Raw genomic sequence first — 57,671 nt, 5'->3', positions numbered from 1 at the left:
CTATTTCAGAGTTAGTTACTGCCTCTTTTAAATCAGTAGTAATGGAAATTTCTTGAGGAATATCAACATCAAGATATTTTTTATTGTGACGAGTAGACACAATTTCCTCAAACTGATTTTTATCTCTCATCCACAATGTAATTTGATGCCCAAGTCGGTTTAAGTGTATCGCTATAGCTGTTCCCCAACTTCCCGCACCTAATACTGATATTTTCATGACCACTTTCCTTTCTCATTTTATTTCCGTCTTTTGTCCCAGCTTGGATTCTGTTCCCGCCAGCAAACGTTTTATATTAGAACGGTGTTGGAAAATTGCTAAAGATGCCAGAATAAGCGAAAATATGAATATTTGTGTTGAATTCCAAAAGATTGCATTTAAAAGCACAAAAGTAACCGACCCTGTTATGGACCCTAAAGATACGTATTTTGTCAAAACAATTACTGTAACCCCAATTGCTAAGGCTATGAGCCCTAAAAGAGGACTTACGGTCATTACAACTCCAACGCTTGTAGCAATTCCTTTTCCACCTCTAAATTTTAAAAACACAGGCCAGTTATGACCGCATACCACTGCTATTCCTGCAATCATAGCACCAGTATTACCCATTAAATACTTACCGATTAATACGGCTATTACTCCTTTTAACACATCCAATGCAAAAACAGGAGCCGCAGCTTTATACCCTAATACTCTTAAAACATTAGTAGCCCCCGCATTTCCACTCCCATAATTGCGAATGTCTATTTTTCGCGTATATTTTGTTAAAATATATGCATTGTTTATGCAACCAATCAAATAAGCAATGATGGCCGTCAAAACAGCGTACATATTTTCCCCCCTTTCCCTTTTAATTTTCCCCTCTTTTTCTCGTAGAAATCACAACAGGTACTCCTTCAAAGCCAAAATTTTGTCTTAATGTATTCTCAATAAATCTTAAATAGGAAAAATGCATCAGCTCAGGTTCATTGACAAATACTACAAAAGAAGGCGGCTTAATTCCTACTTGTGAAGTATAATATACTTTTAATGGTTTGCCCTTATCAGCAGGTGGCGGAAACATAAGCATAGCTTCATTTAGCACATTATTTAAAAGACCAGTAGTAATTCTTTTATTATATTCCTCCCATACTTTATCTACAGTCTCTAAAACTCTGTGTACTCTTTGCCCTGTTTTTGCTGAAATAAATAGTATAGGAGCAAAAGATATAAAAGATAGTTTTTCTCTTACCATCTTAGTATACTCATTAACAGTATTATTATCTTTTTTATTGCATCCCATTTATTAACAACTATGATGATTCCTTTTCCATTTTCAAACGCATATCCTGCTATTTTAGTGTCCTGTTCTGTTGGACCTTCTGTAGCATCTATCATCAAAAGGCATATATCAGACCTTTCAATTGCAGCTAAAGCTCTTAGTACGCTGTACCTTTCTATAGATTCGCTAATTCTACTTTTTCTACGTATCCCTGCTGTATCAATAAGAACATAGTTCTTCCCATCTTTTGAAAAAGGAGTATCTATTGCATCCCGTGTAGTGCCAGGTATGTTACTGACTATTACCCTTTCTTCCCCTAATATTTTGTTAACTAGTGAGGATTTCCCCACATTAGGTTTGCCAATAACAGCAATTTTAATTGTCTCTTCAGTGTATTCTAACTCTTCCTGTGGCAATTTTTTTACTACTTCGTCTAAAAGTTCTCCGATGCCCAACCCATTTGACGCTGAAATTGGAATGGGATTGCCTAAACCAAGGCTAAAAAAGTCATAATAAGTAGGAGGCATTTCTTTAAAACTGTCCACCTTGTTGCAAACCAAAATAACTTCTTTTTTTGCTCTTCTTAAAATGTTTGCTATTTCTTCATCTTCTGGCATTAAACCTTCTTTTGCATCAACTAAAAATAATATTACGTCGGAAGCATCAATTGCTGCTTCCACTTGTAAACGGACTTTTGAAAAGAGGATATCTTCAGCATTTGGGTCTAATCCTCCTGTGTCTACTAATATAAATTTTTTGTCCAGCCATTCTGCATTGCCGTATACTCTATCCCTTGTAACTCCTGGTTTGTCTTCCACAATAGAAATTCTTTTTCCCATAATTTTATTAAAAAGAGTAGATTTACCCACGTTTGGTCTACCTACAATACTTACCATTGCTCCTGCCATATCTATCACCTTCCACTCTGTATCCTTTGTAAAAATTTTCTCCCATCGACTTCAGAAACTATAACTTTTGTCCCCAGTTCTCTTTCTATTTCTTCAACAGTAGTATCATCAAGAAAAACATTTGAACTTTCCTTTAACATGACATCGGGAATAACTAAAACTTCCTCATTTATTTTACCTTTTAATTGGTTTATTATATCTTTCCCCACCACAAGTCCAGCTACTGTGATATTGTGACCAAAAAACTCATTGTGTATCTTCTCCACTTTTACATTAAACCCTGTTTTTCTTAATTCTTTCGCTACTTCTTCCATAAAATTATAGGCAGCTATTCCTGTAACAATAATGTAAGGGGTGGTGTTTATATTTTTCCCTTTCTTCACTTTTAATCTTTTTAGACTCCTTTGAAATTGATGTTTAAACAATGCCATAAGTCCTACGCCATTTTCTATTTGAGGAAATCCCTCGTAATGATAATAAGAAGGTATAGTAACACCTGCCATCACATAAAACTCATCTGACAAAAAAACAAAAGAAGAACCTAATTCTTTCTTTAATTTCTTTTGCCATGAAAATACTTGTTCGACCACATTTTTAGCTTCCTCTTTAGTAAAAGTTCTAAGTTTATAAAGTTTCTCTCTGTGGTCTGTAAGTCCTACTGGAACAACTGCTATTGATTTTACACCAGGATATAGACTTGACAAATCCTTGATAGTTCTGTCAAGAATTTTACCATCATTTATTTCTGGACATAATACGATTTGACCATGTACCTCAATTCCGTTCTCAACAAGTTTTTTAATTTATCCATTATACCTTTTGCATTCGGGTTATTTATCATTTTTACTCTTACATCATCATCAGTGGCATGAATTGAAACATATAAGGGAGAGAGCTTATATTTTATTACCCTGGCAATTTCCTCTTCACTCATATTAGTCATAGTAATAAAATTACCTTGTAAAAAGGAAAACCTATAATCGTCATCCTTAAATAAAAGAGATTTGCGGACTCCTTTAGGTAACTGGTCAATAAAGCAAAAAATACACTTATTTCTACAATGTTTTGGCCTGTCAATTATTTCTTCTTCAAAGACTAACCCTAAATCCTCATCATAGTCTTTTTCCACTTCAAAAATATATCTTTCTCCTGTAGCCTTTTCAATTTCTAATTGTATAAACTCATTTGACACTTCATATCGATAATCTATTATATCAATTATTTCTTTTCCGTTTAATGTAATGAGTTTGTCTCCTTTTTGTATATCTAAATCCCATGCTATACTTCCTTTTATTACATCTTTTATATTTATTTTATGCATATTTTTCCTCCTAAATTAACTCCTCTCTTTTCAATTATGAATTAATCCTATCAATACGTCAAGACCTTATTTGCAACTTTGTTTTAATATCTGTTACTAATTTTACGAAATTGTTGTATTTTTTCAATATGCCATATACCGTTATAGGCCTACCTAAAAAGATAATTCCTAAGCGCCTTGACGTAATACCTCCAATCTTTGTAGTAAGTCCTATGGTAGGAAGTGCATCTACGACTAATATATCTTTTTCAGAAATTCCATATAAAGACAAAAAACTGTAAATAGCTTTTGTCACTATTTCTCGCCCATTTCTCGCACCGACAATGTACACATAGTTTCCAAATTCATCCTTACCCATATAAAAAAGAGTGCCAATTTCATCGTTGGAAGTTTTATCATAATGAGGAAGAGAAACAATTTCTTCATAAGTAGGCACTCTGTCAATAGGTAAAAGTCCTATGTGTATAGAAGCAGCTACAACAGAAGAGTGAGCACTTCCATAACACATATATACAATAATCACAAACCTACCACCTCATAGTATTTTTTTATATCTCTCTACAAATCTTTTTATATTCTTGTGTCTCATCAAATAGTAATTATACAAAAAATTGTCTATAGTTTGTGTTAGTATTTTCTTACCTCTTAGATTCATCAGCACTTTAAAAAAAATTACATCATAGTGGGAAGTATCTATAAAAATTATATCTTCTTTTATTTTAAAAACTTCCATCAAATCACACAAAGTTTTCTTGATATTTTCACTAAAATTTTTCATTCCTATTATGAACACTTCATTTTGATTATTATCTTTCCCAATAAATCTCATTTGTCCATAATCAAATTGAAACAAAAAAGGGATTTTAAAAAATTCCTCTTTTTCAATTTTGGATTTATCATTTAAATGAAGATATGCACATATAGGAGAAGAATAGCACCCATAATAGCTATAATACACTACTTTCATAGATACCACCTAATATTGTTTAACTAAAATAAATACTCCATTTTCAAGATCGTGAACGGCTGCCTTAAAAATTCTGCTCAAATACATAGAAATCTTTTGCTGCTCTTCTTCATTTTCTACATAAATGATGGGTGCAGTACCACTTAAGACATTATCTTTTGCTTTTCTTAAAGCTACTATTGCTATTATATATCCTGTTACATGTACTTCCATTCTATCACCTCAATTAACAGCTTTTCTCGCGCCCCTTGACTTTGAAGGATACTTTCTTACAGTTTCAATTGCTGGCACATTCTTTATAATTTCCACAAATGCATCTATATCAGGCTTCATCGCTACCATAACCACAATAATATCTCCATTTTCATTGTTGTTCATAGTAAGAGGAGCTAATTCAGGAGTATCAATATTCATTTTTAATCCTAATTGATTAGCAGCTTCATGGAGAATAGCCTGTCTTATTCCTAAGTTATTTATGGAAATTAAACTATCTAACCCTTTCGGACGTATTATAACAGCCATTCCAAATTTCTCTATTATTTCTCTTCCTTCTTTTAGACCTATATCTGCTAAAACCACATCCTCAACGCACAATAAAGGTCCTTTAAAAACAATCTTTGAAGGAAGAACTTCGGCAATATCTCTAATATAAGCAATTTTCATTACATAACGAGACAAATAAATTGCTAGTCCTCCCACAATTGTCCCTATTATAACACTTTTAGAAAGATAAACTGCCAAAGAAGTAAGAGTAGCTACTGCCATAGCAATATAGTTTCTTGCTTCAAAAATTTTAGCTATATTTTCTATATAAGCTGCTCCTCTTGGAACTAATTCTGTTGCTTCCATTTTTTCTAAACTGGCTCTCTCTATTTCTCTTACTTCTTTAAATTGTTGTGCTGCCAAAGCTAAAAAGGTGACAGCAGTGTACTGTTTTTCAATTAATGCAGGCACAGAAAAAGCTCCTAAAGCAGCTGAAATTACCCCTAAGGTTAAATGAGTCATATAACCTTGAGGATAAGTAGGATACTGCCTATAGTCCACTCTTAAATATATAAAGCGGGCAAGTGTCCCCAAAGCAATTCCACAAACCACAATATTGATATACAATTCATGATTTATGCTCATGGCTCATCTCCTTTTTTTCTCCTAAACTTACCCAAATAACTTGCAAATTCTTTGCGCGTAGCTTTAGAAAACTTGTGATACATCTCTCTCCCACCAGTACTCAAAAACATGAAAGCTACTGCTGATACTACAACAACTCCAATCAAAACCCATATTCCGGTACCTGCAGCTTTATTTTGTCCTGGCAACGGCTTTTGAGTTTTTGTAACTGTACCTACTTGTTTTTGTTCATCGGAACCATATAAAGCTTTTGTCAATATGTCTGCTATTAAAGAAGCTGAAACTTCTGCTCTTTCTCTTGTGTGAGAATAAGTGCCAAATTCTAACAGCAAAGAGTTTGGAGTCAAATCTTGATTGAAATCTCCTTGTCCAAAAAATACATCCTTGATCATGTTTGGATATGTCTTATCCGCAATAGCTTTTATCCTATAGGCTAATTGCTGATTTGCTTTTAAATTAGGGTTGTTCCGTCCTAAGACAATTCTTACGCCTGTAGCATTCTTCCCTGCAATTTTTCGTATATATTCTTTGAAAGGGACTGCATCTCTATGGACATCCAAAAGTAAGTCCGGTTTAAAATCCTTTAAAAGTTTGACTGCTCCAGTTCTTGACCGGCTGTATGCCATAGCATCATGCGGTAAATACAAAGTCCTGTCCACTTTGACTGTGACTCCTTTTGCCTCTAAAGCTTTTTGTAAGGCGGCATCTACTTTATATATCCCGCCATGTCCATTGATACTTGCAGCGCCATCTGAAGGAAGATATGATTCATCACTGTGGGTAGAATATATCGCCACTCTCTTTTCACCAGTATTTTCTGCTACTGCCATTGCTTGTGAAATTTCTTCTATGTTAACATCTGGAAGTTTTTCTGTTCGCAAATACTTTGCATAAGCTATATTTTCATTTTTATCCACTTTGAACACTTCATACAATTTATTATCCCCTGATAAATATCTATCCCCTTTATAAACCTCCATTGCAGTCCTGAAAAGCACTTTATTTGTCTTTGCATCATACACTGTGTAATAATCAGGTTGTAATTCAGCCTGCTTCTCTGCATAACTGCTAAAAGCAAAAGATAAAAACACAATAATCAATAAGATTAATATTGTAACTTTATTCATCTTCTTTTTGTTCATTTTTATCACCCTCTTCTTTTTTGTTAGTATCTATCAGGCTGCTAGCCATACCCTCCCTGGGTTCAAGATGCTTTTTAGAAGTACCTCCTTGTATTTTTTCTCTTGTTTCCCCAATTATTTCAGACAAAAACACGGCAATTATCATAGATATAACTACCGAATCGAAAAATCCAGCTCCTCCTATGGGTACTGCTCCTCCTGTCCCTGTCAAGTAGTTTGAAACTGCCTGCATCACATTTGCCAGCATTATTCCCATCACTCCTGCAATAAAAGCACTTCTTCTCGAACGTGAAAAAAGATACGCGATTAAACCTCCAACAATACCATAAATATACTTAGGCTCAATAATCATGGCTTCAGGTTCTGCAGGAAGTATTCGCCCTGCAATAAAAACAGCTATTCCTGTAACAATTGATACTACAACTGCATTTACTCTTTCTCTGGTACTTTCTGCTCTCAAAAAAAGATACACACATACTGCTATAGGAATAGCAGCTCCACCTATGTTTATAGACACAGTTTTGGTTATAGGAATATTAGGTATCAAAGTCCCTATAATCATCCCAATTATCACTAAAAAAGCCCAAGTATCTGTCATTTTCATCCTATCTAATACTCTATGGGCAAATCCGAACAAAACGACCAATCCTGTAATAGAAAGCAAAATATAACTTAATGGCATCAAAATCACTCCTTAACTTTTTTCTTAAAAATATGTTTTACACAATGCAAAAAAAATATGCAAAAAGCGCTCACTTCTTCGAGTGAGCGCTTCAGACTGTAGACAAACTTTCGTAAAGGAGATATTTTGCATAAGGAGCGACTTGTTACAAAGCGGTAACAAAACTTAGCAAGACCGAGGGTGGAGGCAGGGCCGAAGCCATGGATGGCGGAGGCGGGCACCTGAGGCAAGGAGGCCGATTGTGCCCGGTACCCTGCCGGAGCCCGAAGGTCGAGCTTTAGTTTTGTCGCTTTGGAACATCGGAGCGACGATGCAAAATATCTCCTTTGAATATTTTTTAACTTTGTCAACAAACTGAGCGCTCACTTCTTCGAGTGAGCGCTTTTTGCATTTCAATTTAAATCTATATGTTCACCGGTATCTAGGTAGATTATCCATTCACATATATTAGTTGCATGGTCAGCAATTCTCTCAAGATAACGAGCAACAAACAAAAATTGAGTTGCCTGGTCAATGTTTCTAGGGTCTTCCATCATATATGTCAAAAGTTCTCTAAAAATCTGTTTGTAAAGAGCATCTACTATATCGTCTTTTTCGCCAATAGCTCTTGCCAGGTCTAAATCTTGTCGTACGTAGGAATCCAAAGACATTTTGACCATTTCTCTTACGATTTCTGCCATTCTAGGAATATCGATTAAAGGTTTTATATACTTTTGATGAGCAATCCGCAACGTAGTCTTTGCTATATCTACTGCATGATCTGCCATTCTTTCTAAATCTGTAACAATTTTAAGGCCCGTCAAAACTATTCTCAAATCCCTTGCAATCGGCTGCTGTGTGACCATGATTTTTGCACACTTATTATCAATTTCTACTTCTATTTTGTCTATCCTGTCATCGTCATCTATAACTTTCTGAGCTAATTCTGTATCATGGTTTACTAAAGAAGCAATGGCATTTGCTATGGCCTCTTCTACAAGGCTACCCATTTTCAATACGTCATAATGGAGTTCCTCTAATTCTTTTTCAAAATGGGTGCGATTCACTGTGTCACCTCCTTTAACCGAATCTACCAGTAATGTAATCTTCTGTTCTTTTATCTTTAGGATTATAAAATACTTGATCTGTTGGTCCACTTTCAATTAATTCACCATTTAGGAAAAACGCAGTATAATCAGACACTCTTCCTGCCTGTTGCATATTGTGAGTTACTATTATTATTGTATATTTATTTTTAAGTTCCTCAATTAATTCCTCTATTTTCATAGTAGAAATAGGGTCTAACGCAGATGTAGGCTCATCCATCAAAATTACTTCTGGCTCTACTGCCAATGTCCTAGCAATGCAAAGCCTTTGCTGTTGACCTCCAGATAAACTAAGAGCCGACTTATGAAGCCTATCTTTTACTTCATCCCATAAAGCTGCAGCTTTTAAACTTTTTTCAACAATTTCATTTAACTTTTTTTGTCTTTTATACCATGGATTCTAGGTCCATATGCTACATTGTCGTAAACAGTCATAGGAAAAGGATTTGGTTTTTGGAAAACCATTCCTACTTTTTTTCTAAGTTCAATAACATCTACCTCTTTGTATAAGTCTTGTCCATCTAGCAAAACTGTTCCATTTATTTTGACCCCTTCTATAAGATCGTTCATCCTGTTTAAAGTACGAATAAAGGTAGATTTCCCACAACCAGACGGACCTATAAGTGCCAAAACGCTATTTGCTTCTACATCCAAATTTATTTTTTTAAGGGCCTGGACCTCACCATAAAATAAGTCCAACTCTCTGACCTCTATTTTTTTCATTTGTCAGTCATTCCCCTTCCTATTAGCTATATTATACCATTTTATTTTTCGCCTGTCATTCTTTTATATAATGTACTTCCTAACCATCTAGCAAGGATGTTGAAAATCAATACCATTAGCAATAAAACTGCTGCTGCACCGTCTGCAATCTGTCTTGCATCAGGTGCTAACCCCTCACTATTTACCTTCCAAATATAAACAGCTAAAGTCTCTGCAGGTCTAAAGATATTTAAAGGCGAGGTAGGACTTGAAGGATTTAAGTTTGAAAAATTCAAGGCAGGGCTGCTCATACCTGCAGTATACAATAAAGCAGCAGCTTCTCCAAAAATTCTTCCAGCAGTTAAAATTATCCCGGTTATAATTCCAGGCATTGCAGCAGGCACTACAACTTTTACAATTGTTTGCCATTTTGTGGAACCTAAAGCGTAACTTGCCTCTCGCAAACTATTAGGCACACTTCTAATTGAATCTTCACTTACTCTTGTCATTACAGGAAGATTTAACACCGTAAGAGCAAGAGCTCCTGCAATGAGGGAATAACCCCATCCAGTCATAGTTACAAACACTAAAAGTCCAAAAAGACCTACTACAATAGAAGGCATTGAAGATAAAGTTTCTACTGACAATCTTATAAGTTCTGTTAATAGACCTGGCTTTGCATACTCTGCCATATAGATTCCTGCACCTAAGCCTATAGGAACAGAAATTATCAAAGTTATTATTAATAATTCTAACGAATTAAAAAGCTGTGGCCCTATGCCTCCTCCTGCTTCCATAAATTTTGGAGGGGAAGTTAAAAAATCTATATTGAGTTTAGTTCTCCCTTGATATAATATATAACTTATTAATGAAACCAAAAACAAGATTAAAAACACAGCAACAGCATAGAAATATATAGTCGCTATTTTGTCATACAGCTTGGATTTCATTTATACATTCCCCTCCTGCCAACTAATTTGATAATAATGATAAAAGTAAAAGATATTATGAGAAGCAGTAATGCTAAAGACCAAAGTGCATCATTCCATACAGAACCCATTACTGTATTTGCCATGTCCATTGTAATAATAGAGGTTATAGTGCTCATAGGCTCTAAAAAAGATTTGGGAATAACTGGACGATTACCTATAACCATTTGAACTGCCAAAGCTTCTCCAAAAGCCCTTGCCAAACCCAAAATAATTGCTGTTAAAATTCCAGATTTCGCAGCAGGAATGACAACATGTCGTATTGTCTGCCATCTTGTCGCGCCAAGAGCATAACTGGCTTCTCTTATTTCCACAGGTAATGACCTTATAGCATCAGTACTAACACTAGTAATTGTTGGAAGCGTCATAATGGTAAGGACTAATATACCTGCCAATAAACTAAAGCCCAATCCTCCAAAATGTTTACTTATAAAAGGAACTAATACAGTAAGACCAACCCATCCGTATACGACAGAGGGAATACCAACAAAAATCTCAATAGCTGGTTGCAATATTTTTTGTCCTAATTTTTTTTCAATCTCTACCATAAAAATTGCAGAGGAAACTCCCAGAGGTGCACTTATCATAATTGCAAAAGCAGAAACAAGAATAGACCCTATTATAAATTGCAAAGACCCGACAGCAGGTACCTCTCTATCCGGATTCCAAGTGGTAGAAAACAAAAACTCTTTTATCGAGATGCCATCTTTTATGAAAGTAGAAAGGCCTTTAGATGTCACAAATAAAAATAGTGAAACAGTAATAATTATTAACAATAAAGCAGAGATGAAAACGATAACTCTTCCAAATATGTCAACCACTTTTCGCTTGCTTTCATATTTTTTATCAACTGTCATACCCATCCCCCGTTTGAGAAAATCTAATGACAATAATCACACTCATTTCATGATAACAACTTAAAAAAAACATTCATTAAATCTATGTTAAATTTATGTTAAATCTATGTTAAATTTATTCGTTTTTTTACAAATTTCCATTATTTCTCGCCTTAAAAAGGAGCTGGAAAATAAACCAGCTCCCCTTTTTTACTTTATTTTGTTTTCATTTCAGTAACAGGGATAAATCCTAACTTAGTAAGAGGTCCTTTCTGCACTTCATCTGACATCATGAAATCTAAGAAAGCTTTGGCTGCTCCTGTTGGTTCTCCTTTTGTATACATATGCTCGTATGACCAAATAGGATACTTGCCATCTATTATGTTTTGGGCCGTTGGTTCTACTCCCTCGTATTTTAGAGCTTTAACAGTATCATCCACGTAGGATAAAGCAAGATAACTTATAGCTCCTTTTGTGTCAGCAACTGCTTTTTTAACTGCACCTGATGAATCCTCTGTCAAAGCAAAACCTTGAGCTTCTTCTTGTCCCTTTAATACCACTTTCTTGAATGTAGCACGAGTTCCTGAACTTGCAGGTCTATTAATAATAACTATTTTCATATCTGGTCCGCCAACGTCTTTCCAATTTGTTATTTTCCCTGTAAAAATGTCTATTAATTGTTGTTGAGTTAAATTATCAACTGTAACATCTTTATTAACAACTACAGCAAAACCTACAACCGCAACTTTATGATCTACTAAAGATTTGGCTGTGTTGGCATCTAATTTTTCTTCAGCAAAAATATCAGAATTTCCAATATCAATTGCCCCTTGAACTACTTGTGTCAATCCTGTACCACTGCCACCGCCTTGCACTGTTATCGCTACATTAGGATATTTTTCCATAAACATTCTAGCAGCTTGTTCAGCCAATGGCTGTAACGCTGTAGAACCAGCAACTGTTATATTACCTGACAGGTTACCAGAATCTGCACTTTGAGGTTGTTTTGAGCCACACGCTGCAAAAGTAAAAAAACTTGCAATTAACAGTACTGCAATAGCAACTTTCGCAAATCGACTATTTAACATTGAAGCACCTCCAAAATTCCTTAAATTTTTTGTACAACTACATTGTAACAGTCTATTGTAAAGTCAATATTAAGATATTGTTAAGTCTTTGTTAAATCAGCTTTGTTGAATTTTATAATAAATTTTGTACCTCTCCCCACTTCACTTTCTACAAAAATTTCCCCTTTCATAGATTCTACGATATGTTTAACTATAGCAAGTCCCAATCCTGTACCACCTAATTTTCTTGAGCGACTTTTGTCAACTCGATAAAATCTCTCAAAAAGCCGAGGAATATTTTCTTTTGAAATACCAATACCGTTGTCTTCTACTTCAATAATTATTCTATCTCCCTCTTCTCTGGTAGATACTTTTACAAATCCTCCCTCTGGAGTGTATTTTATACCGTTATCTATTAAATTGATCATCATCTGATGAAATCTATCTTTATTAGTATTTATCACCAAATCAGTACAATTTAAATCTTTTTTCAACGTTATATTTTTATTTCTCGCGACCTTGTCCATTATATATAATATATCCTCTATCTCATTATCTAATTCTATTTCTTCTGTCGGATAACCTTCTTTAACATTTTCTATTTCAGAAAGAGTGAGTATATCGTTTATAAGTCTTGTAAGTCTTTCAGACTCAAAATCAATTATATCTAAAAATTTATCTCTTGTCTGCGGATTGTCAATAGCACCATTTCTTAAAGTTTCAATAAAGCCTCTAATAGAAGTCAAAGGAGTTCTTAGCTCATGGGACACATTTGCAACAAATTCGCTTCTTATTTTTTCCAATCTTCTCATTTCTGTAATATCATCTATTATTAACACAAAACCCAAATTTTGATGGGAAATTGGATGAAGAATTGGACTGGTATACACTTTGAGATGCTTGTTGAAAACATTTAGTTCTAAACTTCTGGAAGAGGGATTTTTATTTTTCTTAACATCTTCAAAAAGGTCATGTAATTTACTATTTCTTACAACTTCTAAGATATGTCTTCCAATTAAATCTTTCTCTTTTATATTTAGAATTTTCCTCGCAGCATCATTTATAAGTAATATTTTCTCATTATCATCAAAAGCGATAACCCCATTTACTATACTTTTTAAAATGGCTTCTAATTTTGCATTTCTGTCATTTAATTCCTCTATCGTTTCTTTTAATTTATAAGACATAGAATTTACTGCAAGAGAAAGTTCTTTTATTTCATCAATAGAATTGCTTTCAAGTTCATGACTGTATATACCATTTGCAATATCCTTTGTAATTTCAGTTATTTCTTTTATGGGCTCTACTATATTTCGTATAAATCTATAACTTAAAAAGCCTGTTACAAAAATTCCTAATAAAATAGTAAAAATAAATTTGGCCGTTGGAACATAACCTAAAAAAATATGGCAACTATTAAAATTCCAAGTAGGTTTATAATGAACAATTTATAATAAGATTTCTTTAGCATCACACTTCACCTTTATCTTTTAGCTTATATCCAATTCCTCTTACAGTTTCAATATACACAGGAGATTTATCATCGTCTTCTATCTTTTTTCTTAAATGCCTGATATGGACATCAACAGTTCGAGTTTCTCCAGCATATTCATATCCCCATACTTTATCTAAAAGATAGTCTCTAGTTAATACTTTGCCCATATTTTGAGACAAAAGTTTTAAAAGCTCAAACTCTTTTAAAGTCAATTCTAAGACTTTCCCTTTTTTATAAACCAAATGCTTTCCAGTATCTATAACTATATCACCAAATTTTATTATTCCTTCTTTTTCTTCTTCTGGTTGTTGGGTTCGCCGAAGAACGGCTTTAATTCGAGCTAACAATTCTCTTACGCTGAAAGGCTTTGTTATATAATCATCTGCTCCCAACTCCAATCCCAATACTTTATCAAATTCTTCGCTTTTTGCTGTTAACATTATTATCGGTATATTTTTCGTTTCATCATTCTTTTTTAAAATTTTACATATTTCCAGTCCATCCACATCTGGCAACATCAAATCTAATATAACCAAATCAGGTTTTCCTTCAAGTGCTTTATCCAAGCCTTCTTTTCCATTTTCCGAAGTAATAACTTTGTATCCTGCTGCTTCCAAGTTGTATCTTAAAAGTTCCAATATATGAATTTCATCTTCTATAACCAAAACCGTATGGGCCATTTTGACACCTCCAGATAATATGGCTTGTACACATTTGAAACAAAAATAAAATTATGTCTTTTCTTTTTTTGTCTCATTCTCTTTAAGAAGTTTCTTAAGTTCATCCATAAAAGTATTTATGTCTTTAAACTGCCTATAAACAGAAGCAAATCTGACATAAGCTACTTCATCTACATTTTTAAGTTTTTCCATTACCATTTCTCCGATTTCGGTGGAGGTTATTTCCCTTTCCATTGAATTTATTATTCTTTTGTCAATTTCATCTGTAATTTCTTCTAAGATCTTTATAGGCACGGGCCTTTTTTCGCAAGCTTTTATCATGCCTTTTAATATTTTATCTCTGTCATAGACTTCTCGGCGATTGTCTTTTTTTATTACAAGTATAGGCAATTGTTCTACTTTCTCATAAGTAGTAAATCTCTTCCCACATTTTAAACATTCCCTTCTTCTCCTTATAGAAGTGTTATCATCTGTAGGTCGAGAATCAATAACTTTTGAATCTGGATACCCACAATAAGGGCATTTCATCTTATTACCTCCAACAATTCTTAATTGTTTAATAAAATTATAATAAACTTGTTTTCATTAGTCAAACTTAAGCTTCTCTATCTTTAAAATCTACTAATATTACATCCGTTCCAATCTTTTTTATAGATTCCCACGGCAAGTATATTTCTATATCTTTATTAAAAAACCTAAAAAACTTGTTTCTTTCGGTATAACAATTCCCTCTACTCTTCCTTCTTCAAGGTTTACTTCAATGTCAATTATATTCCCTAATTTTTCTCCTGTATTTATATCTATAACATCTTTATCTCTTAACTCTGAAGCTTTAATCATCCTCATTTCCCCCTTTTGTCCTTTTCATAAAATTATATGAAAAAATCTAGCTTATCATTCCTGATAAGCTAGATGTATTTCCTCATGTGATTTAAAGCCGCTTTTTCTAATCTTGAAACTTGTGCTTGAGATATTCCTATCTCTTTTGCTACCTCCATCTGGGTTTTCCCTTCAAAAAATCTCATCGTCAATATCATTTTTTCCCTTTCGCTTAGTTTTTGTATTGCTTCTTTTAATGCAATTTTCTCTAGCCACACTTCATCCATATTTTTGTCATCGCTGACTTGGTCCATCACATAAATTGCATCTCCACCATCATGATATATAGGTTCAAACAAAGAAACCGGTTCTTGAATAGCATCAAGAGCCATTACCACTTCCTCTCTTGGAAGGTCCAGCTCTTTAGCTATTTCGCCTACTGTCGGCTCTTTGGAATTTTCCGATACTAATTTGTCCCTTACCTGTAATGCTTTATAGGCTATATCTCTTAAAGATCGGCTCACCCTTATAGGAGTGTTATCTCTTAAGTATCTTCTTATTTCTCCAATTATCATTGGAACAGCATAAGTAGAAAATTTTACATTTTGATTTAAGTCAAAATTGTCAATAGCTTTTATAAGCCCTATACATCCTACTTGAAACAAATCGTCTACGTACTCTCCGCGATTATTAAACCGTTGAATAACGCTTAGTACCAATCGCAAATTCCCATTTATAAATTCTTCTCTCGCTTTTTTGTCTCCATTTTTCATCCGCTGCAGTAGCTCTTTTTGCTTGGAAGGTTTTAAAACAGGTAACTTAGAGGTATTGACACCGCAAATTTCAACTTTGTTATTCATAAATCCTGCCCCCACATGTTTAGCTTATTAACAGTATTGCCGGCAGGATAAAAAAATATACAGAAACGCTTAAACTAGTCTATTCATTTCTTTTTTTAATCTTTTTAAAATCTTTTTTTCTAAGCGAGAAATATAGGACTGTGAAATTCCCAACATATCTGCCACTTCTTTTTGAGTCTTTTCTACTCCACCCTCTAATCCAAATCTAAGTCCTATTATCTTTTTTTCTCTATCTGGTAATTTCTTTAATGCAGAAGTCAATAATTCCTTTTCTACTTCATCTTCGATATATTTATAAACTGTTTCGTTATCAGTGCCTAAAATATCTGAAAGCAAAAGTTCATTTCCATCCCAATCTACATTTAAAGGTTCATCAAAAGAAACCTCTAATTTAGTTTTGCTATTCCTTCTTAAATACATTAATATCTCATTCTCAATGCATCGAGAAGCATAAGTAGCTAATTTTATTTTTTTCTTAGGATTGAAAGTATTAATAGCTTTTATAAGTCCAATCGTGCCAATAGATATTAAATCTTCGATTCCTACTCCTGTGTTTTCAAATTTTTTTGCTATATATACTACCAACCTTAAATTTCTTTCAATAAGTACCGTTTTTGCTTCATTATCTCCTTTTTCCATTTTTGAAATTAAATATATTTCTTCTTCTACAGAAAGAGGTGGAGGTAATGCTTCACTTCCTCCAATATAAAATATGCCTTCAGATAAATCTAAAAAATCAAGGATTTTTTTCCACAACAATAGCATTTCTATTTTTACTTTTGTTTTTAGTTGCACTTCCAACACCCCCATTATACTAAAATTTCTGGTGCTAACAACGCCGCATAATTACCATATTTATCTATTTGGCTTTTGTATACTCCTACTATTACATTCCTTACCTCTTTTTCACCTACCACTAATTTATCTGGCTTAAATCCTAACATTATTCCTTTAGACTGTCCTACTGATATAAAGGGTATTAACCTTATCCTTGATAACCATCTTTCCTCTTTCAAAACTTCAAAAATTTTGTTAAAATCTATCTTCTCTTCATTTAATAAAATTTCCATATTATCAGGAAGTATATTTTTCATAGCCAAAAACTCTACTACCACAACAGGCGATTTAGTTAAAGGGTCGTATAATCTATTTCCAGTATCCAATAATCCTTTTATCTCTACTTGTTTTTGAAAAATTTCTATTTTTATGCTGTATAACATTTTTTCCTCTTTTGATTTTCTCACTATATAATCCCAATTAGTATAGAAAAGTAAAATAGCTATCAATATTCCAATCCATAAACTGTGTAAATTAAATTTTGCCGTATACAAAACTGCAAAAATTGTCCCACCTATCGCAAAAGAAATTAGATAAAAAACTGCTAAAATTCTCAAAAAATTCTTTTAATGTTTTTGGAGTAAATGCCATATATATTATTAAGAGAGATAAAATAATTTTTGCGAAAACTTCGTGAATCATCTTATAAGGTAACAAAAAAAATATTAGGACATAACACGCTCCCAATAATGCACCTAAAAAAAGCTTAATAGGTTTGCTGCCCTTTTTAGAAAATTTTCGTGTAAGGGATAAAATAAGATAGTTAATAATTAAATTTTCGAAAAAAATTACGTCTAAATACATTCATACCATCCCCGGGGACACTTTTAATCCTTATACAATGTATATTCCCATTTGCTTATTTTATTCATATTATAAAATAAAAATCTCAAATTTATTGTAATATTTTGGAATAAAAATAAGGTTGTTTTTGTAGAATTTTTGCATAAAAAAATCTGCAAAGAAACCTTTGCAGATCAGACTGTAGACAAACTTTCGTAAAGGAGATATTTTGCATAAGGAGCGACTTGTTACAAAGCGGTAACAAAACTTAGCAAGACCGAGGGTGGAGGCAGGGCCGAAGCCATGGATGGCGGAGGCGGGCACCTGAGGCAAGGAGGCCGATTGTGCCCGGTACCCTGCCGGAGCCCGAAGGTCGAGCTTTAGTTTTGTCGCTTTGGAACATCGGAGCGACGATGCAAAATATCTCCTTTGAATATTTTTTAACTTTGTCAACAAACTGATCTGCAAAGAAACCTTTGCAGATTTATCGTCTCCCTCTTCTTAAAAAAGTAGGTATATCTAAATCATCACTCTCTATAACATTTTCTAATTTTACTTCAGGCTCCCTAGTGTCATTTTTCTTTGCTGTATCCTTAGATTTTTCATTTCTTTCAAATCCTGTAGCTATAACAGTAATCCTTATTTGGTCCTCTAATGCCTCGTCTATTACTGCACCAAATATAATATTTGCATCAGGGTCTGCAGCTTCATAGATAAAATTAGCCGCTTCATTAACTTCAAATATGGTTAAATTTGGACCTCCTGCAATATTAAGTAATATTCCTCTTGAGCCTTCAATTGAAGTCTCTAATAATGGACTATGGATTGCTTGTTTTGCTGCCTCAGTCGCTTTATTCTCCCCAGAAGCTATACCTATTCCCATATGTGCAAGTCCTGTATTTGTCATAATAGTTTTAACATCAGCAAAATCCACATTTACAAGTCCAGGGACTGCGATAAGGTCGGATATACCTTGAACACCCTGTCTTAAAACATCATCTGCTAATTTAAAAGCATCAATCATTGAAGTCTTTTTTTCAACAACTTGCAATAATCTATCATTAGGAATAGTAATAAGAGCATCTACATGTTTTTTAAGTTCCTCAATGCCCATTTCTGCATGGGCCATCCTTTTTCTCCCTTCAAAGGTAAAAGGCTTGGTAACTACTCCTACAGTCAAAATTCCTAATTCTTTTGCTATTTCCGCCACAACAGGAGCAGCTCCTGTGCCTGTGCCTCCTCCCATGCCAGAAGTGATAAATATCATATCAGCACCTTTTATAACTCGTTCTATTTCTTCTCTAGATTCTTCAGCAGCTTTTTTCCCAATTTCAGGGTTTGCTCCTGCTCCTAACCCTTTTGTTAATTTTTCACCAATTTGTATTTTTATTTCAGCTTTCGATAAATAAAGAGCCTGCTTGTCTGTATTAATTGCAATAAACTCAACACCGCGAAGGCCAGCATCAATCATTCGATTTACAGCATTTCCGCCTCCACCACCAACTCCTATTACTTTAATAGCAGCAAATTGTTCCATATCAGTTTCTATACCTATCACAAAAAACCCTCCTCTTTACGCCCAAAAATCGCTAAATATTTCTTTGAGTTTATCAACTAATTTAGAACTCTTTTTCTCTTTTTTATCAGTCGGTTGGACATTATGCATAAACCTCTTATTGTTATATACATATTTTACCACTCCTACCCCTGCCGAATAAATAGGAGTTGCTACTCCGATATTTTGCGGAGAACCAATGCGAATGTTTCTATTAAAAATTTTTTGTGCCAACTCTATATTTCCTTTTAAAAAGGAAATGCCTCCACCTGTTATGACTACATTTGTAACAATGTCTTCCAGAACTTTTGCTTCTTCCAATCTCTCATACACAAGCATTAAAAGTTCAGAAACCCTCGCTTCTATTATATCAGATATTTCATTTACATCTGTAGCTGATTTGCTTTTACCTGCTAAACTAGCAATTTTAATTGGTTCCAGCTTTTCAGGGGATAATTTTTCTAAAGTTCCATATTTCTTCTTTATATTTTCGGCTTCTTCAAAAGAAATCTTTAACCCTATAGATAAATCGTTTGTGATATGCCATCCACCGACTGCTATCATAGATGAATAAATAAGGCTGCCATACTTAAAAACAGAAATATCAGTCACTCCTGCACCCACATCAATTAATGCAACCCCCAACTCTTTTTCATCTTTTAAAAGTACTGCTTCTCCTGTAGCTAAAGGGCCTACAATTATTCCCTCTACCTCTAACCCTGCTTTTTTAACGCACTTTTCCATATTTTGAATAGCGGTAACACTACCTGTTACTATAGCGGCATTTACCTCTAACCTTATACCCGCCATTCCAACAGGGTCTTTTATTTCCCCATACCCATCCACAATATATTCTAATGGTATAACATCGATAATTTCTTTATCAGAAGGAATAGCAATGATTTTAGCAGCTTGTAAAACTCTATCCACATCTTGTTTTGTTATTTCTCTATCTTCTCTCGATACTGCTACTACTCCATTGTTTTTATATATAGTCGTCAACCCTCCATATATTTTCAAATACACAGAGGATATTTTTTGGTTGGCCATTCTTTCCGCTTGCTCTACAGACTTTTTTATAGAATAGGCAGTTTCATCTATATCTACAATAACCCCTTTTTTAACCCCATAACACGGATAATAGCCAATCCCAACAATATGCAGTTCTCCATTTTTATCCCCTTCTCCAATAATTGTACATACTTTAGATGTGCCAATGTCTAAACCAACTATTAAATCACCCATTATCAAATCCTCCTTCAGGAGACTGCTATCTTTTTCGCATCTTGTCTATCAGATATCTCCTTATATATGCAAAATTGACAAATAGCCTGCTTCCAAATACAAAAATTGCCGCAAGATAAATAGGAACTCCTAACACATCTCCAATATAAGCAAGGCCTCCTGCCAATATCGCATTGCCAAAAAAGCCAGTTATAAAAATAAGATTATCAAACTTCTCTTCAAGACTAGCTCTAATACCACCAAAAACTGAATCCAACGCTGCAAGAATAGCAACAGATAAATAAGAAACATAAGTGCTGGGGATATTAATTGGCAAAATAAAACCTATCACTATTCCTATTAATAAACTAACTATTATAATATAAGCCATTACTTGTTCTCTCCTTCAACTAAAGGTTTTGCATATCTAAACTTTATCACTCCGTCATATTTTTTAATCAATATATTGTCCGATTTTTTGATATTTACCTCTATTCCCCAAGTAGCTAAAGTATCTACTACTCCACCCTTTAGCTTAAGAGCAGCCTCTAATGTATCAGGGTCTCCAATAGCCTTTATGACATACGGCGCAGAAAAACGCACAGAATTTACATTTACTGTAGGGCCAACGCACCTAATTTCTGAAGTAGCAATTAATCTTTGGTCATTTAAAGATATGGCCTCCGCTCCTGCCGCTCTTAGCTCATTTACAACTCGCAATAAATCCTCATCGTGGACCAGAAATAAATTAGGGTCTTGTCCTGGGGGAACGGCTTGTTTGCTATCATTTATAGTTACAATTACTCCTGGACCTTGGAGGTCAGTCAGTCCTGCTAATTCTTTATATTTTTCTACATCATTTTTCAAAGTTTGAGTAATTACGCTATTCTTGGACGCAGAATCTTCGTAAGCATTTATTTTTGCTTCTAAATCATTAATCTGTTTTAGAAGAGCATCTTTTTCTGACTGCAGTTCCTTTAATTGAGCTGCCAATTCTTCTGCTCTCTGCACAGTAACTACGCCGCTTTTTTTTACTATTTTAAATTGAGTAGAAAGCATTATTCCTAATACTATTGAAACTAAAGCTACGGAAATATATACACTTTTTTTCATAAGTACCCCCATCCTCTATGGCATAAATACTGGATTGCTGTCTCCAATAATTTGAATTGTACCTTTATGATACCCTTTTTCAACCAAATCTTTTAATATTAATTCGGCAAATTTGAAAGAATAATTAATATCAGAAGGATTGTCAAAAGATATATCTATGCCATTTTTTGTAACTAATATAATTTGTCTTTCATTCATATATTTTATAACAGAACAAAAATCAGTACCTTCTATGAGTTCTAAAAGCGTTCCCAAATAACTTTTTTCAAAAATATCATTCAACTTTTTGCCAATTTGATATTTCTCAACTTTTATTCCTTCTATAACAGGAAGTTCAGGGTTATAATCGTCCTTTTTTATTACCACTCCTTCTTTATCTATCATTAAATAGTCTTTTTGATATTTGACTTGTGCAACTATTTGTCTTTCTTTTATAAATATTTCTACAGTATCAGGATATTGAATTTTTACTTTGCTTTCTTTTATATAGGGGTTAGCAAGTAAATTACTTTCTATTTTTTTAGGAGTAACTTTAAAAATATTCATTCCATAATCTATCATAGCCAACTCTTTAATATCATTATAAGATAAAATTTGATTGCCTACAACTTTTATAGTTTTAATCTCAAAATAATTTGATTGAAACATAAAAAGGTAAAGCAAAACTATAAATACTAGCATCACAAACATAAATATTAAAAACCGCTTCTTAAAAGCCCTTTTAACCATTAAACCATCCCCTGCTTGTACTTTTCTTTCGCATATGTAAAACAGCATGACGCTGTTTTACATTATTCTTACAATATCCCCTCCCACACTTTTTAAAGCCTTTTCGATTGATTCATATCCTCTATCAATGTGTTCTGCTTCTTCTACTATTGTAGCACCTTCTGCTCCCAAACCTGCAATAATCAAAGCAGCTCCTCCCCTTAAATCTCTTGCTACTACTTTTGCACCCATTAGCTTCTCAACACCACGTATTACCGCTACTCTTCCATCCACTTTTATATCTGCTCCCATTCGTATAAGTTCTTCTGTGTATTTAAATCTATTATCAAATATTGTCTCCGTAACAATAGATGTCCCATCTGCTACAGATAAAACCGAAACCATCTGAGGCTGCAAATCTGTGGGAAAGCCAGGGTATGGCAATGTAACAATCATATCTACTGCTTTGGGGCGCTTATCGCCTATAATTTTTATATAATCATTTCCGGCATGTATTTCGCATCCCGTCTCTCTCAATTTTGACAGCAATGGTTCTAAATGTTCTTTTAAAGCATTTACTACTGTTAATTCTCCTCGTGTCATCGCCGCAGCACAAAGATAAGTACCTGCAACAATTCTATCTGGAATTATGGTGTATTCCGCATCATGCAATCTTTTTACTCCTTCTATGATAATCGTGTTAGTACCAGCTCCTGATATTTTCGCCCCCATAGAGTTTAAGAAATTCTGCAAGTCTTCTATTTCCGGTTCTTTTGCCGCATTTCTAATGATGGTAATACCTTCTGCTTTAACTGCAGCCAACATGATATTTTCTGTAGCTCCTACACTAGGAAGGTCTAAGTGAATTTCATTTCCTCTTATCTTCCCACCTTCACATTTAATATATCCATAAGACTCTTCAATTTTAACTCCTAATCTTCTCAAACCCTTAAGATGTAAATCTATAGGTCTGTGTCCTATATCACAACCTCCTGGAAAACTCATCAAAGCTTTTTTGTTTCTTGATATTAAAGCCCCCATCAAGAATATAGATGACCTCATGGTTCTCATTAAGCTATCAGGTATTTCACTATCTTTTACATCCCTTGCATCTACAATAATATCTCTGCCTTTAAAAGTTATCTTACACCCTAAATGTTCTAAAATTTCTATCATTGAATAAACATCTTTTAATTTTGGACAATCATGTATTACAGAAATCCCTTCATTTAAAATTGATGCTGCAAGGATGGGTAAAACAGAATTTTTAGCGCCATTTACCTTTAACTCACCATACAGCCTGTTCCCTCCATTAATTTTAAATTTCCCCATCTTATCACCCCTAAATTTAATACAGCTTACACCATATACTATGCATAAATAAGATGGGGTGTTACATAAGGTATTAAGTTATGCTTTTTATAAGCTTGTATATCTTCTCCGCAGCATCAATTTTAGAAATTTTTCGTGCATTATCTCTCATTCTAGAGAGTACTTGAGGATTATCAAGAAGATATTTGATTTTTTTGTACAATTCTTCTGCTATCAAATCCTTCTCTAAAATAACATAAGAAGCTCCGGCTTTTTCTAACACCCGGGCATTATACTCTTGGTGATTATTAGCAACATAAGGAGAAGGAATCAAGATTGAAGCAACACCTTTTGCAGTAATTTCTGCCAAAGTAATAGCACCAGCCCTACAGATTATAATGTCTGCAGCAGCATATACATCCTGCATATTGTGACAATAAGGAATTATTTTAACTGTTTCATCTATGTTTATAGTTTCAGTTTTAACTTTTTCCAACACTTTTTCATATTGATTAGCTCCTGTAATTATTAAAACTTGCAGGTTTTTATCCTTTTGCTTTAAAAATTCTACCATTGTAAAATTTATTTTTTCTGCTCCTCTACTTCCCCCTACTGATACTATTAAAGGTTTATCAGAATAAAAACCCAAATTTTTTAAACCTTCCTCTTTAGTAACTTTTAGCAATTCTCTTCTAATTGGATTACCTGTTACCACAATTTTTTCTTTATTTTTAAAATATTTAACTGATTCTTCAAAACTTACCGCTACTACCTTCACAAATCGTGATAGTACCTTATTTGTAAGGCCTGGAAAAGCATTTTGTTCATGAATCAAAGTAGGTATCCCTTTTAAAGCCGCCATCATTAAAACAGGGCCACCAACATATCCCCCTGTTCCAATTACTACATCTGGTTTAAATTCTTTTAAAATATCATTTGCTTCCTTAAGCCCCACCATTGCTTTATAAATAGTTTTCAATGTATCCAATGATAATTTCCTTTTAAATCCTTGCACAGTAATTGTCTTTAATTCAAAACCTTCTCTTGGTACCAATTCATTCTCTAAACCTTTTTTTGTACCTACAAATAAAATTTGAGCATCTTTTTCATTTTTTAATATTTCCTTAGCAATGGCTATGGCAGGATAAATATGTCCTCCAGTACCTCCACCAGCAAACAAATATTTCAATTATCATCAACTCCTATCTAAATTTGCAGATCGTGAAATATTTAATAGTATTCCTACTCCTGCCATCATAATAACAGTAGAAGTACCTCCATAACTTATAAAAGGAAGAGACACCCCTGTAGGTGGCATAGAAGAAGTTACAACCGCAACATTTATAAGTGTTTGAACTCCTATAAGACTTGTAATTCCTGTAGCTAAAAGACATCCAAACATATCTGGAGCTTTTGCTGCCACTCTCAAACCTCGCAAAATAAGGTATAAAAACATCAAAAGTATAGTGACTGTACCAACAAGTCCTAATTCTTCTCCAATTATGGAAAATATAAAATCATTGTAAGGCATAGGCAGATACATAAGTTTTTGCCTGCTTCCTCCGAGTCCAACTCCAAATAGTCCTCCCGAGCCTAATGCATAAAGGGATTGTACGATTTGATATCCAGATTTTTGAATATCCTGCCACGGATTTAAAAATGTAAATACCCTTTCCCGTATATACTTAAAAGATGAAAAAACAACGATAGCTGCCCCAATTCCTGCTCCAAATAAAGCTCCCATAAAAGATAATTTAGCACCTGCTACAAAGAGAATTATTACAGCCACAATAAATATAATACCAGCTGTACTAAAATTAGGCTGTAACATTATAAGGCCAAAAAGCAACCCTGCCAATCCTAAGACAGGCATAACTCCCTTTTTGAAACTCTTTGCATAATCGGGATGTTTGTCAAAATATTTTGCCAAGTATATAATAAGAGCATATTTTGCCAATTCAGAAGGCTGGATTGTAAAGCTTCCAATTCCTATCCATCTGGTCGCATTATACCTTTCAACTCCTATTCCAGGAATCAAGACTGCAATAAGCAATCCAATCGAAATAATAAGTAAAGGACCAGCTAACTTTTTTAAAATAGTGTAATCAAAATTCATCATAAAAACCATAGCAAAAAAGCCCAATATTACCCATAACAATTGCCTTTTTAAAAAATAATAGGCATCATTATACATATACTCAGCACTGGCAGAACTAGCACTAAAAACCATAATTACACCAATGGAGACTAGTATTAAAACTGTGAGTAAAATGCCATAATCCACAGGGTACTTTTTTTTCATTATTTTACCTCCTCAACTCTGCCACTGCCTTTTTAAAGATTCTTCCCCTCTCTTCAAAATTCCTAAACATATCCCAACTGGCACAAGCTGGTGATAAAAGTACACTATCTCCCTCTTTCGCACTTTCATAAGCTTTTTTTAACAGCTTCTTCTAAGGTACCAGCAAAAAGTATGTCATCCTCAGGATAAGAATACTTCCTTGCAGTATCTCTGATTTTTTTTGCAGTTTGCCCTATCAAAATCAATTTCTTTACTTTCCCATTAAAGGCTTTTACAAACTCATCAAATTCACTACCTTTATCATAACCACCAGCAATTAAAACTATAGGGGTTTTTAAGGCCTGTATTGCTTTAATTGAAGCGTCTGGGTTAGTCCCTTTAGAATCGTTATAAAATTTTACACCATTTATTTCATCAACAAACTCAATCCTATGTTCTACACCTTTAAAAGACTTTAAAGTACTTGCAATAACATTTGCACTAATCCCTGAAAGATATGCTACTGAAGAAGCAGCCAATGCATTCTCTAAATTGTGTTCTCCAGGAATATAAATTTCCTCTATGTCAATAATTTTTTTAGCATTTCCATTAACGCTTATATAAATACTGCCATCTTTTACATATGCCCCATTTTCTAATGAACTTTTTCTACTAAAAGGAAAAACTCTGCATTTAGCCTTATTTTTTAGACTCCACGTAACAGGGTCATCGAAATTTAGAACAGTATATTCATCGCCTCGTTGATTTTCAAAAATTCTTCCTTTTATATCTCTATAACTTTCAAAAGTCTTATGCCTGTTTAAATGATCAGGGGTAATATTTATTATACAGCTTATTTTAGGTTTAAACTCTTTTATAGTTTCTAATTGAAAGCTACTAATCTCTGCTACTATGAAATCCCCCTCTGTCGCTTCCATGACAGCATAAATAAGTGGATAACCTATATTCCCAGCAACATATACCTTTCTCCCTGCATTTTTAAACATTTCGCCTAATAAAGAAGTAGTAGTTGTTTTGCCATTTGTACCTGTAATTGCATAAATAGGAGCTTTAGAAAACCTATATGCAAACTCCACTTCTCCCAATACTTCAATTTTCTTTTCTTGTGCTGTTTTTACTATATCCGAATCAATAGGAACACCTGGACTTAAAACGACCAAATCTATGCCTTCTAAAAATTCCTTTTTGAATTTACCAAACCTAAAATCTATGGACAAACTTTTAATTTCTTCTAAATTTTCTTTTAATACATCATATTCTTTTCCATCATAAGCTATTACTTTCGCTTTCAAGCTGTCAAACACTTTACACAAAGCTATTCCGCTAACTCCTAAACCTGCTACAAAAATTTTTTTACCCTTTAGCTCCATAATTTGCACTCCTTAGCTTAAACTATAAAAAGATATAAACATAGCAATTAGAGTAACAATCCAAAAAGCGTAGACTACATTTTGTTCTTGCCAACCTGACAATTCAAAATGATGGTGTAAAGGACTCATTTTAAAAACCCTTTTACCAAACAATCTAAAAGACAATACCTGAATAATCACTGAAAGAGCTTCAGCCACATAAATAATGCCTAATAAGGGCAAAATCAAGGGCAATTTAGTCAAAACCGCGGCAGTAGCTATAGCTCCTCCAATAGCTAAGGAACCAGTATCTCCCATAAAAACCTCTGCAGGATGACGATTATACCTCAAAAATCCTAACAATCCTCCTGTCAAAGCAGCGCTAAAAGCTCCATAAGTTATATTATTTAAAAATAAAGCTGTCATAGTGAAAAAAGCCATAACAATAAAAGATACACCTGCTGCTAATCCATCAAGCCCATCTGTCAAGTTTACGCTATTTACTGTTCCAACTATTACAAAAACCATAAAAGGAATATAAAAATTGCCAAGGTCAATAGAAGTTTTTAAAAAAGGAAAAATCACTTCTGTTCCTACATATTTTTGAGCAAAATATGAAATGATTATCGCAAGTAAAAACTGTCCAAGAAGTTTTTCTCTCGCTCTCAAACCTAAAGGCCTTTTAAAATAAACCTTTAGAAAATCATCTGCAAATCCTATTAAACCATATCCCAAAAAACCTAATAACAAAATAGCTAAATATTTGTTCCAATGAGAAAAAATTAAAGTAGAAATAACTGTGGCTGTAATAAACATTATTCCCCCCATTGTAGGGGTTCCAGATTTTTTTAAATGGCTTTTAGGCCCATCTTCCCTTACTTTTTGCCCAAATTTTAATTTTCTAAGATAAGGTATAAAAAGAGGGCCAGACACCAAGCTTAGCACAAAAGCAACAACTGTAGCCAAAATTATCTTTTGTAACATTTTACTTTACCCTCTCCTGCAAAAATTGTACTATTTGTTCCATTTTCATACCTCTTGAACCTTTTACTAAAATTGAATCCCCTTCTTTGATAATATCTTTCAAAATTTCATTAACCTCTTCATTAGTGTTACAAACAAAAATATTGTTCCCTTTCATCCCACAAACCTTGGATTCTTCTGCAATATATTTCGACATATTACCAGAGGTTATCAAAATATCTATATGGCTATCTGCCACCAATTTTCCTATTTCTTTGTGGGCTTCTACTGCATACTCACCTAATTCCAGCATATCTCCTAAAACTGCTATTTTTCTCTTAGCAGGTAAATCCCTTAATACGCTTAAAGCTGCTTTCATAGAATCTGGATTAGCATTATATACATCATCAATAATTTTTATATCACCTTTTTCTATTATATTAAGTCTCATTTTGCCTGGTTGAAAATCTTTTAAAGCCTCTGCCATGTCCTCTACATTAATGCCAAACTCTAATCCAACACAAATAGCAGCAAGAGAATTGTACACATTATGAATACCAGGAATCGAAAGCTTTATTTCTTTCTCCAAATTTTTATATTTTAAAGTATATTTTATATCTTTTTCTCCTTTTTCTATATCGCAAGCTTTAATTTCTCCACTTTTTATACCATATCTGTAATACTTACTTGAATACTGCAGAGGAATTTTTGATAGCATATCATCATCTGCATTTAATACAATCACATTTTCCTCTTTAAAATTTTCAATTAACTCAAGTTTAGCTTTTAATATATTTTCTCTTGAGCCTAATTTTTCGATATGAGCAACTCCTATATTTGTAAAAACTGCTACTTGAGGCTCTGCAATATTCTTTAGCCTCCTAATTTCTCCAAAACCACTCATTCCCATTTCCACTACCGCAATCTGATGAGTATCTTCCAAATTAAAAATTGTCAATGGCAAGCCAATTTCATTATTAAAATTTCCCTCTGTTTTCAAAACTTTATACTTTTTAGACAATATTTGTGCAATCATATCTTTCGTAGTAGTTTTTCCACTGCTACCTGTCACAGCAATAAAAGGAATATTGAATTTTTTTCTATAATAAGAAGCAATTTTATGCAAAGCTTCTAAAGTCTCATTAACGTAAATGACATCAACTGAAAAATCTTTCAAACACTCTACATTTTCCAACCTCGCAGTAATAACTGCAATAGCACCTTTGTCTATTGCATCTTTTACGAAATCTTCTCCATCGTATTTTTCCCCTTTCAAAGGGATAAATAATTCATCTTTTTTGACTTTTCTCGAATCAGTTGAAATTCCTATTACTTTATCCTTTAAACTTCCTTTTATCAATTTTCCCTCAGTAGCTCTTACAATTTCATCTATTAAAAGTTCCATCATCTATTACCGCCTTCAGACAAAATTTCTTTAACTATTTCTCTCTCATCAAAGTGAATAACCTTATCTCCTATAATTTGATAAGTTTCGTGTCCTTTACCTGCAAGTATTATTACATCGTCTTTTTGAGCATTAGTCAGAGCGTAGCTTATCGCTTCTTTTCTATTTTCTATTACAACATAAGGGCAATTAGTCTTTTTTATGCCTTCCTCAATTTGTGAAATTATTTCTCTTGGGTCTTCCGAACGAGGATTATCCGAAGTCAAAATGCAAAAATCCGCATACTTCCCTGCAACTTCTCCCATCAAAGGCCTTTTAGTTTTATCTCTATCTCCTCCAGCACCGAAAAGAAGTATTTTTCTTCCAGTTTTATATTCCTTCAAGGCTTCCATTATATTCTGTATTCCGTCAGGAGTATGGGCATAATCTATAATCACATAAAAGTCTTTTCCTGTCTCCACCAGTTCAAATCGACCTTTTACTGTGACCTGACTTAAAGCCTCTCTCACACTTCGCAAAGAAATACCAAGAAAATCAGCCACTGTAATGGCAGCTAAAGCATTGTAGACGCTAAAAATTCCTGGAATTTTTAATGAAATCTCTTCTTTTTTATCTTCAATCTGAACTTTAAACTTTACACCATCTAAACTATTCCTAATATCCTTTGCCATAACATAAGCAAAATCTTTTATACCATAAGTCAAAACTTTTGCTTTAGAACTCTCAATCATCATAGAAGAGTATTTATCATCTATATTGATGACCGACGCACTCTTCGCCATCTTGAATAACTTACTCTTTGTCTTAGCATACTCTTCCATGTTCTGGTGAAAATCTAAATGGTCTTGGGATAAGTTGGTAAAAACTGCTATATCAAATTCACATTCGTCTACTCTATTTAATGCTAAAGAATGAGATGATACCTCCATAACCACATACTTAACACCTTTGTTCACCATAATACTAAAAAGTTCCTGCAAATCCAACGATTCAGGTGTGGTATGTACAGAAGGTATCACTTCATCCCCTATCATATTTTGTATAGTCCCCACTAGGCCCACTTTATTATTTTGCCTTTCTAAAATCGCTTTTAGCATATAAGTAACAGAGGTTTTACCATTTGTTCCTGTTACACCAATTAAAGTAAGTTTGCTGGTGGGGTTATTGTAAAAATTAGAAGCTATTTTTGCCATGGCAGCTCGAGCATCTTCTACTAATACTGTTGTAATTCCGGGATATTCTTTTATTTCCCTATCTGTAACAACAGCAACTGCCCCATTTTTAATAGCCTCTTCCACATAGAAAATACCATCGGTTTTAAACCCTTTTATAGCGATAAATAAATATTTATTTTTAGATTTACGGGAATCGTAACACACCCCACTGATGTCTATATTAGGATCTCCTTTTATCTCGCAGTTGACTCCTTTTAAAATATCTATAAGTTTCATGTTAGGCCTCCTCACAAAAATATCTAAAAAGCATACCACCACTAAATAGTATAGCACAATTATAGATTTTGCATAGAGGAAGTTTAATTTTCCTTAGGCCTAAACTCCACTTCTACAGTTTCACCTTTTTTCAAAATCGTGCCTTCTTTCGGACTTTGATTCACAGCAAAACCACTGCCTTTTATTTTTATTTTAAGCCCTAAAGAATTTAGAATTTCTGTGGCTTCTTTTACACTCTTACCAGTTAAATCAGGAACTACTACTTCTTGTATTTTTTCAGCATTTAAGTACAAAATAACTTGTGTGTTTTCTTCTACAATTGCTCCTGGTTTAGGCATTTGGTCAAAAACAGTATCTCCATTTCCTTCTATTATAAAATTAAGCCTATTCGACAAAATAATGTTTTCTGCTTCATAAAGTTTCATATTCCTCACATCCGGTACCACAACCGACGCAGGTTTTTCTATTCCTCTTGGCTGTACTTCCAAATATCTTAGGGTATCTTCTAAAATGCTCTTTACTACAGGTGCAGCCAATTGGCTTCCAAAATGGGTTTCCGGATTATTAGGCTCATCTATTACCACCAACACAATAACTTTTGGATCCTCCGCTGGTGCAAAACCTATAAAAGATGCCACATATTTGCCTGGCATATATTTTTCTGTAGTACCAGTCTTTCCAGCTACATCAAATCCTTCAATATATCCTGCTTTGCCTGTTCCCTCTGACACTACACTTTTTAGTATTTCTCTCATTGTAGAAGAGGTCTGTTCAGAAATGACCTGCCTCACTACTTTTGGTTTAAATTCCTTCACTACTTTTCCATTTGAATCTACAATTGATTTCACAATTAGAGGTTGCATCAATTTTCCTCCATTGGCTATTGCGGAGACAGCAGTAATCATCTGAAGAGGCGTCACAGCAATACCTTGCCCAAAAGAATTAGTGGCTAACTCAACAGGCCCAACACTACTTTCTGCCAATACAAGACCTGGAGCTTCACCAGGAAGAAGTATTCCTGTCCTTTGTCCAAATCCAAAATCATGTATGTATTTATAGAGTTTTTCTACTCCTAGCCTTTGTCCTAACGTCACAAAAACTGCGTTGCAGGAATTTTGAACACCTTGAACAAAATTTTCACTGCCATGGGTAGCCCAGCAATTTATTCTATGTCCAGAAACTATAGTATAGCCCGGACAATAAAACTGTTCATTAAGACCTACAAGTTTTTCTTCTAAAGCTGCAGAAGCAGTAATTGTCTTAAAAACAGAACCAGGTTCATAAGAATCAGAAATAGCTTTATTTCGCCAAGCTTTATACCATTCCTCCTGCAGTCCTTCAAAAGGATTATTAGGATTAAAATTTGGTCTATTAGCCAAAGCCAATATTTCCCCTGTTTTGGGGTCCATAACAATGGCTACTGCTCCTTTTGAAGGCTTAGAATGAACCATCGCTTGGTTAAGAGCCTTTTCTGCAAAATGCTGAATAGTTTCATCTATTGTAAGCACTACGTTATAACCTGGAAGAGGTTCAAAATACTCATCCTCTCCCACATCCATCTTTCTACCTATAGCATCCATTGGAGTAGAAATTCTTCCCGGAATACCTCTTAAAAAGTTGTCAAATGCTAATTCAATGCCATCTAAACCTTGGTTGTCAATTCCAGTAAAGCCCAAGACATGAGATGCAAGAGTATTATTTGGATAAAATCTTTTCATGTCCTCAGAAATTATTATTCCATCTATATTAAGCTTTCTTATCTCTGCTGCCTTTTCGTCATCAACTTGTTTAGCAATTAACACTTCTTGTAAGTTTTTATTAGAAATCTTTTGAAGAACTTTTCCTTTATCTAAATTTAATATTTGGGCTAAAGCTTCAGCTACTGCTTCTCTTTGAGAATCAGGTATTTCTTTGGGGATAACACTTATTTTATTAACACTTATATTTTCTGCTAATACTTTGCCATTTCTATCAAATATATTTCCCCTTTTGCCGCTAACAGATACGTCTAAAGTCCATTGAGGAAGTGCCATCTTTTGATAATCTTCACTTTTTACCACCTGTATCCAAAAAAGTCTGAGTATAAGTCCAAAAACAACTATAGAGGATAAAAAAGTAAAAAAAGAATTCTTCTCTTTACAGATATGGTTGGATATATCTATTATCCCCCCTATCTATTCAACACCCCCAATATCCTCATAAAAAAGTTACTTTTATCTTGTGATTTTTCTTCACTTTTTTTCTCTTCAGCTACTTTAGGTTTTTCTCCTACTTTTACGTAAACTATCTGATCTTCTTCTGGCATTTGCATTCCTAATTTTTCTTTTGCAATCTCTTCAATTCGAGCAGGATTGGTTAAAGAAGCAATTTGGGCTTTTAATTGTTGATTTAAATTTTCTGTATATTGTACTCGCTTTTCCATTTTGTCTAAAGCAATTGACCTTTGATAAATTACAGTATACCTGTAAAGTATCAAAATGCTTAGAGAACTTATAAAAACTACCAAAAGTAAATTCTTTAATTTCCTGTTTTTTTTAGTTTTTCTTACTTGCTCTTTCTTTTCTGAGGTATATGGGGGATACTCGTAATTATATTCTCTTTGTGCTACTATCAATTTATTCTACCTCCATTTCTTTTAGAACTTACAGTTTTTCTGCAACTCTAAGTTTTGCACTGCGAGACCTTGAATTTGTCTCTATTTCCTCTTTGGAAGGTAGTACCGGTTTTTTTGTGATGATTTTTATCAAAGGTTCTTTGCCACAAGTACAAGGTATATTATGTGGACAAGTGCAGGGATTTTCTAATTTTTTAAAAGTATTCTTCACAATTCTATCTTCCAAAGAGTGAAATGTGATTATCGCAATGCGCCCTTTCCCCCGTAATACCTCTACCATATCCTCAATCGCCTTATCTAAACCTTTAAGTTCTTCATTGACTTCTATTCGTATGGCTTGAAATGTTCTTTTTGCTGGATGTGGTCCTTCTCTCCTGGCAGAGGCAGGAACAGCATTTTTTATAATCTCTACTAATTGGAAAGTAGTTTTTATTTCTCCTTTTTCTCTTTCTTTTGCAATAAATTTAGCAATACGCGATGCCCATTTCTCTTCTCCATATTCTCTTATCACTCTTTCTAATTCTTGCTGTGAATACTTGTTCACCACATCATAGGCAGAAAAAGGTGAATTTTTGTCCATTCTCATATCCAGCGGAGCATCTTTCATATAAGAAAAACCGCGTTCAACTTCTTCTAATTGATAAGAAGATACCCCCAAATCCAAAAGGATGCCATCAACCTTGTCAATATCCAAACTTTTAAGTATCTCTTTTATATTTTTAAAATTATCATTTATGTACTCTACATTTTTGTAATTTTTAAGCCTTTCTTTGCTAGCTTTTATCGCATCCAAATCTCTATCTATCGCAATTAACTTTCCGGTGGTAAGCCTTTTTAATATTTCTTCAGAATGACCTCCACCACCTAAAGTACCATCTACATATATTCCCTCTGGTTTTATATTTAAATATTCAATTGTCTCCTTAAGCAAAACACTTTTATGGCTATATTCCATTCTTTATCACACCTATATATTTAAGTCGTCAAGATGCTCAGCAATCTCTTCAAAAGAAACATCTGTATTATTAGAATACTCTTCCCAAACCTCTTTACTCCAAATCTCAACCCTTGTAGAAACTCCAATAAATATAACATCTTTTTCTATTTTGGCATGCTCTCTTAAATTAGCAGGTATAAGTATTCTTCCCTGTTTATCAATTTCACATTCCACAGCTCCAGCTAAGAAAAATCTCGTAAATGCTCTTGCGTCTTTTTTGGTAAGTGGCAAAGTTTTAAGTTTGGCCTCAATATTTTTCCACTCATCCAGTGAATATACGAATAAGCAATTGTCCAATCCTTTAGTCAATACAAACCTATCCCCCAGCTCTTCTCTGAATTTAGCGGGGATTATGACTCTTCCTTTTGCATCAATTGTGTGTTCGTATTGACCCATCAACATACAAAACACCAAACTTTCCCTTCACATTCTCCCACTTACCACCACATTGCACCACTTAATATGTTATTCTATATAAATTTAAAAAATCCTGCTAAATTTTTATAAAAAATAAAAAAACAGGCTTTGCGCCTGATTTTTATTTTTTAATAGGATTCACAACGGAAAGCACACTATTCTCTTCTCTCAGATGATTTTGAAATCTTTCTCTAACATCTTCAAAGCTTATACTATAAAGCAGATCTAAATAATCCAGTAAATTTATTTCCTTCATATAAAAGTTTATAAAACTGTAAGCTATACTATCGACCGAATTAAATGTTCTTAAAAATTTTCCTATGTATTTTTTCTTTATTCTCTCAAAATCTTCTTCCTTTAAAAATTGTAGATTATTTATTGCATTTAAAATGATATCTCTCACTTTAAAAGGATCTTTAGATTGACCTCCTATTATAGAATAACCGTAATCTATCTCTCCACCGTAATCAAAGCTAAAAGTGCTGTCAATAAGCCCTTCATTGTAAAGCCTCTCATACAAGTCAGAACTTCTGCCTAATGCCATTTCCAAACCTATTTGTATCTCTAAATTTTTCTTTAATAATTTCTTTCCCCCAAAACCCACATCTGTATCTTTAAAACCTAGATTAAAAAGAGGAATGGATACTTGCATATCTTGTACAACTTCTTTTTTATAAACGCTTGAAGGCTCTTTAGGATATATCCTTTCTATTTCTCCCTGTTTTTTATCCTGTCTCACATTTTCTTTTATAACGTCAAGAGTTTTATCTATATCAATATCTCCTACAGCAAACAATACCATATTTTCAGGATGATAAAATGTGTAATAACATTTATACAAGATTTCTTTATTTATTTGCGAAATTGATTCAATCGTACCAGCTATGTCTTTTCTAACTGGATGTACATGATAAAGAGCCTCTAATGCGTTAAAATAAACTCTCCAATTGGGGTCATCTTGATACATCCTTATTTCTTGAGCTATTATTCCCTTTTCTTTTTCCACATTTTCATCTGTAAAATAAGGATTTTGTACAAACTTCACTAAAAGTTTTAGATTTTCATAGAAGTTTTCAGTACTCGCAAATAAATAAGCAGTTGTAGTAAAATTTGTATAAGCGTTAGCTGAAGCCCCTAATTTTGAAAACTGCTCAAAAATACTACCTTCTTCCTCTTCGAACATTTTGTGCTCCAAAAAATGCGCAACCCCATCAGGTACCTCCGTTACATTAGTATCCCCTGGAGCGATAAACTTACTGTCATTAGAACCAAAATGGGTAGCAAATATTGCAAACTGCTTTGTATAACCTCTTTTCGGCATTATATACACTTTCAGGCCATTATCCAATTCTTGTAAAAGTATTTTTTCGTCTATTCTCTCATTGTACAACTGCTGCATAATTATTCCTCCTTTTTGCCGGTCATAAAATACACCGTATCTAATTTAACCTTTTTAGCAACTTCCACTACGTCCTCTTTTGTCACCTTTTCTACTTTTTTAATAAATTCTTCTATATTTAAATCTGCTCCTGCAATTTTTTGTGACAAATAGTAGTCAGATTTAGAAGTAGCATTGTCTTTCATTGCATTCAAAGAGGTCTTTAAGGCTTTTATTGTGGAATCTAATTCATAATCTGAGATATTACCTTCTTCAATTTCTTTTAACTGTTTAAGTATTATATCAAGAGCTTTGTTGTAATTTTCTATCTCTATGCCGCAACTTACCACCATTAAACCTTTAAATCTCTCAAGCCTTGAATAAGCATAATAAGCAAGACTTGCCTTTTCCCTCACATTCATAAAAAGTTTAGAAAAAGGTCCTCCTCCTAATACACCACTGTATACCAAAAGAGGAAAATATTCCTTACTGTTAGCCGGCACATTAGTTCTAAAGCCAAGAGTAAGCTTCCCCTGGGTTACTTCTAAATTTTCTGTCACATATTTTACTTCCTTTACTTCTTTATATATATTTGGGGAAGGAATATTTAATATTTGTCCTCTTTGAAAAGCAAAATATTTTCTAAAAACCTCCTCTATATATTTAGGGTCCACGCTTCCGACTACATATATATCCATCGGCAAAGTATTAATACAATTTTGATAATAGTGGTAAAGATTTTTTTCATCAATAACCTCTAAGTCCTCACTCTTGCCTAATTCGAATATAGCAAAAGGCTCCCCTTTACACATCTCTTCATAACAACGGTCTACCGCATATTTGGTTTTGTCATTTATTCTTGAATCTATTAAATTTTTGTGAATCTCTTTTTCTTGAAGTACATAATCTTTATTAAAAGCATTTCCTTCTGTAAGAGGGTTGAAAACTAACTCTTTTAAAAATTTTACTCCCTCTTCTAAAATATTCTCTTTTATGTACTCCTCTTGAGGTAATTCCAATCTATATTGTTGAAGGTGCCTTTCTCCTTTTTTATACACAGAAACAGCCATAGTAGTGCCGTATAAGTTTTCTAAAAACTTCACCATTTCTTTATAGGTTTTAATACTAGAAGTACCCCTTTTTAAAACAGCAGGCAGCAAAGCATATTTTGTAGCCTCTTCTCCTAATTGATTGTGGATATAAAGATTAATTGTCACTGTTTTAAATTTGTCTGTAGTATCTATGTACAAATTTATTCCGTTGTTTAATTGTTTCTCAATTAATTCCATGGAATCAACTCCTTCTAAAATAATCCAATTATTTTTTGATTATATGATAATTGTATCACAAAGTCAATAATACATAAACCCGGGGAAAAACCCCAGGTTTTTTACATGCCAGGCGTTATGCGCTTAATAATTTCTGATATCTGTTTTGCAAATTCAGAAACTGGTCTTCCCGCAGAAATTCCTCTGGCAATGTTATCTATTCTTTTGTACAAATCTGGATCCGCAGTTACATAGACCCTTGTTATAGACTTATCAGTATTTTTTACAGTCTTCTCTATTTTCTTTTTTACATCTGTTTCATGAGTTCCCTGTACTTTTGCTTTCATATCCACACCTACAAGGGCAGTACTTCCAGATACTACTACTGTAGCCTTGTTTACTTCTGGTAGTTTAGCAACATTTGAAGCTATTTTGCTTGCTCTTGCACTTTCTGTTGTCGGTTTTCTTACAGGAGTTGGAGCTGGCATTGTTGGTGTCCTAGGTGCAGGCGTTGTATAACCTGGTGCTGTCTTAGAAGGCGCAGGAGTAGTCCTTGTAGGCGCCGGTGTATAACGAGCAGGAGCAGGCTTTCTAGTCGCAGTTTTGCATCCTGCCATTGAAACCATTATCATTATCCCAATAAGCATTATTGTAATTATACTTTTTATTTTTTTCAAAGCTATGCACCTCCTCAAAATATATTTTTGCACTTTTATTAAAAAGTATTATGCTAAATTATGGAATGTTTATGAAAAACATTTGAAAAAATTTTTTGAGTAATATATAATGCATATGTAAAACTATTGGAGGGAAGATAAAATGGAAATAGGAATTGTTGGACTACCTAACGTCGGTAAAAGCACTTTGTTTAACGCAATTACAAAAGCAGGTGCAGAATGTGCAAATTACCCCTTTTGCACTATTGAGCCAAATGTCGGAATTGTATCTGTGCCTGATGAAAGGTTAGATTTTTTGTCAAAAATTGAAAATCCCCAAAAAATCATACCTGCAACTATAAAATTTGTTGACATAGCAGGACTTGTAAAAGGGGCAAGTAAAGGAGAGGGTTTAGGAAATAAATTTCTTTCTCATATTAGGGAAGTTGATGCTATATTAAACGTGGTAAGATGCTTTGAAGATAGCAACATTGTCCATGTAGAAGGAAGTATTGATCCTATAAGAGATGTTGAAATAATAACTTTAGAGCTTATACTTGCTGACATGGAAGTTATTGAAAGGCGTCTTCAAAAAACATCAAAACTTGCGCGAAATGATAAAAAAGCAGCCTTTGAAGTGGAAGTACTTGAAAAATAAAAAAGGATTAGATGAAGGGAAACCTGTAAGGGCTCTTCAATTTACTGAAGAAGAAAAAAGTTTTGTAAGTCAACTTATGTTGCTTACCTATAAACCTGTTATGTATGTAGCAAATATATCAGAAGAAGACTTAATTTCAGGAGAAGAAAATCAATATGTAAAGCAACTAAAAGAATATGCTGAAAATGAGAATTCCCAAGTTTTAGTTATAAGTGCAAAAATTGAAGAAGAATTAGCTTCTTTAAGTGATGAAGAAAGAAATGAACTTTTGAGAGAATACGGCCTTGCCGAACCTGGCCTTAACAACATAATAAGGCATGGTTACTCTCTCCTTGGACTTATAACCTTTTTCACCGCTGGACCAAAAGAAGTCCACGCTTGGACAATAAAAAAAGGCACAAAAGCACCTCAAGCAGCAGGAAAAATTCATTCAGATTTTGAAAAAGGATTTATAAGGGCAGAAGTGATCTCGTATGAAGATTTAGTAAAAGCTGGTTCACAGGCAGCAGCAAGAGAAATGGGACTTATGAGACTGGAAGGAAAAGATTATGTGATGCAGGATGGGGATATAGTAGTCTTCAGATTTAACGTATAAAAATCGCCATAAAAGGCGATTTTTATACGTTACTCCAGACTTATTTCTACATGTTCCCCATCTTCTTCATCATATACATCTATTATTTTCCCTGTTTCTCCTTTTTCTAGCGCCTCAAGAATTTCTTCTAAATTTATACCTGCATTTGTAACTTCAGAAGGAATAAATTTTCCTCCTATTTTCATTCCCAAGTTGACAAGACTATATGGTATTGCAAGATTCACCTTTAATCTATTGTTAACTATGTCATAAACCTTTATCTTCATCCATTTGAATTTATTTTTTTGACTTGTTTTGGCACTTATTTCTTCTCCCCCATTATCATCGATAGCTTTCAATAGCTCAGCCGCTTCTTCAGCTGTTATTTTGCCCTCTTCTAACATCTTTAAAATTCTCATTTTTTCTTCTTCCATAAAAATACCCCCTCACTCTAAATGAACATTCCCATTGACAGTACGAGCTACTATATTTATTTTATTATAAGCCTTTTCATAGTCTTGAGTTTTCCCTTTAAGATGAGTAGCTCCTCTTACCTCATAAAACATACTTGGCAATTTCACTTGACACTTGCCATTTACTGTGCTCAAATCAAAAGAAACGCCAACCTTTTCATCAGCAATCTCCATTTCGATACTGCCATTAGTAGTACTTGCCTTTAGGGAAGAATTGCTTGAATTGACTTTAAAATCCTCTACAATAATTTTACCATTTATTGTGTTTAAATCTGCATCGTTGAAAGTACTGTCCTCTACTGCTATACTGCCATTAGAAGTGCGACAAACAACCCTTTCACAAGTAGCATCATCCACCTCTATCTTCGCATTTGTAGTGTGGTTCTCTATTTGATAAAACTTTATCTCTTCTAAGTAAATGCTTCCATTGGTAGTGTAAGCCTGCAGACTTTCTCCTTCAATACCTTCTATGGAAATTCTGCCATTTGTAGTAGAAAGTGTTATATTTTTATATTTAACCTTAGGAAGATACATTTTAACACTCAAAGCCTTTATCTTTGGAGTCTTCTTTACTTCTAATATTCCATTTTGGCAATTGTATATAATTTCTTCTTCTCCATTTCTGGGAACTACATATCTTGTGGTAATAGAAGCATACTCTTCTTCCCACGTTTCAATATAAATTTCTCCATTTCTCCCTTCTATTCTTATATTAGCATTTTCCGCTACACTATCGCATCGAAATTCTTTTTCAATTGTCTTTCCTAAAGATATTCCTAAAAAAGTATCCAGCAGCCGGTCAACTGTCCTCTCAAAAGTAGAAATTTCTCTTTCTTTCTCTCTTACTGTAGAGATTGCCTTATCAATTTTCTCTTCTATTTTAAAAGGAATTTCTTCTAGCTTTGAAAAACTTTCCTCTTTTTTATTTGCCTTCTCTTTCTCTTCTATCTCTTCTAATTCTTCTTCATAAAAAAATTCTTCTCCCTCTATCGCTTCAAGCAATTGAGCCGCTTCCTCTGCTGTTATCTTCCCCTCCTCTAGCATTTTTAAAATCAATTCTTTTTCTTCATTCATAGAGCTTGCCCCCTAATCCTTACTATTCTTTTAAAAGTTTCAAAGCTTCTTGAACAGTTATTTCACCACTTTCTAACTTCTTCAGGACTTCTTTTTTGTCTACTGTAGGCCTTCTTTCAACTTCATATCCCAAAGCAGCAATCAAATTGTCCAATTTGTTTCTAATTGTAGGATAAGATAAGCCTAATTCTTTTTCCATTTCCCTTATATTTCCCCTCGTCCGTATGAAAAGTTCCAAAAAATCTCTTTGCTCTTTTGACAAATAGCAAAATTTACAAAGTTCAAATTTACCTTCAATTGCTGTTCCACATTGAGGACATTCCAGCCTTGTTACCACCATTTTTTCACTGCAAACTGGACATCTACCTATTACTTCATTCATTAATATCACCTCTTAAAAGGCAAGTTTATTATAAAAAGCCTGCTCACATTCGTCATCTTGTTTTTATTATAACACTTATTTTAAAAATGTCAATAAAAATTTTAAATTATTTTAAGTTTTAGTTTAAAAAAATTAATTTTTTAAAGGATAAAAATAAACCAAGCAAAGCTGCTTGGCTTAAACTTCTATAACCTCTTCTTCAAAATCATCAATATATTTTTGATACTCCATTTTTTGTTCTGCTTCTATTACTTTGTCTAACTTAGGCTTTGTAGCAGGATGTTTCGGCACAAAAATAGTGCAGCAGTCTTCATACGGTCTTATAGAGATCTCAAAAGTACCAATCTTTTGAGCTAAATCTATAATCTCTGTCTTATCCATTCCAATGAGAGGCCTAAATATTGGCATAGACACAGAAGTATTGGTTACATATAAACTTTCAATCGTTTGACTTGCAACTTGTCCTAAACTTTCCCCAGTGATTAGAGCCATAGAACCATTCTTTTGAGCAATTTTTTCTGCTATCTTCATCATCATCCTTCTCATGATTATAGTAGTAAATCTTGGTGGACACTTTTCATAAATTTTCAATTGCAAATCAGTAAAATGCACTACATGTAATTTTATCTTTTGGCCATACTGAGAAAGGACTTCGCACAAATCTACAACCTTGTCTTTAGCTCTTTCAGAGGTATAAGGAGGACTGTGAAAATAAACCGCTTCTACTTCTACGCCTCTTTTCATCATCATCCAAGCAGCTACAGGGCTGTCAATGCCTCCTGACAAAAGTACAGTCGCTTTACCGTTTGTCCCAAGAGGAAGGCCTCCTATTCCCTCAATCACTCCCGCGTATACAAAAGCCATTTCTCTTATCTCTACATTTAAAAGCACATCAGGATTATGGACATCTACTTTTAAGTTTTTGATATTTTTCAATACTGCTGCTCCTACTCTGCGGCTGACCTCCATGCTGTTATAAGGAAAAGACTTATTTGGCCTCTTAGTCTCTACTTTAAAAGTCTTTCCTTCGTGTCCTTTCATAAGTTCTACTGCAGCTTTAAATATTTCATCCAAGTTTAAATCGGTTTTTTTAGCTTTTGTTATTCCTACAATACCAAAGACTTTTTTTAATCTTTCTATTACCTCTTCAATATCTCCATCACATTCTACATAAATTCTGCCATGAGTTTTTTCAACTTTAACTTCCTTAAAGTCAGAAAGAGCATGTTTTATATTTTTTATCAATTTATTTTCAAAAAAAGACCTATTATCTCCTTTTAAAGCTAATTCTCCATATTTAATCAATAATATGTCTTGCATATTTTACCTCCGTTTATACTTTCTTAAAAAATTCACTTTTTCTTTTAACACTGATATAGTATAGTCAATTTCTTCTTCTGTATTAAAAATTCCAATGGAAAATCTTATAGCGCTTTCAATAAGGTCCTCTTTAAGACCTATCGCTTTTAAAACATGACTTTGTCCTTTCTTTTTGGAAGAACAAGCCGATCCCGTAGAAACATATATGCCCTTTTCTTCAAGAGCGTGTAAAAGCACCTCTCCCCTCACACCGGCAAAAGAAATATTGAGTATATGTGGCGCTCCCTCTTCAACATTTGGCCCGTTTAAATGAACATCTTTTATTTCAGAAACTATGCCTTGATAAAGTTGCTTCTTTAAGGTCATTAATTTGCTTACATTACCGTGGAAATTTTCTTTGGCTAATTTGCTAGCCACACCAAATCCCACAATTCCTGGCATATTTTCTGTCCCAGACCTTAAATTTTTTTCTTGTCCTCCTCCAAAAATTATTGGCCTAATCTTTACTGATTTATCAATATATAAGGCTCCTACACCTTTAGGGCCGTGTATTTTATGACTGCTTAAAGAAATCATATCTAAATTTTGCTTTTTTACATCTATATTTATTTTTCCCACTGCCTGTATAGCATCAACATGAAAAATTATACCTCTTTCCTTTGCTATTTCACCTATTTCCTCTATTGGCTCAATCGTACCTATTTCATTGTTAACAGCCATAATTGAAATGAGAATCGTTTTGTCAGTTATAGCTCTTTTTAAGTCTTTTACATCTACTTTTCCTGTTTTATCCACAGCTAAATAGGTTACTTCAAAGCCATTTTCCTCTAAATATTTTAGCACATTAAGTACAGAGGGATGTTCAATAGCGGAAGAAATTATATGATTACCCTTTTTTCTCAAACTCTCCGCTACTCCAATTAAAGCAAGATTGTTTGATTCTGTACCACCAGAAGTAAAAACAATCCCCTCAATATCTCCGTTAATTAGTTTAGCAACATTTTCTCTTGCTTCTTTCATCAATTTTTCAGCCTGATACCCTTTCAAATGTAACGAAGAAGGATTGCCATATTCATTTTCTAAAACCTCTACCATTTTCTCTATAACTTCTTTCCTAACTCGTGTAGTAGCACTGTTGTCAAGGTATACTTCCATAGGCATCATCCCTTTTATCTATTTTGCAAACTTGATTAACAAATTAATAGTTCGCTGTACTTCTTCATAGGTAGCCTTTCCATCTTCACTTGCTAATATACACTCCTTAGCATGCTCTTGTATTATAGACATGCCCACTTTTTCTAAAGAAGCTTTTACAGCTGCTATCTGCAATAAAATTTCCTCACAACTTTTTGACTCTTCTACCATTTTTTCTATCCCTGCTATGTGCCCTTTTATCGTCTTTAATCTCATCAAAATATCATTTCTCAAATTATCGCCCATTTACAACACACCCTTTACTAATTTAATTCCTTATATATTAACTTTGCCACAAAATTTGCAAAGAGTCAATTCCTATATCGAGTAGGAGCTGAATAATTATTTTATTCAGCGTCCTCTCACACCACCGTACGTACCGTTCGGTATACGGCGGTTCATTAGGAATTGTGTACAATTAGATATCTTTGGGATAAACTCTTATAACCTATGCTTTCAAAGTATTTATTTGTAAGAGTCTTATTTAGGATTGGGCTATTGGATATTCTCCAGTAGCCTTTCCTTGTATTGGCGTATTCCCAGGCTTTTTGTTCTTCTACTCCTAGTTTTACTAAGTTATCATGCTTCGTTTTTATCTTCTTCCATTGTTTCCATATACATGCCCTTAGTCTTCGCCTTATCCATTCGTCAAGGGTTTTCATTATGCTTTTCGCGTCTGCTAATCCAAAATAGTTGACCCATCCTGTTGTTATTTGATTTAGTCTTTTTATTCTGTTTTCCATGCTTATTCCCTTGTTCCGATTGGTTATTTCTCTTACTTTTTCCTTAAACCTTTTGATGGATTTTTCATGGATTCTTATTCTTACTTCGTTTTCTTTTGTGTAGAATGAAAATCCAAGAAATTTTCTTCTCCATGGTCTATCTACAGCACTTTTTGCTTCGTTGACTTTTAGTTTTAATTTGCTTTCTATGAATTTCTTTATGCTCTTCATTACTCTGTTTCCTGCAGACCTGCTTTTTACATATATGTTGCAGTCATCTGCATATCGGCAGAATTTGTGCCCTCTCCTTTCAAGTTCTTTGTCTAGTTCGTCCAACATTATGTTTGCTAATAGGGGACTTAATGGCCCTCCTTGGGGTGTCCCTTCTTCTGTTGATATTTTGATTCCGTTTATCATTACTCCTGATTCTAGGTATCTTCGTATTAACTTTAGTACTCTTTTGTCCCCTATCCGCTTTTCTAGTTTGGACATTATTATGTCGTGGTTTACTCTGTCAAAGAACTTTTCTAAGTCCATATCTACAACCAATGTGTATCCTTCATTTATGTATGCTTCTGCGGCTTTTATTGCGTCTTTTGCACTGCGTCCTGGTCTGAATCCATAACTGCTATCTGAAAATGTATGGTTGTAGACTTTATTCAGTATTTGGGCTATTGCTTGTTGTATTAGTCTATCTAGTGCTGTAGGTATTCCTAGTAGTCTTACTCCTCCATCTGGTTTGGGAATTTCTACTCTTCGCACTGGTTGTGGTTTGTATTTCCCCTCCAGCAGTTGTTGTTTTATGGTTGGCCAGTTTTCTTTGAGATACGGTAGAAGTTCATCTACTTCCATCCCATCGACTCCATGGCTTCCTTTATTTGCAACAACGCGCTTGTATGCTGCTTCCATGTTCCCTCGTTCTACTATCATTTCAAGCATCTTGCCGGTATATCTTTGTACCTCGTTTCTTCCATCTTCCGACGCCGATGATATACTATGCACTTCCGTTGTCTTTTGAAATTCCATTTCTCTATTCAACGGATAGCCTCTTTGTTGAGTTGTCTGCAGTCTCTGCATATCTTTCGAGTCCATAAGATTTCCAAAACCTCCTAACGTTCGGTCCTTCCTTATCTATTCATGTCTAGATAAGTACTATGACCTCTGCTGACTTCTCAAGGTTCAACCATACATCACTGTATGGGTTGTCACTTCAGATTTTACTTCCATGACTTATCCTTGAGACCTCCCCGGGTAAGAACGATAACTTTCATCTCATATATCTGCCAGATTTACTGTATGGGATTCGGGTAGTGTTGGACTTCGTTTTGTTACGCAAACTCATCCATCCCAATTCAGCCTCTTATCTGGTTCTTGTTCATCAGACCGAGATTTTGCCTTAAGCTTCCTTCAGATTCCACCTCACGATGGACACCCTTGCTCTTGGCTAGTGGTTCCCACTACCAAGCCCACAGCGGACTTTCACCGCCTAGTTATCGCCCATGCCGGGCGCACATAAATAATAAAGGAGCCAAAAAGGCTCCCTTATTTGTTATATTTTGCATTTTTATATCTTTGTTGTGAATCCAAAATCTTTTTTCGTATTCTAATGCTTTGAGGAGTAACTTCCACTAATTCATCATTATCTATAAACTCTAATGCTTCTTCTAAGGACATCTTTTTTACAGGAGATAGCCTCAAAGCCTCATCCGCCGTTGCAGACCTTAAATTTGTCACATGTTTTTTCTTACATACATTGACATCAATATCTCCACTTCTTGAATTAACTCCCACAACCATCCCTTCATACACTTTTGTACCTGGCTCTATAAAAAGTGTCCCTCTCTCTTGAGCATTGTAAAGGCCATAAGTTGTCGCAACCCCCGTCTCAAAAGCTACAAGAGCGCCTCTCGTACGAGAAGGAATGTCTCCTTTGTAAGGTGCATAATCATAAAAGACAGAGGTCATTATGCCATTTCCTTTTGTATCTGTTAAAAATTCAGACCGATACCCTATTAAGCCTCGTGTAGGTATTTTAAACTTAAGCCTTATAGTTCCTGGCTTTAATGTGTGCATATCCATCAATTCAGCTTTTCTCGGTCCTAATTTTTCCATTACAACTCCCATATATTCTTCAGGAATATCTATTGTCAAAAGTTCAATAGGTTCCATTTTTACTCCATTTATTTCTTTAAAAATCACTGTAGGCTTAGAAACCTGTAATTCATACCCTTCCCGTCTCATAGTCTCAATTAAAATAGAAAGATGCAGCTCTCCTCTTCCAGACACCTTAAAAGAATCAGTAGAATCTGTTTCTTCAACTCGCAATGCGACGTTTGTCTCTAGCTCTTTAAAAAGCCTTTCTCTTAAATGTCTTGAAGTAACGTATTTACCCTCAGTTCCAGCAAAAGGACTGGTATTTACACTAAAAGTCATAGAAACTGTTGGCTCTTCTATGCGAACAAAGTCTACCGCCTCGGGGTTATCTCTATCTGCAATGGTCTCTCCAATCTCAATATCGCTTATGCCAGAAACCGCCACAATATCTCCCAAGCTTGCTTCTTCTACTTGCACTCTTTTTAGTCCTTCAAACTGATATAGATTATTTATGTGAACTTTTTGTATTGACCCATCTCTTTTACATATAGCCGCTTCTTCCCCTGAAATTATTTTTCCTCTAACTACTTTTCCAATGGCAATTCTCCCAATGTAATCATCATAATCTAAAGTAGTCACTATAAGTTGTAATGGTGCTTCAATATCTCCTATTGGTGCAGGAATATAGTCTAAAATCGTATCAAAAAGAGGTCTCAAGTCATGAGACTCTTCTTCTAAACTTAATTTTGCTATACCTTCTTTTGCAGAGGTGTAGACAACAGGGAAATCAATTTGGTCATCATTTGCTCCTAATTCAATAAATAGATCTAAGACTTCGTCAATAACCTCCTGAGGCCTTGCATCAGGCCTATCAATTTTATTTATGACAACTATAGGTTTTAGATCCAGTTCCAATGCTTTACTTAATACAAAACGGGTCTGTGGCATAGGTCCTTCAAAAGAATCTACCAACAAAAGTACCCCATCTACCATTTTTAATACTCGCTCTACTTCACCGCTAAAATCTGCATGTCCTGGGGTATCCACTATATTTATTTTCACATCTTTATATCTAACAGCAGTATTTTTAGCAAGAATTGTTATACCTCTTTCTCTTTCTAAATCGTTAAAATCCAAGATCCTTTCCTCAACTTTTTCATTTGCCCTAAAAATACCGCTTTGTTTAAGCATAGCATCAACCAAAGTAGTTTTACCATGATCAACATGGGCAATAATGGCTATATTTCTTACATCTTCTCTTACAAATTTCATAAGGTATCTCCTTCCATAAAATAGGCTATATCGCGTATACAGTATTATATAATATCTCAAGGAATAAAAATAGTCAATATAAAAAAGAGCACTCTCTAGAGCACTCTTTTTATCATAGGTCATTTTATAATTCTTCTTGCTGTAACATAATGTTCTTTATAATACCCTTCGTTTAAAGGACTTATTATGACCTTCCCTCTACCTGAAGAGCTTTGTATAAACTCACCATTACCTATATATATTCCTGAATGATTTATCACACTGCTTCCTAAAGTTTTAAAAAATACCAAATCTCCTGGTTGAAGATTGTTATAACTTACATATTCTCCTGCAGTAGCTTGCTCATTTGCCGTTCTTGGTAAATTAATACCTACATTCTTGAAAACATATTGAACAAAGCCGGAACAATCAAATCCTTTTGGAGTTGAACCTCCATAGACATAAGGAGTCCCCACAAAAGACTTGGCAAAATCTATTAACTTATCTATCAAACTCCTATCTACTTCACCCCTTGAGATACTTGAAGGGCTCCTCACTGCTAAGTATTCTCCGTAAATCCATCCTTCTCTTCCGTCCGAAAGCTTTATTTTATACCACCCATTTTGTTTACCCAACACATTCACTGTAGTATTCTTGTTAAGCTGTGCTACAACGCTGCCAGATAAACCCGCTTCACTTCTCACATTAACGTAACTACCTGTCACTATACCAACACTTGCTGCTTTTTCCGAATCTCCTCTTGAGACATTAGAAGAATTTCTTACGGATAAATATTCACCAAAAACCCATCCTTCTCTTCCATCAGAAAGCTTTATCTTGTACCACCCGTTTTCCTTATCTAACACAGTCACTGTGTCATTCCAATTTAAGCGGGCAATGACACTTCCTGATAAGCTTCCTTGAGTCCGCACATTTACATAATTGCCTGTAATCTTTCCAACTCCCAGTCCTTCCGCAAACGCTGGGTTCAAAAAAGAGCTACCAATCAGCGTCGCACCAAACACAGAAATTCCAAAAATCATCTTTCCTATTCGCTGATCCACTGCAAATCTCCTTCCTTTATTGCCTCCGGAGTTAGCTGTCGGGTGCGGGACAGAAGGTATCCCTACTGCAGCTTAAAGCTACAGATTAACCCCAAAAAGCGGTTCCTCCGTACCTTTCGGATTCGGCAAGATTGCATATTTTGTCCTTTTGTCTTATCTTATCATATCCTACAGTCAAAGTCAATGTTTACATTACATTTTCTTAAATTTTTTAATCTTTTTTTAATATATTTTATAAAAAATTAATAATTTGTGTGACAAAAAATAAAAGGCTTAACGCCTCTTTTCTCTTTTATTTATGGTGCGGGCGGTGGGACTTGAACCCACACGAGATTATCTCTCACATGCCCCTCAAACATGCCTGTCTGCCAATTCCAGCACGCCCGCCTGCGTTTTTATTATACTGCTCACTTAACTCGTTTGTCAAGGTGGCAAACCTATTAATCATTTCAATTAAAATATCCATCACTGAGTAGTCGTACACCCAAACGTACGCGTCTGCCAGTTCCGCCACCACCGCACGCTTTATTTAATTTCGTCACACTATGAATTATATAATCTTTTTAGGTCAGTGTCAATACCTATTTTTTGATATACCATTTTTCTATATTGTTAAAAACATTAAATCCAGTAGGGTCCACAACTTTTACATTGTCATATGCCATAACTGCTCCTTCAATATAGAAAAGGCCAATTATGGGTTGTTCCTCTAAAAAAACTTGTTCCAAAGCCTGATAATCTGTTTTTAAAGAATTCTCTTCTGAATCATAAAAAATTCTACTATATATTTCATCAACTTTAGAATTACTATAACCCATAAAATTGTCTTTGCCTTTTGTCATAAACATTGTAGACATATCTTGATTATAACTTAAATTCCACTCCATTAACACCAAATCAAATTTACCCGAATATACAGAACTTAGTAAATTGCTCCAATCTTTTGGTACAATGTTTATTTCAATTCCTACATCTTTTAAATTATTCTTTATAATTTTAGCAACTTTAATCAAATATGGATTATTTGCATTTACCAGCAAATCAAATTTGAGCTGATAAGTTCCATTGCTCCTTATCCCTTTAACTAAATTCCAACCACTTTCCTCTAATATTTTATTTGCCTCTTTTATATCGTAATTATGAGATACTATTTTATTGCTATAAAGCCACGAATCAGGGCGAACGGGAATACATGACTTTAACCCATGACTGAAATATACATCTCTCAAAATTTTGTCAACATCTATTCCATAACACATCGCTTTCCTGACATTTGAATCTTTCAAAGCTGGCTTTTGATAATTAGGGGCCATAAATACATAATCTTGCATAACGTATTTATAAATATTTACGTTTGAAATTTCTTTGTATTTATCCCAGTCTATGTCACTTAAAAAAGTAAAATCTGCTTCTTTGCTTTGAAAAGATGTTATCATAGCATTTTCATCAGGCACAATTTTAAACACTATACTATCTATATAAGGTTTGTCGCCTCTATAATAAGGATTTCTTTCAAAAATAATTTCTCTGCCAACGCTGTAAGAAGATATCTTATATGACCCTGTACCAATAGGTACAATATCTTTATTTAAAATATCTTCCTTACCTTTATATTGGTGCTCAGCTAGAATAGGAAAAGTAAACAAAGCTATTGGATTTGCAACAGGTTTATTTAAAACAACTTCAAATTCATAATCACCATTTGTCTTATAAGAGGAGAGATAGTTAATGAGAATATCCCTATAAGGACTTTTTACATCCTTATTTTTAAAAGAATCAAAAGTAAATTTTACATCATTAGCTGTAAAACTTACTCCATCCTGCCATTTAACATTCTTTTTTAAATAAAATTTTATATTAAGTCCATTTATCTGCCAGTTTTCTGCTAATTGAGGAATAGGTTTTAAAGTTTTATCCAAGGTAACTAATCCTTCCAATGACAAATTTAACATTTGCCTTACTCTCTCATTGTCATTCAAAAAAGGATTTAATGTATCAAAAGAAGTAATATTTACTCTTAAAGTGCCACCCTCTACTGGCTTTTCTTCTTCAATCTTAGTTTTGTCCTCAGATGCTTGAGGTAAATTTACCATATTTTGCGGAGTAGTTTTGCATCCTGTAAAAATAAACATCAAAATGAAAGATAATATAATAAATTTTCTCATTAACTATCATCTCCGAAAACTATTTTATCTTTTTCAATTTTTTATTTTCGATAATTCCAGGAATTCTCCCTCTTTTAGCAATAGGTACTCCTTCCACTTCTTTTATATCCATTGTCATATCAATAGGTTGAGCATCAGATATGTAACTTCCTACTCCAAAAGCATCTGCTCCACTTTCAGAAAGTTCTGCTACCCGTTCTGGGTTTAAACCTCCAGAAACTATAATTTTTACATTTGTAAATCCTTTTTGATTTAATCTTTGCCTTAGTTCATACACTAAACTAGGTGTAACTCCACCTCTTTCTGATGGAGTATCAAGTCTTACTCCGTATAATCTATCCCCTAAAAATTCAGCAACCCTCAAAGCCTCTTCCACTTCGTCTTTAAAAGTATCAACTAAAATGGTTATCTTTTCATCAAGGGGAGTTATATCTCTGTAAGCTTTCGCCACTTCTAATGTATCTCCTGCAAGCAAAAAAGCAGCATGAGGTACTGTCCCTTTAGGGTCTTTCCCCATTAATTTTGCACCTAAAATACAGCTGGCATCATCTGCCCCTCCTACTAAAGCCGCCCTTTCCATCACAGGTGCCACAGCTGGATGTACATGCCTTGCACCAAAACATAATATTGGTTTGTCTTTGGCAACTTCTTTAAGCTCCCTTGCTGCTGTTGCCCAACCGGAAGAACTTGCAAGAATTCCTAATATTGCCGTCTCATAAATTCCAAACTCACTATAAGGCCCTTTTATCCTCATTACTGTATCTTTAGCTTCAAAAGTGTCCCCTTCTTCCAAAGACCATACTTCCACATTTTTGTCTTTAAGTAAACTCATTACTTCTGGTAACCCTGCAAAAACTCCTTTTTTTCTTGGAAATATCTCCGCTGTGACTATTTTATCTTGTACACCAAGATATGACAAAATATCCTGGGTTCTTAAAAAATACACATCTGTAGTCCATGCATTTTTTATTTCTTCATGAGTAGCTGAGAAAAACTCCCTATCCTTTTCAATTTTTACTTCATTTAAGTCTTTTAAATGCTTTAATAGTTTCATTTGTGTCCTCCCTTTTTATTTTCTTTTTTAACGATACTATTATACCAATTTTTCAGCTTTTTTTGTATATTCATATCAACTTTTAGTTTCATATATAAATTTATATATCTGATAAACTGCTAACACCTTTTTTATATATCTATTTGTCTCAGGATAAGGAACAGCATGTAGCTGTTTCCCATCTTTGGAAAATCTCTTGTCTTTAAGCCATGCATCTACATTTCCACTACCTCCGTTATAAGCTGCTACAGCTAACTGTATATTTCCATTAAAAGTTTTAAGAAGATAAGTCAAATACCATGTCCCCATCTGAATATTGTATTTAGGCTCAAAAAGCATATCATCGCTGTAGTTTTTTATCCCTACTTTATTGGCAATCCATCTTCCAGTATCTGGTAAAATTTGCATTAATCCTATAGCATTTTTGCTAGAAATTGCATCACTTTTAAAATTACTTTCTACTTTTATTACAGCAAAAATAAGATAGGGGTCTACGCCATACTCTTTTGCGTAATAAACTACATAATTGTGGTATTTAAGAGGATAAATTTTTTTAAAAATAATGAGTATTTAACTCGTAAGTAAACAAAAGACCTACTAATATCAAAAATATTACCGCAACTTTTTTCCTCAAAGTAACTCCTCCGATATTATGATTTATGTTGCAAATCTTCCCCAAAATAGTGTAACTTGTTTTTCCATAGCTTTAAAATCTTTGCTATTGTTTATTATAAAATCTGCGTACTTCATCTTTTCATCCAAAGGCATTTGACTTTTTATTCGGTTTATTGCATCTTTATAAGAAAGTTTATCCCTTTCCATAACCCTCTTTATTTGAGTTTTTGAATCTACCACTACTAGCCAAACCTCATCTACCATTTTATAAAGTTTCATTTCAATTAAAAGAGCTGCATCTAATACAATAGCCTTTTGCTGATTTTTTTTCTTTCTTCTTCTATTTTTTCTTTTATCCGCTCTATTATTATAGGATGAGTAATTTCATTTAATTTTTTAAGCTTCCTTCTGTCAGCAAACACAATATTACCCAATTTTTTTCTGTCAATTTCTCCGTCTTCCTTTAAAATTTCTTTTCCAAAATATTCTACAATTTTATTATATGCTTCTGTTCCTTTTATCATTATTTCTCTCGATACAATATCTGCATCAATAATCACAGCACCCATCTTCTTTAAAAGCTTAGAAACAGTGCTTTTTCCTGATGCAATACCGCCAGTAAGTCCAATTACTTGCATTTTTGTACACCTCACTTGGCTAAAAACCAATTGGGCCCTATACCAATTTCAACAACAAGAGGAACTTTTAGTTTTATCACATTTTCCATATTTTCTTTCAATATTTTCTTTACAATATCTACTTCATCTTTATACGTATCTACTACAAGCTCATCGTGCACTTGCAATATAAGTTGAGACTTTAACTGCAATTTTTTAAAATCTTCATAAACTTTAACCATTGCCATTTTTATTATATCAGCCGCACTTCCCTGTATTGGAGCATTCATTGCTAACCTCTCAGCCTGCGACCTTTGAGTAAAATTTCTTGAGTTTATCTCAGGAATATATCTTCTTCTGTTCATTATTGTAGTCACATAGCCATTTTCTTTTGCAAATCGCACTATTTTTTCAATATATTCTTTTACTCCTTTGTATCTTTCAAAATAATTATTTATATACTCTTTTGCCTCTTTTCTTGATATTTTAAGGTCTCGAGAAAGCCCATAATCGCTAATGCCATATATTATACCAAAGTTTACGGCTTTTGCCGCTCTTCTCATTTCAGGTGTAACTTTTTCCATTGGGACTTTAAAAACTTCAGCAGCTGTTCTTAAATGTATATCTTCGTTATTCATAAAAGATTCTATTAGCTTCTCATCCCCCGAAACATGTGCTAAAACCCTTAGTTCAATCTGAGAATAATCAGCCGAGACAATATACCCATCTTTAGTCCGCGGAATAAAAGCTCTTCTAATTTGTCTGCCAAACTCTTCTCTTATAGGTATATTTTGTAGATTCGGCTCGGTACTGCTTATTCTGCCTGTAGCAGTGACCATTTGCTTAAAATTAGAATGTACTCTATTGTTTTCATCCATGAGAGGCAAAAATCCATCTATATAAGTAGATTTAAGTTTTGTAAGTTGCCTATACTCTATTATATCACTGACAACATCATTATAAGGAACTAATTGCTCTAAAACTTCAGAATCTGTAGAATATCCTGTTTTTGTTTTCTTTATTACTGGTAAATTTAACTTTTCAAACAAAAATTCACTTAATTGCTTAGGGGAATTTACATTAAATTGATACCCTGCCTCTTTATAAATTTTATCTAGTATTTCTGCTATTCTATCATCTATTTTTTGTGAAAGCTCTTTTAGGACTTCTTTATCTAATGTAAAACCACTTACTTCCATTAATTTTAAAACTTCTACAAGAGGCATTTCTATTTCTAATAAAAGTTTTTTCATGTCCATTTCTTCAATAAAATTCATCAACTTTTCTCTTAAATCGAATAGATGTACACATCTACTGCAAATGTAATCTGCAAGTATATCTTCTCCTATTTCTTCAAGCTTCTTTTTATCCCTACCTTTGCCAAATACCTCTTCATAAGATGGAACATCCACCTTTAAATATTTTTTCAGCACGCGGTCCAAATCATAGTTAGACTCAGAAGGATTTAAAAGATAAGCCATTATAGCAGTATCTATGTACTTGCTTTTACACTCTATTCCTTTATAAGAGAGTTTAACTAAAAAATCTTTTATTTCGTGGGTTGTAAATTCAAACTCTTCTTTTTCAAAAATCTCTTTTAAATCTTCTATTTGAAAAACATCAATATAAACAGTATCCTCTCCAAAAGAAAAAGCTATTTTCTTTATTTCCCCTTCATAAATTAGTGGATAAAAAGCAATATTTCTGCTGTCTTGCAATAAAGTTATTAATTTTCTTATATCTACTTTTGACCATTTTTGAACTTTATGATTATTTACAATCTCTACGTTATTTTTTTCTTTATGTTATCAATCAAACTAAAGAATTCTAATTTATTAAAAAGCTCCAAAAGCTTCTCCTCATTAAAGTCTTTTACTCTATATTCCTCAAAATCTATCTCAATAGGAATGTCTCTTTTTATAGTTGCAAGTCTTTTACTCATTACAGCTAATTCTTTATTATTTTCTATATTTTCCTTTATCTTACCTTTGAGTTGAGAAAGATTTTGAAGCAAATTTTCAACACTGCCAAATTCTTTTAAAAGTTTAATCGCTGTTTTTTCTCCTATATTAGGTATCCCTGGGATATTATCAGATTTATCCCCCATTAACCCTTTTAAATCAATAAATTGCTGAGGAGTTATTTCATATCTTTCTAAAACAGCCTTTTCGTCAAATTCCTCCATCTGAGTTATACCCTTTTTAGAAATCTTAACTTTCACTTTATCTGAAACTAATTGAAGCGCGTCCCTATCTCCTGTAACTACAAGCACTTCCATTCCTTTTTCCTCTGCCAACTTTGAAATAGTACCTATGATGTCATCGGCTTCGTAACCTTCTAATTCTAAAGTCTTTATATTAAAGCCATCTATAATTTCTTTTAAAAGGTCTACTTGTTCTGTGAGTTCCTCAGGCATTGCTTGTCTTGTAGCTTTGTAGTCTTGATACTCTTTGTGTCTAAAAGTAGGAGCTTTTTTGTCAAAAGCTATAGCTATATAATCAGGTTTTTCCTCTTCAATAAGTTTTATAAGCATCATAGTAAAGCCATATAAGGCATTTGTATGTAATCCTTCACTTGTAGTAAGCATTGGCAAGGCATAATAGGCTCTGTACATGAGGCTACTCCCGTCAATTACTAAAAATTTAGACATTAAATCACTCCCATTTTTATTTCTTTGTATTTTAATATACCGCAAAAAAAAGAAGATGTAAATTGTCATCTTCTTTTTTTGAAATAGATATACACTTTATACCCAATAAAAGCCAGTGCACCATAAGGTAAAACTATTACCAATATTATTATCAGCTTCTTTATAAAAAATATTAAAAAATTTACATTATTTATAAAAGCTTGTTTTATATCTCTACCGATTCCCTTAAAAGAAACTAGAGTCGTAGGTTTCTCAACCTTGGAAACCTCTCTTATTAAAAGATTTATGGTTCCTAGCCTCGTAAGATTTTCCCATACTTTTAACTGTTCTTTCATTGATTCTATATCGCTTCTTATCCTGTTTATTTCGGATTCTACTTCAAGCATTTCCTTGACTGTAGAAGCCTTATTCATAATGTCTTGAAGTTTTTGTTCCTCTATTTCTAAGTTTTTTAGTCTTGCTTTTAAATCATAATACTGCTCTGTAACGTCTTTACTATCTATTCTTAAAGCTGTTACTTTACCAAATTCTTTAATCTGAGAAATCACACTTTCAAATTTATCTTCCCGCACCTTCAAAACAAGATTTATCCTTTTGGTATTATCGGTAAATACAGTTTCATCAGAACTTTCAATAAAGCCTTCTGCTTCTTTTACCAATTTAAACACTTTATCATAACATACATTGACATCTTCTACTTCTAAGGAGATGGTTGCATTTTTTGTAATTTTCCTTGAAGTTCCTGCTGGCAATCCTCTTTGACCAGTGATTGAAAACATATTAACTTCATTATTAATTCCTTCCTTTTTAGACAAATCAGCACTTTGAGTCATTTTGATATTGTTTGAAGGAGCACTCGATTCTATTCGTGAGGATTTATCAAATTTAAAAATATTTACTACAAATACTGTCATAAGTATGAAAGAAGCTGCAATAACTGCTACTGTTAACGTCTTTTTTAGCCTTTCTTTTTTCTTCTCTAAAATATTTTTCTGGTAAACCAATTTTTCGTGTATTTTTTTATTGAAATCTTCAGGTAGTTCTAAAGGAGGCATATTTTTTAAACTTTCTATTATATTTTTCTCCAGTTGATATTCTTTTCTGCAACTTTCACAGCTTTCTATGTGCTTTTCTAATTCTTCCTTTTGTGCTACATCCAATTCACCATCTATATATCGGGGTATAAGTTGAAGTGCCTTTTTGCAATCCATCATACTTGCCTCCTTTCGTCTAATGATAAAAATTCTGGCAAAGACTTTATTCTCTCTTTAAGCAGATTCCTTGCTCGCCACAAGCGAGACTTTACAGTGCCTAAATTCAAATTCATTATCTTGGATATTTCTTCATAGTTTAAACCTTCTATATCTCTTAAAATCAAAACCACTTTATAGTCTATAGGAAGTTTGTTTATTTCTTTCATTACAATTTCTGCAGTTAATTTTTTATCTACCACCTCTTCAGGAGTTTCAAAATCTTTTACTCCATTTTCAAAT

The 57,671-nt window shown here is 33.7% G+C and carries 47 protein-coding genes, 1 tRNA gene, 11 pseudogenes and 1 riboswitch (2 of these 60 only partly in view); of the genes and pseudogenes, 1 reads left to right on the top strand and 58 read right to left on the bottom strand.

The genetic code is table 11. The features are described from left to right. The 41 genes and pseudogenes from THESIDRAFT1_RS09715 to THESIDRAFT1_RS09515 all read right to left on the bottom strand — a co-directional run. Positions 1 to 217, bottom strand: the beginning of a protein-coding gene (locus THESIDRAFT1_RS09715; protein ID WP_004401364.1) for an NAD(P)H-dependent glycerol-3-phosphate dehydrogenase. Its footprint begins 776 nt before the window's first position; only the first 217 of its 993 coding nucleotides appear in the window; it begins with the start codon at positions 215 to 217; its stop codon lies off the left edge, out of view. Between the two features lie 15 nt (positions 218 to 232). Then, a complete protein-coding gene (plsY, locus tag THESIDRAFT1_RS09710) occupies positions 233 to 829 on the bottom strand; it encodes a glycerol-3-phosphate 1-O-acyltransferase PlsY (RefSeq protein WP_003867956.1) in 597 nt (198 codons plus the stop codon). 19 nt (positions 830 to 848) lie between these two features. Further along, positions 849 to 2,167: pseudogene (gene der, locus THESIDRAFT1_RS09705) on the bottom strand (ribosome biogenesis GTPase Der). Between the two features lie 5 nt (positions 2,168 to 2,172). Next, positions 2,173 to 3,488 (bottom strand): annotated as a pseudogene (locus tag THESIDRAFT1_RS14780) (DUF512 domain-containing protein). A gap of 58 nt (positions 3,489 to 3,546) precedes the next feature. Beyond that, positions 3,547 to 4,011, bottom strand: coding sequence for a DUF3189 family protein (locus tag THESIDRAFT1_RS09695; RefSeq protein WP_003867953.1), 465 nt, complete (start codon positions 4,009 to 4,011; stop codon positions 3,547 to 3,549). Between the two features lie 12 nt (positions 4,012 to 4,023). Further along, complete coding sequence (locus tag THESIDRAFT1_RS09690; protein WP_006570264.1) at positions 4,024 to 4,455, bottom strand: DUF3189 family protein; 432 nt, start codon at positions 4,453 to 4,455, stop codon at positions 4,024 to 4,026. Between the two features lie 9 nt (positions 4,456 to 4,464). Further along, positions 4,465 to 4,668, bottom strand: a complete 204-nt coding sequence (locus THESIDRAFT1_RS09685) for a capping complex subunit for YIEGIA (RefSeq protein WP_003871110.1) — start codon at positions 4,666 to 4,668, stop codon at positions 4,465 to 4,467. Positions 4,669 to 4,677: 9 nt separating this feature from the next. Further along, positions 4,678 to 5,583 (bottom strand): YIEGIA family protein, encoded by a 906-nt coding sequence (locus tag THESIDRAFT1_RS09680; RefSeq protein ID WP_004401355.1) that lies wholly within the window; start codon positions 5,581 to 5,583, stop codon positions 4,678 to 4,680. Further along, the gene (gene spoIIP, locus THESIDRAFT1_RS09675) at positions 5,580 to 6,725 is read right to left on the bottom strand and encodes a stage II sporulation protein P (RefSeq protein WP_003871112.1); all 1,146 of its coding nucleotides are present in this window, start codon (positions 6,723 to 6,725) and stop codon (positions 5,580 to 5,582) included. Before spoIIP ends, THESIDRAFT1_RS09680 begins: the two co-directional genes overlap by 4 nt. After that, on the bottom strand, positions 6,703 to 7,407 hold the full coding sequence (locus THESIDRAFT1_RS09670) for a DUF1614 domain-containing protein (protein ID WP_006570263.1): 705 nt from the start codon (positions 7,405 to 7,407) through the stop codon (positions 6,703 to 6,705). Before THESIDRAFT1_RS09670 ends, spoIIP begins: the two co-directional genes overlap by 23 nt. Positions 7,408 to 7,799: 392 nt before the next feature. Further along, positions 7,800 to 8,453, bottom strand: a complete 654-nt coding sequence (gene phoU / locus THESIDRAFT1_RS09665; protein ID WP_006570262.1) for a phosphate signaling complex protein PhoU — start codon at positions 8,451 to 8,453, stop codon at positions 7,800 to 7,802. Between the two features lie 13 nt (positions 8,454 to 8,466). Further along, positions 8,467 to 9,215, bottom strand: a pseudogene (pstB, locus tag THESIDRAFT1_RS09660) (phosphate ABC transporter ATP-binding protein PstB). A gap of 41 nt (positions 9,216 to 9,256) precedes the next feature. Then, positions 9,257 to 10,144, bottom strand: a complete 888-nt coding sequence (gene pstA / locus THESIDRAFT1_RS09655) for a phosphate ABC transporter permease PstA (protein WP_006570260.1) — start codon at positions 10,142 to 10,144, stop codon at positions 9,257 to 9,259. Next, positions 10,141 to 11,040, bottom strand: coding sequence for a phosphate ABC transporter permease subunit PstC (gene pstC / locus THESIDRAFT1_RS09650; protein ID WP_006570259.1), 900 nt, complete (start codon positions 11,038 to 11,040; stop codon positions 10,141 to 10,143). Before pstC ends, pstA begins: the two co-directional genes overlap by 4 nt. 194 nt (positions 11,041 to 11,234) lie before the next feature. Further along, the gene (locus THESIDRAFT1_RS09645; RefSeq protein WP_006570258.1) at positions 11,235 to 12,107 is read right to left on the bottom strand and encodes a phosphate ABC transporter substrate-binding protein; all 873 of its coding nucleotides are present in this window, start codon (positions 12,105 to 12,107) and stop codon (positions 11,235 to 11,237) included. 80 nt (positions 12,108 to 12,187) lie between these two features. After that, positions 12,188 to 13,557 (bottom strand): annotated as a pseudogene (gene pnpS / locus THESIDRAFT1_RS09640) (two-component system histidine kinase PnpS). Further along, complete coding sequence (locus tag THESIDRAFT1_RS09635) at positions 13,557 to 14,261, bottom strand: winged helix-turn-helix domain-containing protein (protein ID WP_003871120.1); 705 nt, start codon at positions 14,259 to 14,261, stop codon at positions 13,557 to 13,559. Before THESIDRAFT1_RS09635 ends, pnpS begins: the two are co-directional and overlap by 1 nt. 51 nt (positions 14,262 to 14,312) lie before the next feature. Next, on the bottom strand, positions 14,313 to 14,789 hold the full coding sequence (nrdR, locus tag THESIDRAFT1_RS09630; RefSeq protein WP_006570256.1) for a transcriptional regulator NrdR: 477 nt from the start codon (positions 14,787 to 14,789) through the stop codon (positions 14,313 to 14,315). A gap of 67 nt (positions 14,790 to 14,856) precedes the next feature. Next, positions 14,857 to 15,101, bottom strand: a pseudogene (locus THESIDRAFT1_RS09625) (YlmC/YmxH family sporulation protein). 68 nt (positions 15,102 to 15,169) lie between these two features. Then, positions 15,170 to 15,940: an RNA polymerase sporulation sigma factor SigG gene (gene sigG, locus THESIDRAFT1_RS09620; RefSeq protein WP_004402381.1), complete on the bottom strand. Its 771-nt coding sequence runs from the start codon at positions 15,938 to 15,940 to the stop codon at positions 15,170 to 15,172. A gap of 69 nt (positions 15,941 to 16,009) precedes the next feature. Further along, the gene (gene sigE / locus THESIDRAFT1_RS09615; RefSeq protein WP_003871580.1) at positions 16,010 to 16,735 is read right to left on the bottom strand and encodes an RNA polymerase sporulation sigma factor SigE; all 726 of its coding nucleotides are present in this window, start codon (positions 16,733 to 16,735) and stop codon (positions 16,010 to 16,012) included. Positions 16,736 to 16,749: 14 nt separating this feature from the next. Next, a pseudogene (spoIIGA, locus tag THESIDRAFT1_RS09610) lies at positions 16,750 to 17,581 on the bottom strand (sigma-E processing peptidase SpoIIGA). A gap of 463 nt (positions 17,582 to 18,044) precedes the next feature. After that, positions 18,045 to 19,118 (bottom strand): cell division protein FtsZ, encoded by a 1,074-nt coding sequence (gene ftsZ, locus THESIDRAFT1_RS09605; protein WP_006570252.1) that lies wholly within the window; start codon positions 19,116 to 19,118, stop codon positions 18,045 to 18,047. A gap of 15 nt (positions 19,119 to 19,133) precedes the next feature. Next, positions 19,134 to 20,360, bottom strand: coding sequence for a cell division protein FtsA (gene ftsA, locus THESIDRAFT1_RS09600; RefSeq protein WP_004402384.1), 1,227 nt, complete (start codon positions 20,358 to 20,360; stop codon positions 19,134 to 19,136). A gap of 25 nt (positions 20,361 to 20,385) precedes the next feature. Then, positions 20,386 to 20,730 carry a small basic family protein gene (locus THESIDRAFT1_RS09595; RefSeq protein WP_003871210.1) on the bottom strand — a complete coding sequence of 115 codons (345 nt, stop codon included), beginning with the start codon at positions 20,728 to 20,730 and terminating at the stop codon, positions 20,386 to 20,388. After that, the gene (locus THESIDRAFT1_RS09590) at positions 20,730 to 21,452 is read right to left on the bottom strand and encodes a DUF881 domain-containing protein (RefSeq protein WP_004402385.1); all 723 of its coding nucleotides are present in this window, start codon (positions 21,450 to 21,452) and stop codon (positions 20,730 to 20,732) included. The genes THESIDRAFT1_RS09595 and THESIDRAFT1_RS09590 overlap by 1 nt, the downstream gene beginning before the upstream one ends. 15 nt (positions 21,453 to 21,467) lie before the next feature. Further along, positions 21,468 to 22,181, bottom strand: coding sequence for a cell division protein FtsQ/DivIB (locus THESIDRAFT1_RS09585; protein ID WP_004402386.1), 714 nt, complete (start codon positions 22,179 to 22,181; stop codon positions 21,468 to 21,470). A gap of 57 nt (positions 22,182 to 22,238) precedes the next feature. Then, entirely contained in the window at positions 22,239 to 23,492 is a 1,254-nt protein-coding gene (gene murA, locus THESIDRAFT1_RS09580; RefSeq protein ID WP_006570251.1) for a UDP-N-acetylglucosamine 1-carboxyvinyltransferase, read from the bottom strand. A 73-nt stretch (positions 23,493 to 23,565) separates the two neighbouring features. Next, positions 23,566 to 24,660: an undecaprenyldiphospho-muramoylpentapeptide beta-N-acetylglucosaminyltransferase gene (murG, locus tag THESIDRAFT1_RS09575; protein ID WP_006570250.1), complete on the bottom strand. Its 1,095-nt coding sequence runs from the start codon at positions 24,658 to 24,660 to the stop codon at positions 23,566 to 23,568. Between the two features lie 6 nt (positions 24,661 to 24,666). After that, a complete protein-coding gene (spoVE, locus tag THESIDRAFT1_RS09570) occupies positions 24,667 to 25,773 on the bottom strand; it encodes a stage V sporulation protein E (RefSeq protein WP_006570249.1) in 1,107 nt (368 codons plus the stop codon). A gap of 4 nt (positions 25,774 to 25,777) precedes the next feature. After that, positions 25,778 to 27,143: pseudogene (murD, locus tag THESIDRAFT1_RS09565) on the bottom strand (UDP-N-acetylmuramoyl-L-alanine--D-glutamate ligase). A 12-nt stretch (positions 27,144 to 27,155) separates the two neighbouring features. Beyond that, complete coding sequence (gene mraY / locus THESIDRAFT1_RS09560; protein WP_004402390.1) at positions 27,156 to 28,106, bottom strand: phospho-N-acetylmuramoyl-pentapeptide-transferase; 951 nt, start codon at positions 28,104 to 28,106, stop codon at positions 27,156 to 27,158. A 1-nt stretch (position 28,107) separates the two neighbouring features. Beyond that, complete coding sequence (locus THESIDRAFT1_RS09555; protein ID WP_006570247.1) at positions 28,108 to 29,493, bottom strand: UDP-N-acetylmuramoyl-tripeptide--D-alanyl-D-alanine ligase; 1,386 nt, start codon at positions 29,491 to 29,493, stop codon at positions 28,108 to 28,110. Next, entirely contained in the window at positions 29,490 to 30,941 is a 1,452-nt protein-coding gene (locus THESIDRAFT1_RS09550; RefSeq protein WP_003871201.1) for a UDP-N-acetylmuramoyl-L-alanyl-D-glutamate--2,6-diaminopimelate ligase, read from the bottom strand. The genes THESIDRAFT1_RS09555 and THESIDRAFT1_RS09550 overlap by 4 nt, the downstream gene beginning before the upstream one ends. 83 nt (positions 30,942 to 31,024) lie before the next feature. Next, on the bottom strand, positions 31,025 to 33,001 hold the full coding sequence (locus THESIDRAFT1_RS09545) for a stage V sporulation protein D (RefSeq protein ID WP_244262630.1): 1,977 nt from the start codon (positions 32,999 to 33,001) through the stop codon (positions 31,025 to 31,027). 110 nt (positions 33,002 to 33,111) lie between these two features. After that, positions 33,112 to 33,555 (bottom strand): cell division protein FtsL, encoded by a 444-nt coding sequence (gene ftsL / locus THESIDRAFT1_RS09540; protein WP_006570245.1) that lies wholly within the window; start codon positions 33,553 to 33,555, stop codon positions 33,112 to 33,114. A 28-nt stretch (positions 33,556 to 33,583) separates the two neighbouring features. Next, positions 33,584 to 34,510, bottom strand: a complete 927-nt coding sequence (gene rsmH, locus THESIDRAFT1_RS09535) for a 16S rRNA (cytosine(1402)-N(4))-methyltransferase RsmH (protein ID WP_006570244.1) — start codon at positions 34,508 to 34,510, stop codon at positions 33,584 to 33,586. Between the two features lie 12 nt (positions 34,511 to 34,522). Then, entirely contained in the window at positions 34,523 to 34,954 is a 432-nt protein-coding gene (gene mraZ, locus THESIDRAFT1_RS09530; protein WP_019907797.1) for a division/cell wall cluster transcriptional repressor MraZ, read from the bottom strand. Positions 34,955 to 35,090: 136 nt separating this feature from the next. Beyond that, positions 35,091 to 36,368, bottom strand: a complete 1,278-nt coding sequence (yfmH, locus tag THESIDRAFT1_RS09525) for an EF-P 5-aminopentanol modification-associated protein YfmH (RefSeq protein ID WP_003871538.1) — start codon at positions 36,366 to 36,368, stop codon at positions 35,091 to 35,093. A 2-nt stretch (positions 36,369 to 36,370) separates the two neighbouring features. Then, positions 36,371 to 37,636 carry an EF-P 5-aminopentanol modification-associated protein YfmF gene (gene yfmF / locus THESIDRAFT1_RS09520; protein WP_006570243.1) on the bottom strand — a complete coding sequence of 422 codons (1,266 nt, stop codon included), beginning with the start codon at positions 37,634 to 37,636 and terminating at the stop codon, positions 36,371 to 36,373. Between the two features lie 101 nt (positions 37,637 to 37,737). Beyond that, positions 37,738 to 38,292 carry a YhcN/YlaJ family sporulation lipoprotein gene (locus tag THESIDRAFT1_RS09515; RefSeq protein WP_006570242.1) on the bottom strand — a complete coding sequence of 185 codons (555 nt, stop codon included), beginning with the start codon at positions 38,290 to 38,292 and terminating at the stop codon, positions 37,738 to 37,740. Positions 38,293 to 38,434: 142 nt separating this feature from the next. Between THESIDRAFT1_RS09515 and ychF the strand changes: the two are divergent. Continuing rightward, positions 38,435 to 39,524 (top strand): annotated as a pseudogene (gene ychF, locus THESIDRAFT1_RS09510) (redox-regulated ATPase YchF). A gap of 29 nt (positions 39,525 to 39,553) precedes the next feature. Here the strand turns inward: ychF and THESIDRAFT1_RS09505 are convergent. The 17 genes and pseudogenes from THESIDRAFT1_RS09505 to THESIDRAFT1_RS09425 form a co-directional block, all read right to left on the bottom strand. Further along, a complete protein-coding gene (locus THESIDRAFT1_RS09505; RefSeq protein WP_006570240.1) occupies positions 39,554 to 39,937 on the bottom strand; it encodes an SHOCT-like domain-containing protein in 384 nt (127 codons plus the stop codon). 12 nt (positions 39,938 to 39,949) lie between these two features. Continuing rightward, complete coding sequence (locus THESIDRAFT1_RS09500; protein ID WP_006570239.1) at positions 39,950 to 41,050, bottom strand: DUF4097 family beta strand repeat-containing protein; 1,101 nt, start codon at positions 41,048 to 41,050, stop codon at positions 39,950 to 39,952. A 22-nt stretch (positions 41,051 to 41,072) separates the two neighbouring features. Beyond that, positions 41,073 to 41,432 carry a DUF2089 domain-containing protein gene (locus THESIDRAFT1_RS09495; protein WP_003870158.1) on the bottom strand — a complete coding sequence of 120 codons (360 nt, stop codon included), beginning with the start codon at positions 41,430 to 41,432 and terminating at the stop codon, positions 41,073 to 41,075. Between the two features lie 177 nt (positions 41,433 to 41,609). Beyond that, complete coding sequence (gene thiI / locus THESIDRAFT1_RS09490) at positions 41,610 to 42,752, bottom strand: tRNA uracil 4-sulfurtransferase ThiI (RefSeq protein ID WP_006570238.1); 1,143 nt, start codon at positions 42,750 to 42,752, stop codon at positions 41,610 to 41,612. A 3-nt stretch (positions 42,753 to 42,755) separates the two neighbouring features. After that, complete coding sequence (locus THESIDRAFT1_RS09485) at positions 42,756 to 43,907, bottom strand: cysteine desulfurase family protein (RefSeq protein ID WP_004402404.1); 1,152 nt, start codon at positions 43,905 to 43,907, stop codon at positions 42,756 to 42,758. 18 nt (positions 43,908 to 43,925) lie between these two features. After that, the gene (locus tag THESIDRAFT1_RS09480; protein WP_003870161.1) at positions 43,926 to 44,192 is read right to left on the bottom strand and encodes a metal-sensitive transcriptional regulator; all 267 of its coding nucleotides are present in this window, start codon (positions 44,190 to 44,192) and stop codon (positions 43,926 to 43,928) included. A gap of 155 nt (positions 44,193 to 44,347) precedes the next feature. Continuing rightward, positions 44,348 to 45,760 carry a group II intron reverse transcriptase/maturase gene (gene ltrA, locus THESIDRAFT1_RS09475; protein WP_006570237.1) on the bottom strand — a complete coding sequence of 471 codons (1,413 nt, stop codon included), beginning with the start codon at positions 45,758 to 45,760 and terminating at the stop codon, positions 44,348 to 44,350. A 450-nt stretch (positions 45,761 to 46,210) separates the two neighbouring features. Continuing rightward, positions 46,211 to 48,034 carry a translational GTPase TypA gene (gene typA, locus THESIDRAFT1_RS09470; protein WP_003871527.1) on the bottom strand — a complete coding sequence of 608 codons (1,824 nt, stop codon included), beginning with the start codon at positions 48,032 to 48,034 and terminating at the stop codon, positions 46,211 to 46,213. Positions 48,035 to 48,153: 119 nt separating this feature from the next. Beyond that, complete coding sequence (locus THESIDRAFT1_RS09465; protein ID WP_006570236.1) at positions 48,154 to 49,077, bottom strand: C40 family peptidase; 924 nt, start codon at positions 49,075 to 49,077, stop codon at positions 48,154 to 48,156. Positions 49,078 to 49,082: 5 nt separating this feature from the next. Next, a riboswitch (cyclic di-AMP (ydaO/yuaA leader) is annotated at positions 49,083 to 49,215 on the bottom strand. 161 nt (positions 49,216 to 49,376) lie between these two features. Further along, positions 49,377 to 49,464 (bottom strand) — tRNA-Leu (locus tag THESIDRAFT1_RS09460). A gap of 194 nt (positions 49,465 to 49,658) precedes the next feature. Next, on the bottom strand, positions 49,659 to 51,242 hold the full coding sequence (locus THESIDRAFT1_RS09455; RefSeq protein ID WP_006570235.1) for a peptide ABC transporter substrate-binding protein: 1,584 nt from the start codon (positions 51,240 to 51,242) through the stop codon (positions 49,659 to 49,661). Between the two features lie 19 nt (positions 51,243 to 51,261). Then, positions 51,262 to 52,296 (bottom strand): nicotinate phosphoribosyltransferase, encoded by a 1,035-nt coding sequence (locus tag THESIDRAFT1_RS09450; RefSeq protein ID WP_003871276.1) that lies wholly within the window; start codon positions 52,294 to 52,296, stop codon positions 51,262 to 51,264. 75 nt (positions 52,297 to 52,371) lie between these two features. Then, positions 52,372 to 52,930 (bottom strand): annotated as a pseudogene (locus tag THESIDRAFT1_RS09445) (lytic transglycosylase domain-containing protein). A 23-nt stretch (positions 52,931 to 52,953) separates the two neighbouring features. Next, positions 52,954 to 53,549, bottom strand: a pseudogene (gene coaE, locus THESIDRAFT1_RS09440) (dephospho-CoA kinase). An 11-nt stretch (positions 53,550 to 53,560) separates the two neighbouring features. Further along, a pseudogene (gene polA / locus THESIDRAFT1_RS09435) lies at positions 53,561 to 56,178 on the bottom strand (DNA polymerase I). A 65-nt stretch (positions 56,179 to 56,243) separates the two neighbouring features. After that, entirely contained in the window at positions 56,244 to 57,392 is a 1,149-nt protein-coding gene (locus THESIDRAFT1_RS09430; protein WP_006570231.1) for a DUF4349 domain-containing protein, read from the bottom strand. Further along, positions 57,389 to 57,671, bottom strand: partial view of a sigma-70 family RNA polymerase sigma factor gene (locus THESIDRAFT1_RS09425; RefSeq protein WP_003871281.1) — the end only. 293 nt of this gene lie beyond the right edge of the window; only the last 283 of its 576 coding nucleotides appear in the window; its start codon lies off the right edge, out of view — the gene reads right to left on this strand; the stop codon is at positions 57,389 to 57,391. The genes THESIDRAFT1_RS09430 and THESIDRAFT1_RS09425 overlap by 4 nt, the downstream gene beginning before the upstream one ends.

Source organism: Thermoanaerobacter siderophilus SR4 (assembly GCF_000262445.1).
In the GTDB taxonomy this organism is placed as follows: domain Bacteria; phylum Bacillota; class Thermoanaerobacteria; order Thermoanaerobacterales; family Thermoanaerobacteraceae; genus Thermoanaerobacter; species Thermoanaerobacter ethanolicus.
This window is presented reverse-complemented; position numbering and strand designations above follow the sequence as displayed.

Coding starts and splice junctions, on each gene's coding strand:
- spoIIP (WP_003871112.1), bottom strand. CDS start 6,725: ATGAACAAAAAGAAGATGAATAAAGTTACAATATTAATCTTATTGATT.
- THESIDRAFT1_RS09595 (WP_003871210.1), bottom strand. CDS start 20,730: ATGGCTTATATTATAATAGTTAGTTTATTAATAGGAATAGTGATAGGT.
- THESIDRAFT1_RS09450 (WP_003871276.1), bottom strand. CDS start 52,296: ATGAAACTATTAAAGCATTTAAAAGACTTAAATGAAGTAAAAATTGAA.
- THESIDRAFT1_RS09480 (WP_003870161.1), bottom strand. CDS start 44,192: ATGGGCGATAATTTGAGAAATGATATTTTGATGAGATTAAAGACGATA.
- THESIDRAFT1_RS09590 (WP_004402385.1), bottom strand. CDS start 21,452: ATGAAAAAAAGTGTATATATTTCCGTAGCTTTAGTTTCAATAGTATTA.
- mraY (WP_004402390.1), bottom strand. CDS start 28,106: ATGTTACAAAAGATAATTTTGGCTACAGTTGTTGCTTTTGTGCTAAGC.
- THESIDRAFT1_RS09670 (WP_006570263.1), bottom strand. CDS start 7,407: ATGCCATTAAGTTATATTTTGCTTTCTATTACAGGATTGGTCGTTTTG.
- THESIDRAFT1_RS09430 (WP_006570231.1), bottom strand. CDS start 57,392: ATGATGGATTGCAAAAAGGCACTTCAACTTATACCCCGATATATAGAT.
- nrdR (WP_006570256.1), bottom strand. CDS start 14,789: ATGAAATGCCCTTATTGTGGGTATCCAGATTCAAAAGTTATTGATTCT.
- THESIDRAFT1_RS09680 (WP_004401355.1), bottom strand. CDS start 5,583: ATGAGCATAAATCATGAATTGTATATCAATATTGTGGTTTGTGGAATT.
- THESIDRAFT1_RS09685 (WP_003871110.1), bottom strand. CDS start 4,668: ATGGAAGTACATGTAACAGGATATATAATAGCAATAGTAGCTTTAAGA.
- spoVE (WP_006570249.1), bottom strand. CDS start 25,773: ATGAAAAAAAAGTACCCTGTGGATTATGGCATTTTACTCACAGTTTTA.
- pstA (WP_006570260.1), bottom strand. CDS start 10,144: ATGAAATCCAAGCTGTATGACAAAATAGCGACTATATATTTCTATGCT.
- THESIDRAFT1_RS09485 (WP_004402404.1), bottom strand. CDS start 43,907: ATGGAAGTATACCTTGACAACAGTGCTACTACACGAGTTAGGAAAGAA.
- THESIDRAFT1_RS09505 (WP_006570240.1), bottom strand. CDS start 39,937: ATGGAAGAAGAAAAAATGAGAATTTTAAAGATGTTAGAAGAGGGCAAA.
- ltrA (WP_006570237.1), bottom strand. CDS start 45,760: ATGGACTCGAAAGATATGCAGAGACTGCAGACAACTCAACAAAGAGGC.
- THESIDRAFT1_RS09635 (WP_003871120.1), bottom strand. CDS start 14,261: ATGGCCCATACGGTTTTGGTTATAGAAGATGAAATTCATATATTGGAA.
- THESIDRAFT1_RS09455 (WP_006570235.1), bottom strand. CDS start 51,242: ATGAGAAAATTTATTATATTATCTTTCATTTTGATGTTTATTTTTACA.
- typA (WP_003871527.1), bottom strand. CDS start 48,034: ATGAAATTTGTAAGAGAAGATGTAAGAAATATAGCCATTATTGCCCAT.
- THESIDRAFT1_RS09500 (WP_006570239.1), bottom strand. CDS start 41,050: ATGAATGAAGAAAAAGAATTGATTTTAAAAATGCTAGAGGAGGGGAAG.
- THESIDRAFT1_RS09555 (WP_006570247.1), bottom strand. CDS start 29,493: ATGATGGAACTTTTAATAGATGAAATTGTAAGAGCTACTGAGGGAAAA.
- THESIDRAFT1_RS09690 (WP_006570264.1), bottom strand. CDS start 4,455: ATGAAAGTAGTGTATTATAGCTATTATGGGTGCTATTCTTCTCCTATA.
- THESIDRAFT1_RS09495 (WP_003870158.1), bottom strand. CDS start 41,432: ATGAATGAAGTAATAGGTAGATGTCCAGTTTGCAGTGAAAAAATGGTG.
- sigG (WP_004402381.1), bottom strand. CDS start 15,940: ATGAATAACAAAGTTGAAATTTGCGGTGTCAATACCTCTAAGTTACCT.
- plsY (WP_003867956.1), bottom strand. CDS start 829: ATGTACGCTGTTTTGACGGCCATCATTGCTTATTTGATTGGTTGCATA.
- thiI (WP_006570238.1), bottom strand. CDS start 42,752: ATGCAAGACATATTATTGATTAAATATGGAGAATTAGCTTTAAAAGGA.
- ftsA (WP_004402384.1), bottom strand. CDS start 20,360: ATGGGTGATTTAATAGTTGGTTTAGACATTGGCACATCTAAAGTATGT.
- mraZ (WP_019907797.1), bottom strand. CDS start 34,954: ATGTTGATGGGTCAATACGAACACACAATTGATGCAAAAGGAAGAGTC.
- rsmH (WP_006570244.1), bottom strand. CDS start 34,510: ATGGAATATAGCCATAAAAGTGTTTTGCTTAAGGAGACAATTGAATAT.
- pstC (WP_006570259.1), bottom strand. CDS start 11,040: ATGACAGTTGATAAAAAATATGAAAGCAAGCGAAAAGTGGTTGACATA.
- THESIDRAFT1_RS09645 (WP_006570258.1), bottom strand. CDS start 12,107: ATGTTAAATAGTCGATTTGCGAAAGTTGCTATTGCAGTACTGTTAATT.
- murA (WP_006570251.1), bottom strand. CDS start 23,492: ATGGGGAAATTTAAAATTAATGGAGGGAACAGGCTGTATGGTGAGTTA.
- THESIDRAFT1_RS09585 (WP_004402386.1), bottom strand. CDS start 22,181: ATGGTTAAAAGGGCTTTTAAGAAGCGGTTTTTAATATTTATGTTTGTG.
- yfmH (WP_003871538.1), bottom strand. CDS start 36,368: ATGCAGCAGTTGTACAATGAGAGAATAGACGAAAAAATACTTTTACAA.
- THESIDRAFT1_RS09550 (WP_003871201.1), bottom strand. CDS start 30,941: ATGAAACTTATAGATATTTTAAAAGGAGTCAACTGCGAGATAAAAGGA.
- yfmF (WP_006570243.1), bottom strand. CDS start 37,636: ATGGAATTAATTGAGAAACAATTAAACAACGGAATAAATTTGTACATA.